This window comes from Blautia sp. AF19-13LB, from assembly GCF_003479105.1.
Lineage (GTDB): Bacteria > Bacillota > Clostridia > Lachnospirales > Lachnospiraceae > Fusicatenibacter > Fusicatenibacter saccharivorans.
The window spans coordinates 157,150-214,820 of the sequence record NZ_QUGO01000006.1 but is presented as its reverse complement, the minus strand read 5'-3'; the positions used below and the strand labels follow the sequence as shown (position 1 = coordinate 214,820).

49 protein-coding genes (1 of these 49 running past the window's edge) are annotated in these 57,671 nt (G+C 49.8%); 47 read left to right on the top strand and 2 right to left on the bottom strand.

Features of this window, described 5'->3' with window-relative positions; genetic code table 11:
- Positions 1 to 337: 337 nt before the first annotated feature.
- From DWX32_RS08325 to DWX32_RS08280, 10 genes are all read left to right on the top strand, one after another.
- Positions 338 to 1,213 (top strand): methionyl aminopeptidase, encoded by an 876-nt coding sequence (locus tag DWX32_RS08325; protein WP_022461385.1) that lies wholly within the window; start codon positions 338 to 340, stop codon positions 1,211 to 1,213.
- Between the two features lie 90 nt (positions 1,214 to 1,303).
- Positions 1,304 to 2,212 (top strand): radical SAM protein, encoded by a 909-nt coding sequence (locus DWX32_RS08320; RefSeq protein WP_226906368.1) that lies wholly within the window; start codon positions 1,304 to 1,306, stop codon positions 2,210 to 2,212.
- A 136-nt stretch (positions 2,213 to 2,348) separates the two neighbouring features.
- The gene (locus DWX32_RS08315) at positions 2,349 to 3,551 is read left to right on the top strand and encodes a class I SAM-dependent rRNA methyltransferase (protein ID WP_118595157.1); all 1,203 of its coding nucleotides are present in this window, start codon (positions 2,349 to 2,351) and stop codon (positions 3,549 to 3,551) included.
- Positions 3,552 to 3,666: 115 nt separating this feature from the next.
- The gene (locus tag DWX32_RS08310) at positions 3,667 to 3,843 is read left to right on the top strand and encodes a DUF6472 family protein (protein WP_243025989.1); all 177 of its coding nucleotides are present in this window, start codon (positions 3,667 to 3,669) and stop codon (positions 3,841 to 3,843) included.
- 74 nt (positions 3,844 to 3,917) lie between these two features.
- Positions 3,918 to 4,439: a nitroreductase family protein gene (locus DWX32_RS08305; protein ID WP_022461381.1), complete on the top strand. Its 522-nt coding sequence runs from the start codon at positions 3,918 to 3,920 to the stop codon at positions 4,437 to 4,439.
- 135 nt (positions 4,440 to 4,574) lie between these two features.
- Positions 4,575 to 5,246: a response regulator transcription factor gene (locus DWX32_RS08300; RefSeq protein WP_117760784.1), complete on the top strand. Its 672-nt coding sequence runs from the start codon at positions 4,575 to 4,577 to the stop codon at positions 5,244 to 5,246.
- A 24-nt stretch (positions 5,247 to 5,270) separates the two neighbouring features.
- Positions 5,271 to 6,290, top strand: coding sequence for a sensor histidine kinase (locus DWX32_RS08295; protein ID WP_199607195.1), 1,020 nt, complete (start codon positions 5,271 to 5,273; stop codon positions 6,288 to 6,290).
- A 146-nt stretch (positions 6,291 to 6,436) separates the two neighbouring features.
- On the top strand, positions 6,437 to 7,204 hold the full coding sequence (locus DWX32_RS08290) for an ABC transporter ATP-binding protein (protein ID WP_055219485.1): 768 nt from the start codon (positions 6,437 to 6,439) through the stop codon (positions 7,202 to 7,204).
- The gene (locus DWX32_RS08285) at positions 7,197 to 8,333 is read left to right on the top strand and encodes an FtsX-like permease family protein (RefSeq protein WP_118659622.1); all 1,137 of its coding nucleotides are present in this window, start codon (positions 7,197 to 7,199) and stop codon (positions 8,331 to 8,333) included. Before DWX32_RS08290 ends, DWX32_RS08285 begins: the two co-directional genes overlap by 8 nt.
- The gene (locus DWX32_RS08280; RefSeq protein ID WP_118659620.1) at positions 8,318 to 9,196 is read left to right on the top strand and encodes an ABC transporter permease; all 879 of its coding nucleotides are present in this window, start codon (positions 8,318 to 8,320) and stop codon (positions 9,194 to 9,196) included. The genes DWX32_RS08285 and DWX32_RS08280 overlap by 16 nt, the downstream gene beginning before the upstream one ends.
- A gap of 118 nt (positions 9,197 to 9,314) precedes the next feature.
- Here DWX32_RS08280 and DWX32_RS08275 read toward each other — a convergent pair whose 3' ends face one another.
- Positions 9,315 to 9,854, bottom strand: a complete 540-nt coding sequence (locus DWX32_RS08275; RefSeq protein ID WP_199671272.1) for an FKBP-type peptidyl-prolyl cis-trans isomerase — start codon at positions 9,852 to 9,854, stop codon at positions 9,315 to 9,317.
- Between the two features lie 403 nt (positions 9,855 to 10,257).
- Here DWX32_RS08275 and DWX32_RS08270 point away from each other — a divergent pair, with 403 nt between their 5' ends.
- From DWX32_RS08270 to DWX32_RS08225, 10 genes are all read left to right on the top strand, one after another.
- Positions 10,258 to 11,730, top strand: coding sequence for a vWA domain-containing protein (locus DWX32_RS08270; RefSeq protein ID WP_118659616.1), 1,473 nt, complete (start codon positions 10,258 to 10,260; stop codon positions 11,728 to 11,730).
- A gap of 87 nt (positions 11,731 to 11,817) precedes the next feature.
- Positions 11,818 to 13,260 (top strand): ATP-binding protein, encoded by a 1,443-nt coding sequence (locus tag DWX32_RS08265; protein ID WP_118659614.1) that lies wholly within the window; start codon positions 11,818 to 11,820, stop codon positions 13,258 to 13,260.
- 76 nt (positions 13,261 to 13,336) lie between these two features.
- Positions 13,337 to 14,074 carry a tRNA pseudouridine(38-40) synthase TruA gene (truA, locus tag DWX32_RS08260; protein WP_117509425.1) on the top strand — a complete coding sequence of 246 codons (738 nt, stop codon included), beginning with the start codon at positions 13,337 to 13,339 and terminating at the stop codon, positions 14,072 to 14,074.
- Between the two features lie 106 nt (positions 14,075 to 14,180).
- Positions 14,181 to 15,509, top strand: coding sequence for an electron transport complex subunit RsxC (rsxC, locus tag DWX32_RS08255; RefSeq protein WP_118659612.1), 1,329 nt, complete (start codon positions 14,181 to 14,183; stop codon positions 15,507 to 15,509).
- Positions 15,510 to 15,522: 13 nt separating this feature from the next.
- Positions 15,523 to 16,479, top strand: a complete 957-nt coding sequence (locus DWX32_RS08250; protein ID WP_118659610.1) for an RnfABCDGE type electron transport complex subunit D — start codon at positions 15,523 to 15,525, stop codon at positions 16,477 to 16,479.
- A complete protein-coding gene (locus tag DWX32_RS08245) occupies positions 16,476 to 17,114 on the top strand; it encodes an FMN-binding protein (protein ID WP_118640217.1) in 639 nt (212 codons plus the stop codon). The genes DWX32_RS08250 and DWX32_RS08245 overlap by 4 nt, the downstream gene beginning before the upstream one ends.
- Positions 17,111 to 17,815: an electron transport complex subunit RsxE gene (gene rsxE, locus DWX32_RS08240; protein ID WP_022461369.1), complete on the top strand. Its 705-nt coding sequence runs from the start codon at positions 17,111 to 17,113 to the stop codon at positions 17,813 to 17,815. Before DWX32_RS08245 ends, rsxE begins: the two co-directional genes overlap by 4 nt.
- Positions 17,812 to 18,387 (top strand): electron transport complex subunit RsxA, encoded by a 576-nt coding sequence (gene rsxA / locus DWX32_RS08235; RefSeq protein ID WP_022461368.1) that lies wholly within the window; start codon positions 17,812 to 17,814, stop codon positions 18,385 to 18,387. The genes rsxE and rsxA overlap by 4 nt, the downstream gene beginning before the upstream one ends.
- A 13-nt stretch (positions 18,388 to 18,400) precedes the next feature.
- Positions 18,401 to 19,195, top strand: a complete 795-nt coding sequence (locus tag DWX32_RS08230) for an RnfABCDGE type electron transport complex subunit B (RefSeq protein ID WP_117509259.1) — start codon at positions 18,401 to 18,403, stop codon at positions 19,193 to 19,195.
- A gap of 191 nt (positions 19,196 to 19,386) precedes the next feature.
- Positions 19,387 to 19,887: a heme-degrading domain-containing protein gene (locus tag DWX32_RS08225; RefSeq protein WP_022461366.1), complete on the top strand. Its 501-nt coding sequence runs from the start codon at positions 19,387 to 19,389 to the stop codon at positions 19,885 to 19,887.
- A 113-nt stretch (positions 19,888 to 20,000) separates the two neighbouring features.
- Here the strand turns inward: DWX32_RS08225 and DWX32_RS08220 are convergent, their stop codons facing one another.
- Complete coding sequence (locus tag DWX32_RS08220; protein ID WP_055219470.1) at positions 20,001 to 20,891, bottom strand: RluA family pseudouridine synthase; 891 nt, start codon at positions 20,889 to 20,891, stop codon at positions 20,001 to 20,003.
- A 257-nt stretch (positions 20,892 to 21,148) separates the two neighbouring features.
- Here DWX32_RS08220 and ftsH point away from each other — a divergent pair, with 257 nt between their 5' ends.
- From ftsH to DWX32_RS08085, 27 genes are all read left to right on the top strand, one after another.
- Positions 21,149 to 23,008: an ATP-dependent zinc metalloprotease FtsH gene (ftsH, locus tag DWX32_RS08215; protein WP_055219468.1), complete on the top strand. Its 1,860-nt coding sequence runs from the start codon at positions 21,149 to 21,151 to the stop codon at positions 23,006 to 23,008.
- A gap of 220 nt (positions 23,009 to 23,228) precedes the next feature.
- Positions 23,229 to 24,926, top strand: coding sequence for a hypothetical protein (locus tag DWX32_RS19560; RefSeq protein WP_158565830.1), 1,698 nt, complete (start codon positions 23,229 to 23,231; stop codon positions 24,924 to 24,926).
- 61 nt (positions 24,927 to 24,987) lie between these two features.
- Complete coding sequence (locus DWX32_RS19555; RefSeq protein ID WP_158554962.1) at positions 24,988 to 25,380, top strand: TIGR04086 family membrane protein; 393 nt, start codon at positions 24,988 to 24,990, stop codon at positions 25,378 to 25,380.
- 133 nt (positions 25,381 to 25,513) lie between these two features.
- Positions 25,514 to 25,654, top strand: a complete 141-nt coding sequence (gene scfA / locus DWX32_RS08205; protein ID WP_022461131.1) for a six-cysteine ranthipeptide SCIFF — start codon at positions 25,514 to 25,516, stop codon at positions 25,652 to 25,654.
- A 116-nt stretch (positions 25,655 to 25,770) separates the two neighbouring features.
- A complete protein-coding gene (scfB, locus tag DWX32_RS08200) occupies positions 25,771 to 27,129 on the top strand; it encodes a thioether cross-link-forming SCIFF peptide maturase (RefSeq protein WP_117509255.1) in 1,359 nt (452 codons plus the stop codon).
- A 24-nt stretch (positions 27,130 to 27,153) separates the two neighbouring features.
- Positions 27,154 to 29,433: a protein translocase subunit SecD gene (gene secD / locus DWX32_RS08195; RefSeq protein ID WP_117509424.1), complete on the top strand. Its 2,280-nt coding sequence runs from the start codon at positions 27,154 to 27,156 to the stop codon at positions 29,431 to 29,433.
- Between the two features lie 79 nt (positions 29,434 to 29,512).
- Entirely contained in the window at positions 29,513 to 31,237 is a 1,725-nt protein-coding gene (recJ, locus tag DWX32_RS08190; protein WP_117509254.1) for a single-stranded-DNA-specific exonuclease RecJ, read from the top strand.
- Positions 31,238 to 31,368: 131 nt separating this feature from the next.
- Complete coding sequence (locus DWX32_RS08185) at positions 31,369 to 31,893, top strand: adenine phosphoribosyltransferase (protein ID WP_117509253.1); 525 nt, start codon at positions 31,369 to 31,371, stop codon at positions 31,891 to 31,893.
- Between the two features lie 47 nt (positions 31,894 to 31,940).
- Positions 31,941 to 34,238, top strand: a complete 2,298-nt coding sequence (locus tag DWX32_RS08180) for a RelA/SpoT family protein (RefSeq protein ID WP_118640220.1) — start codon at positions 31,941 to 31,943, stop codon at positions 34,236 to 34,238.
- A gap of 15 nt (positions 34,239 to 34,253) precedes the next feature.
- Entirely contained in the window at positions 34,254 to 34,877 is a 624-nt protein-coding gene (locus DWX32_RS08175; protein ID WP_055227612.1) for an MBL fold metallo-hydrolase, read from the top strand.
- Positions 34,849 to 36,348 (top strand): coproporphyrinogen dehydrogenase HemZ, encoded by a 1,500-nt coding sequence (gene hemZ, locus DWX32_RS08170; protein WP_055227610.1) that lies wholly within the window; start codon positions 34,849 to 34,851, stop codon positions 36,346 to 36,348. Before DWX32_RS08175 ends, hemZ begins: the two co-directional genes overlap by 29 nt.
- Entirely contained in the window at positions 36,345 to 37,025 is a 681-nt protein-coding gene (locus DWX32_RS08165; RefSeq protein WP_070103204.1) for an HD-GYP domain-containing protein, read from the top strand. The genes hemZ and DWX32_RS08165 overlap by 4 nt, the downstream gene beginning before the upstream one ends.
- Positions 36,958 to 38,214, top strand: a complete 1,257-nt coding sequence (hisS, locus tag DWX32_RS08160) for a histidine--tRNA ligase (RefSeq protein WP_118659608.1) — start codon at positions 36,958 to 36,960, stop codon at positions 38,212 to 38,214. Before DWX32_RS08165 ends, hisS begins: the two co-directional genes overlap by 68 nt.
- Positions 38,215 to 38,306: 92 nt before the next feature.
- Positions 38,307 to 40,115: an aspartate--tRNA ligase gene (gene aspS / locus DWX32_RS08155; RefSeq protein WP_118640221.1), complete on the top strand. Its 1,809-nt coding sequence runs from the start codon at positions 38,307 to 38,309 to the stop codon at positions 40,113 to 40,115.
- Positions 40,116 to 40,338: 223 nt separating this feature from the next.
- On the top strand, positions 40,339 to 40,602 hold the full coding sequence (locus DWX32_RS08150) for a hypothetical protein (RefSeq protein ID WP_022461142.1): 264 nt from the start codon (positions 40,339 to 40,341) through the stop codon (positions 40,600 to 40,602).
- A 222-nt stretch (positions 40,603 to 40,824) separates the two neighbouring features.
- Positions 40,825 to 42,270: an efflux RND transporter periplasmic adaptor subunit gene (locus DWX32_RS08145; protein ID WP_118640222.1), complete on the top strand. Its 1,446-nt coding sequence runs from the start codon at positions 40,825 to 40,827 to the stop codon at positions 42,268 to 42,270.
- On the top strand, positions 42,267 to 42,950 hold the full coding sequence (locus DWX32_RS08140; RefSeq protein WP_117801729.1) for an ABC transporter ATP-binding protein: 684 nt from the start codon (positions 42,267 to 42,269) through the stop codon (positions 42,948 to 42,950). The genes DWX32_RS08145 and DWX32_RS08140 overlap by 4 nt, the downstream gene beginning before the upstream one ends.
- A complete protein-coding gene (locus tag DWX32_RS08135; RefSeq protein ID WP_118640223.1) occupies positions 42,947 to 45,343 on the top strand; it encodes an efflux RND transporter periplasmic adaptor subunit in 2,397 nt (798 codons plus the stop codon). The genes DWX32_RS08140 and DWX32_RS08135 overlap by 4 nt, the downstream gene beginning before the upstream one ends.
- Before the next feature lie 11 nt (positions 45,344 to 45,354).
- Positions 45,355 to 46,605: an ABC transporter permease gene (locus DWX32_RS08130; protein ID WP_055219448.1), complete on the top strand. Its 1,251-nt coding sequence runs from the start codon at positions 45,355 to 45,357 to the stop codon at positions 46,603 to 46,605.
- A 275-nt stretch (positions 46,606 to 46,880) separates the two neighbouring features.
- The gene (locus DWX32_RS08125) at positions 46,881 to 47,348 is read left to right on the top strand and encodes a CBS domain-containing protein (protein WP_022461147.1); all 468 of its coding nucleotides are present in this window, start codon (positions 46,881 to 46,883) and stop codon (positions 47,346 to 47,348) included.
- 22 nt (positions 47,349 to 47,370) lie between these two features.
- Positions 47,371 to 49,137: an arginine--tRNA ligase gene (argS, locus tag DWX32_RS08120; protein ID WP_117509243.1), complete on the top strand. Its 1,767-nt coding sequence runs from the start codon at positions 47,371 to 47,373 to the stop codon at positions 49,135 to 49,137.
- A gap of 142 nt (positions 49,138 to 49,279) precedes the next feature.
- Positions 49,280 to 50,887: a serine/threonine protein kinase gene (locus DWX32_RS08115; RefSeq protein WP_117509242.1), complete on the top strand. Its 1,608-nt coding sequence runs from the start codon at positions 49,280 to 49,282 to the stop codon at positions 50,885 to 50,887.
- Positions 50,884 to 52,329, top strand: a complete 1,446-nt coding sequence (locus tag DWX32_RS08110) for a hypothetical protein (protein WP_022461150.1) — start codon at positions 50,884 to 50,886, stop codon at positions 52,327 to 52,329. Before DWX32_RS08115 ends, DWX32_RS08110 begins: the two co-directional genes overlap by 4 nt.
- Positions 52,330 to 52,419: 90 nt before the next feature.
- Positions 52,420 to 54,039, top strand: coding sequence for an HAD hydrolase-like protein (locus DWX32_RS20585; RefSeq protein WP_022461151.1), 1,620 nt, complete (start codon positions 52,420 to 52,422; stop codon positions 54,037 to 54,039).
- A 178-nt stretch (positions 54,040 to 54,217) separates the two neighbouring features.
- Complete coding sequence (rpsB, locus tag DWX32_RS08100; protein WP_022461152.1) at positions 54,218 to 54,949, top strand: 30S ribosomal protein S2; 732 nt, start codon at positions 54,218 to 54,220, stop codon at positions 54,947 to 54,949.
- A 120-nt stretch (positions 54,950 to 55,069) separates the two neighbouring features.
- Complete coding sequence (gene tsf / locus DWX32_RS08095) at positions 55,070 to 56,008, top strand: translation elongation factor Ts (protein WP_022461153.1); 939 nt, start codon at positions 55,070 to 55,072, stop codon at positions 56,006 to 56,008.
- Positions 56,009 to 56,262: 254 nt separating this feature from the next.
- Positions 56,263 to 57,671: the 5' portion of an FMN-binding protein gene (locus DWX32_RS08085; protein ID WP_118595168.1), read on the top strand. It continues 271 nt past the right edge of the window; 1,409 of the gene's 1,680 nt are visible here — the first part of the coding sequence; it begins with the start codon at positions 56,263 to 56,265; its stop codon lies beyond the right edge, outside the window.

Here is a 57,671-nt window from a genome sequence, read left to right as displayed (position 1 = left end):
TCATGAAAAAGTATTGCCGGAAATCGGGGTAAATATACCTGATTTTAATTGTAATTTTACCTGAAATCCATATTTCGGCAGCGACAGGAAAGACGGCTGGCATCTGCTGACCACAAAAGATATGGTGCATTACGGGCCGGAGACGGCGATTGGGATTCTGGGAGGAACGGGATCTGTCATCTGGGCAGATGGTCTCTTTTGAGAGAGTTATTCATTTGGTAACTTTTGCTTGCAGTTTTGCCGGAGTGTGGTAAAGTAGTAGAGGAGTTATATGAATTTCAGCGGGAGACAGAAAATCGGATCTGTCGTTCCGCGTTCAGAAAGAGGATAGAACATTATGCTGAAAAAAATTGGAAGAAATGATCCCTGCTGGTGCGGCAGCGGGAAGAAGTACAAAGACTGCCATCTGGCGCTGGATGAGAAAATCAATTCTTATAAATTAAAGGGATGGAAAATTCCGCCGAAGAAAATTATCAAAAGACCGGATCAGATCGATGGAATTCGTGAAAGCGGTCTTGTCAATATTGCAGTTCTGGATTATGTGGCCGAAAACATTCATGCAGGCATGAGTACGGAAGATATCGACCGTCTGGTCGCAGAAAAGACAAAAGAACTCGGCGGAATTGCAGCACCGCTGAATTATGAAGGATTTCCGAAGAGCGTGTGTACCTCCATCAACGATGCAGTATGCCATGGAATTCCGAATGAGGAGGAAATTCTGCAGGACGGAGACATCATCAACGTCGATGTTTCTACTATTTATAAGGGATATTTTTCCGACTCTTCCCGTATGTTCTGTATCGGTGAGGTAGACGATGTTTCAAAGAAGCTGGTGGAAGATACGTTAAAAGCCGTACAGCTCGGACTCTCCGAAGTACGTCCGTTTAACCGGCTTGGCAATGTCGGCGCGGTAATCAATGAATTTGCCCAGAGCCAGGGCTATAAAGTTGTCCGTGACATCGGTGGCCATGGCGTCGGTCTGGAGTTTCACGAGGATCCGTTCGTCAGCTATGTCACAAGACGAGATACCGGAATGCTGCTCGTACCGGGCATGGTATTCACCATTGAGCCTATGATCAATCTCGGAACCGATGAAATCTTCATCGACTCCGACAACGACTGGACTGTCTACACCGAAGACGGCGCACCGTCAGCCCAGTGGGAGGTTACGGTTGCGGTAACAGAAGATGGATATGAAATTCTGGCATATTAATTGACGCATAGAAATACAAAAGCTGTGTCTGTGGAAGAAACTATTTTCCGGAGACACGGCTTTTTTCTAAAGAGAAAAGGGAGAAATATTATGCTGGATTTGGAACAGGAGATGAGCCGGTGCCGGGTTTGTCCGCGGAAGTGCGGAGCGGACCGGGAGCATGGAAAGACGGGATATTGTAAGGCGCCCTCCGGGGTTGCGGCGGCGCGGGCTGCACTGCATTTCTGGGAGGAGCCGTGTATTTCCGGGACGACGGGGTCGGGGACGGTTTTCTTTTCCGGATGTAATCTGCGGTGTGTTTACTGTCAGAACCATCATATTGCGGAGATGGAGAGCGGAAAAGTGATTTCGATCGGGCGGCTTTCGGACATTTTTCTGGAGCTGCAGGCACAGAATGCAAACAATATCAATCTTGTGACACCAAGCCACTACGTGCTGCAGATCCGGGAGGCACTTTTTCAGGCAAAGAAAAAGGGACTTACCGTGCCGGTTGTGTATAACTGCGGCGGGTATGAGAGCGTGGAAGCCCTGCAGGCCCTGGATGGGCTGATCGATATTTATCTGACAGATTTTAAGTATATGGACTCCTCCCTTGCAAAAGTGTACTCGCGGGCAGAAGATTACCCGGAAACAGCAAAACGGGCGCTGGCGGAAATGGTGCGTCAGACAGGAGAGGCTGTATTCGATGAGAATGGTCTGATGAAAAAAGGTGTGATTGTGCGCCATTTATTGCTGCCCGGTGCTGTAAAAAATGCAAAAGCTGTGGTAAAATACGTCTATGAGACGTACGGCGATACCGTCTGGCTGAGCCTCATGAGCCAGTACACGCCGCTTCCGCAGGTGGAAAACATAAGTCCGCTGAACCGGAAAACGACAAAGCGGGAGTATGAGCGTCTGCTGGACTATACGTTTTCCCTCGGCGTCACCAACGCCTTTTTACAGGAAGGCCCGGTGGCCGAGGAGAGCTTCATTCCGGAGTTTGACGGAAGAGGAATCTGACGTTATAGTTCACTCGTGCAAAAAGGAGCTGCGCAGCAGCAAAAAGCGCTGGAAGCGCGGTTTTGAGAATGCAAGCAAAACACAGTTGTCTATGATTAGATATGGCTAACTATATTGTTTTAAGGAGGAAAAACTTTTGAGCAACGCAGTTGTAACATTGAAAAAAGGAGAGGGCCGCGCCTTAAAGCAGGGCGGAGCCTGGATTTTTGATAATGAGATCGCTTCGATTTTAGGAGCATATGAAAACGGAGATATCGTGCTGGTGCGCGACTTCGACGGATACCCGATGGGGCGCGGTTTCATCAACGAGCATTCCAAAATCCGTATCCGTATGATGACAAGAAACATCGACCAGGAAATCGATGAAACATTCTTGAAAAAAAGAGTGCAGGATGCCTGGGAGTACCGCAAAAAAGTGACGGACACATCGAGTTGTCGCCTGATCTTTGGCGAGGCAGACTTCCTGCCGGGACTCGTAGTGGATAAATTCTCCGATGTGCTGGTCGTTCAGTCGCTGGCACTTGGTATCGACAAAATGAAAATGACGATTATCCGCCTGTTGGAGGAGGTTCTGGCAGCTGACGGGGTTAAGATCCGCGGCGTGTTTGAGCGAAGCGATGCAAAAGTGCGTGAGCAGGAGGGCATGGAGCGTGTGAAAGGATTTCTCTCCGAGCCGTTTGACACCAGCGTGGAAATCATCGAGAATGGTGTCCACTATCTCGTCGATGTCAAGGACGGCCAGAAAACTGGTTTCTTCCTGGATCAGAAATACAACCGTCTGGCTGTGCAGAAGCTCTGCAAGGACGCGAGAGTGCTCGACTGCTTTACCCATACCGGGTCGTTTGCACTGAATGCGGCATATGCAGGAGCAAAGGAAGTTATCGGCGTTGATGCATCAGAGCTCGGTGTAGAGCAGGCACGGAAAAACGCAGCCTTAAATGGTCTGGAAAACGTAGCATCTTTCGTGTGCGAGGATGTCTTTGAACTGTTGCCGCGTCTTGAAAAAGAGGGAGAAAAATTCGACGTCGTTATCCTTGACCCGCCGGCCTTCACAAAATCAAGAAACTCCATCAAAAACGCAATCAAGGGATATCGTGAAATCAATCTGCGCGGCATGAAACTGGTCAAAGACGGCGGCTATCTGTGCACCTGTTCGTGTTCCCACTTTATGGACTACGAACTCTTCACGAAAACCATCAACCAGGCGGCTCACAACGTCCATAAACGTCTCCGTCAGGTAGAATACCGCACCCAGGCTCCGGATCACCCAATTCTGTGGGCGGCGGATGAGTCCTATTACCTGAAATTTTATATTTTCCAGGTTGTGGATGAAAAATAGAAATTCTTCCTCTGTCGGAAGCGCAGAAACGGAAAAGCGAAGTGTAAGAAATGGGAGGAATTGCCATATGACAGAACCAACACCCCATGCACAAAAGAAAAAGCACTCCCGCCAGATGGCCACAAGCTGTGAGTCGTGCGGCAATTTTGTGTATGATGATGATTATGAGTGCTACACCTGCGAGGTGGATCTCGATGAGGATGAGATGGCACGTTTTCTGCAGGATAAATTTTACAACTGTCCGTACTACCAGCTCGGCGACGAGTATCGGATTGTGCGGAAACAGATGTAGGCAGGCAATGCGTCCGGTATACAAAGCTGCGGCGTTTGCGATAAAAACAAAAAAAGAACAGGAGGATTTTTACCATGAACAACGAAGTATTAAATGCAATCAAAACAAGAAGAAGCATCCGCAAATACAAAGCGGAGCAGATTACCGATGAGCAGCTCGATGCAATTCTGGAGGCTGGAACGTATGCGGCAACCGGCATGGGAAAACAGTCGCCGGTGATTGTTGTGGTACAGAAACCGGAGCTGATTGCAAAGCTTTCGAAAATGAATGCGGCTGTTATGGGTACAACATCCGATCCGTTCTACGGCGCTCCGACCGTTCTGATTGTGCTTGCTGACCCGGAGCGCGGAACTTATGTGGAGGACGGCTCTCTTGTCATGGGAAATCTGATGCTGGCAGCACATGCCGTTGGTGTGGATTCCTGCTGGATCCATCGTGCAAAAGAAGAGTTCGCGAGCCCGGAGGGAAAAGCCCTCTTAAAAGAGTGGGGACTTTCCGAAAATTATGTTGGCATCGGCCACTGCATCCTCGGCTATCGCGACTGTGAGTACCCGGAGGCAAAAGAAAGAAAAGCAGATTATATTGTAAGAGTATAATCATCTGCGAAAACGGCTCCGGGAGCGGCTGTGCGTTGAAAACACCCGCCCGGAGTCTATATTTTTAACCGAATCAAGCAAGTAGCGAAGCGGATTGCGAATATCCGCTTTGCTAGAGACAACAGAGGAACAGCCATGTATCGAATTATGATTGTAGAAGATGATGAAGTCATCGCCTGCGCCGTGCAGCAGAGCCTGGTTTCCTGGGGCATGGATGCGTTCTGCGTACAGGATTTTTCCAGTGTTCTCGCTGAATTTGCCGTGAAAAATCCGCAATTAGTGCTGATGGACATTCATCTTCCCTTTTTTAACGGATTTCACTGGTGCCAGGAGATTCGAAAGGTCTCGAAAGTGCCGGTAATTTTTCTTTCTTCTGCATCGGACAACATGAACATTATTATGGCCGTTAATATGGGCGGCGATGACTTTATCGCGAAGCCGTTTGATTTAAGTGTCCTGACCGCCAAAGTCCAGGCGATGCTCCGTCGCACCTACGAATTTGCCGGAGAAACGAATTTCCTCGAGCACCGCGGTGCCATGCTCGATACGGGAAGTGGTGTGCTGAATTACCGGGGAAAGCGAATTGAGCTGACAAAAAATGAGTGGCGCATTCTGCAGTCCCTTCTCGAAAATAAAGGAAAAGCCGTCAGCCGCGATATGCTGATGATGCATCTGTGGGAGTCGGACAGCTTTATAGATGACAACACGTTGACCGTCAACGTCACGCGCTTGCGGAAAAAACTGGAGGAGGCAGGACTTACAGACTTTATCCAGACGAAAAAGGGTGTCGGCTACCTGATCGCATGACGGAAGCAGAACAGGAGAAAGAGGATGGAACAACAGAAAGAGGGAATCCGGCAGGAGTTTATGCTTCTTAACTGGTATTTGAAAGAGCATCTTGCATCGGCCGTGCGGATTGCCGCTTTTATAGGAGTATTTTCACTCCTCTGTTTTCTGCGCAATGTGCCGCAGGATGTCACCGTTTATATGATCGTGCTGATGGCTGCTGTCGGAGCCACAGGTTTTTGCTTTCATTATGGGAAGTACCGGAAACATCATCTGGTCTTAGCACTCCTTGCCGCCGAACCGCAGGGCAAAACAGAAGCGCTTCCGGAGGCGGACGGGCTTCTGGCGCGGGATTACCAGCAGATCATCGCATCCTATGAGCGGCAGTTTCAGGAAGAACAGATTAAGATGGAGCAGAAATACCGCGATATGATGGAGTATTACACGATGTGGACCCATCAGATCAAAACGCCGATTGCGGCGATGCGGCTGCTTCTGCAGGAGGAGGATACGCCGTTTTCGCGTGAAATGCAGAGCGAACTTTTCCAGACGGAGCAGTATGTGCAGATGGCGCTGCAGTACCTGCGCATGGAAAAAATGACATCGGATCTTGTCTTTGCAAGGTACGATTTGGATGCGCTGATCCGCCAGGCTGTGCGGAAATATGCTCCGCTTTTTATCCGCCGGAAGATTATCCTTTCCTACGAGCCGGTGCACTGCGAGGTGCTGACAGATGAAAAATGGCTCGTCTTTGTGCTGGAGCAGATTCTGTCAAATGCGCTGAAATACACGAAAAGTGGAAGCATTCACATCTATCTGTCACCGGATGCACCAAAAACGCTGGTGATTGAGGACACCGGCATCGGCATTGCGCCGGAGGATCTGCCGCGGATTTTCGAAAAAGGCTACACGGGCTGCAACGGCCGCGCAGACAAGCGGTCAACGGGCATCGGACTGTATCTGTGCCGCCAGATCATGGAGAAACTTTCGCATACCATCCGCATCGAGTCGGAGATGGGAGTGGGAACGAAGGTGTATCTTGGGCTGGATACCGTATCCCTGTAGTACATAGAGAGCTTCGCCGGGAATCTTACAGAAATGTAAGGTTGCCGGTCTTTTTGTAAGATGATCCTAAGGCAGAAGAGGGCGCGGACGGGTATAATAAGCCTTGTCAATTAAGAAAACAGTTCAGACAGAAAGGAAAATGTGACATGGCAATTCTGGAAGTAGAACATCTGAAAAAAACATATACCACGCGCCTTGGCAGCAACCGGGTGGAAGCGTTGAAAGACGTTAATTTTACAGTGGAACGGGGCGAATTTGTTGCAATCATGGGCGAATCGGGAAGCGGAAAAACGACGCTTCTGAACCTGCTCGCAGCACTCGACAAGCCAACCGGCGGACAGGTGCGGTTAAATGGAAAGAATCTCGGCGAATTAAAGGAGAAGGAGATTGCCGGATTCCGCCGCGAAAATTTAGGTTTCGTGTTCCAGGACTTCAACCTGCTCGATACCTTTTCCCTGCGTGACAACATTTATTTGCCGCTCGTGCTGGAAGGAAAAAAATACGAGGAGATGAGTCTTCGGGCAGAGCCGATTGCGAAAAAACTCGGCATCACCCAGATCCTCAATAAATACCCATATGAGGTGTCCGGCGGACAGAAGCAGCGTGCAGCCGTTGCGCGTGCGCTGATTACCAATCCGGAGCTGGTTCTTGCGGATGAGCCTTCCGGCGCGCTCGATTCCCATGCAGCGGATGGCCTCATGAAACTGTTCGGGGAGATCAACGAGGAGGGCCAGACGATTGTTATGGTAACGCACAGTGTGAAGGCGGCCTGCTCGGCGAAGCGTGTGCTGTTCATCAAGGATGGCGAGGTCTTCCACCAGCTGTATCGCGGTTCTTTAGGGCGCGATGAGATGTATCAGAAGATCTCCGATACGCTGACAATTCTTGCGACGGGTGGTGAACGGGATGAATAATCTGCTGTATGCCAGACTGGCAAAAACAAATTTGAGCAAAAACCGTCAGAATATTCTTCCGTATCTGCTGTCATGCATCGGCACGGTGGTGATGTTTTTTATCATGGATACACTGGCGCAGGGAAGTGGCTTTGATTCCATGATCGGAAAAGATACGATCCTGACAGTGATGGGGATGGGAACCTATATCATTGGCCTGTTCGCGGTGATTTTTCTGATTTACAGCAACAGTTTTCTGGCAAAAAGAAGAAAAAAAGAGTTCGGTCTGTTCCAGATTCTCGGCATGGAGAAAAAGCATCTGGCGAAGATCCTCTTTTTTGAGAGTCTGTATCTGTGGGCGGCATCGCTTGGAATCGGTATTCTGCTCGGTGTGTTGCTGTACCGCCTGCTGTTTCTGGTGCTGATGAAGCTGACCGGACTGAACGGAACAATTGGTTTTGCGTTCAGCGCAAAAGCCGTGGGAAGTACGATGCTGCTGTTCGGCCTGACTTTTGTGATCAATTTTCTCTTAAGCCTTCGCCAGATCCACGTCTCACAGCCGGTCGAACTGCTGCACGGCGGCGCGCAGGGTGAGCGGGAACCGAAAACGAAGCTTTTGACGGCGGTTCTTGGATTCATGCTGCTTGGTGTTGGTTATTATCTGGCTCTGACCTGCCAATCCTCGATGGACGCACTTGATAAGTTTTTTAATGCAATCGCTTTGGTTATGGTGGGAACGTACTGCCTGTTTTCTGCTGGAAGTATTGCATTTTTGAAAATTCTGAAGAAAAACAAGAATTACTATTACCAGACACGCCATTTTACAAGCATTTCGGGCATGCTGTACCGCATGAAGCAAAATGCGGTCGGTCTTGCGAATATCTGTATTCTGTCAACGGGTGTGCTTCTGGTTATCTCCATCAGCACATGTCTGTGGACGGGAATTGAGGAGGTTACCTATACGCGGTTTCCACATCAGATTTCGATTGAAGCAAATACTGGCGTGAGCGGCATTATGAAGACGGTGGAACCGGTCAGTCAGAAGATGATAGAGGAAGTGAAAACTGGGATTGATCAGCATCTGGAAGAAAAGCAGCTCAGAAAAAGTATGAAAGTGATCAGAGATACTATGTTATGCTTGCTGTTGTAGATAGAAACAAAGTAGAAAAAACACAGTCAGATGATGCTGCGGCGAGCACACTGATAAAAATCATGGAAGAGTCGGAGTACAATCAGGTAACCGGCGAACAGGTAGAGCTGGAACCAGGGCAGGCTCTGGTTTTTCAGGCAAAACAGAAAAATTATGAGTATGATACGATTGAACTGGGAAATCAGACGTATGAAGTAAAAAAATGGAATACCGATAAAAAATCGTACATTCTGGATGAGAAGACGCAGGTGTATGAGACAATGACGGTGGTGACGCGGAACCATGAAGCAAAGGAAGCGTATGCGGCTGTGCAGGGAAAGGAGCCAGAAGGATACAGTTGGGAATATGCTCTGGATCTTATCGGGGATGCCGGCGAACAGATCACAGTTGGAGATGAGATTGAGACGATACTGACGGAGTCATCTTTTAACGGATGGGTGGAAGTGCGCGAAAAAGAGCGCAATACGGTTTACAGTCTGTATGGTTCACTTCTGTTTTTAGGTGTTTTCGTCGGTGCGCTGTTTTTGATGGGTGCCGTTATGATTATCTATTACAAGCAGGTTTCAGAAGGCTTCGATGACCGAAAACGGTTCCAGATTATGCAGAAGGTCGGTATGAGCCGCAAAGAAATCCGTCAGACGATTCAGTCACAGGTGGTAACGGTCTTTTTCCTGCCGCTCGCGGTGGCCGTGGTGCATACAATGGTAGCGTTTCCATTGACCAGGCGTATCATGGCAATGCTGAATTTCCCGGACAGCAATCTGTTCCTGGCTGCAACAGCGATTACGATTGCGGCGTTTGCCGTGGTTTACCTGATTGTCTATGTGCTGACGGCGCGGGCGTATTACAAAATTGTGGAATAAGAAGATGTACTTTTTTTAATACATCGAAGCGCCTTTGAAAAAAACTTAACAAAAAAATAATAAGAAAAAGACATCCGGCGCAGACGGAAAATCTGCGGGGGATGTCTTTTTGGTTGTTCTATTTATAAATGCCGTTGATGGTAACTTTGAAAAGAGCTTCCTTTCCATTGAGTTCGTCTTTTCCATAGTCTTCCGGGAAAGTGACGGTTACATCTACGCTGTCGCCCGGGTGATGGCCGATGAGCTGTTCTTCAAAGTCATCGATGTAAGTGTGGGAGCCGATCACAAGATCAGCGCCGTTTCCTTTTGTGTTTCCACCTTCAAATTCCACGCCGTCAATGGAGCCGACATAGTCGATATTGACGGTATCACCGTCCTCAATGGTGAGGGAAGTGTCGGTCTGCAAAGAGGCAGAAGCCGAAGTGGAGGCTGATGAGGCGGATGCGGCCGATGAGGCTGTGGAGGTATCCTCCGAGGCACTTTTGACAGAGAGTCGTTTGGAATCGAGTACGCTGGCAATAATAAGGCCGACGATCACAACGATAATCAGAGCCGGTCCGGCCCAGCTCCAGATCTTTTTGTAATGCGCTACTTTCGCTTCGTGCTCCCGCTCTTTGGCACGCCGTTCCCTGGCAGCTTTTCTGTTTTCTTTGTTCATAAAAAGGATCTCCTTTGCGCTTTTACGACTGCAATCGTATTTTATAATATCAAGTATATCATAAAAATATGGTAAAAGTGTGAAAAAAATAACACGATCCAACATTGTCAATGCTCAAAAATGACGATATAATGAGTGCAAGTGAGTCAAATGAAAATTTATTTTCATTTGACGAACGACGAATGTCGCTTACGCGGCAGCGTAAGATTGAGTGCAAGTGAGCCAAATGAAAATTTATTTTCAGTTGGCGAACGACGAATGTCGCTTACGCGATAGCGTAAGATTGAGTGCAAGTGAGTCAAACGAAAATTTATTTTCAGTTGGCGAACGACGAATGTCGCTTACGCGGCAGCGTAAGATTGAGTGCAAGTGAGAAAACGCGGCGAGTAAGGGAGTGAATAAAATGGATGACTGGAGTAGTTTCAGAACGACGACATCCGAACAGCAGCGCCTCCGGGCTGCACTTTCCAGCTTTTGTGAATCGCAGGATCTTCCGGAAGAACAGCGAGCCGCATATACTGCATACCTGCGGAAACGCATTCGTCCCGCTGTCGAAATGCTGATTCGTGAGGATGATTTTTCAAAGCTGGAACGTATTCTGCAGACCGGATGGCTGTCCGATGCAGACCGAAAACGTTTTCTCAACCTTGCTGCCGACCAGCAGAAATGGCAGGCTTTCCGTATTCTCCTGAACCGGAGCTCACAGGATCCGATGCAGGAGAATACGGAAAGCAGAAAAACAGAAGCTGCGTTTCAAAAAGAAAAGCCCACAAAAGAAAAAGAAGCGCTGGCGCTCCGGCTTTTCGAAGAAGCCCGCAAAAACCTCTGCTGGTTGTACCCGGAACTTGGTGAAGCGATTCTTTTCTTTCAGCATCAGCCATCCGACAGGACAAAAGCCATCACATCCGACGGTCATACGATATATTTTAACTCCGATTTTGTACTCTGCATGTGTGCCGAAAATTCATCGTTCCTCAAGGAAGGCTATCAGCACCTGCTGCTGGAATGCATCCGCCGGTTTGGGAAAGAAACACCGGAGCCGGAAAAAAAAGAACAGCCCCCGGTTTCATGGCTGATGCCGGAAAAAGAAAAACAGTCTCCGGTTTCATGGCTGGTGCCGGGAAAAGAACCGGAACTTATCGAGTCTTTTCAATCAGTCTGGAAACGTGCTTCCCGCAAGTTGGCGGAAAACTACGGCACCGGCGGCCTGCTGCGAGGCCAGAACCGTGGTGGAAAAAAAGAAACCCTGTCCGGGATCGAAAAAAGAGCGTACGATTACCGCCGCTTCCTGAAACGCTTTACCGTTACCCGCGAGGAAATGGAGCTGGATCTCGACAGCTTCGATCCAGTCGCTTACCATTATGGGCTTATGTATTACGGAAATTTCCCTTTCATCGAGCCGCCGGAGACGCGCGAGGGAAACCGTCTCGAAGAGCTGGTTATCGCGATCGACACATCCGGTTCGTGCAAAAAAGAAATTGTAGCAAAGTTCCTTGGTGAGACGCGCAGCATTCTTGAAGAAAAAGAAAACTTCTTTTCCAGCTGGAACGTCTGCCTGATCCAGTGCGACAGCTTCGTGCAGGATGTCACGATGATCCATTCACCGAAAGAATGGGAAGCTTACCGTGAAACAATTACCATCAAGGGCCGAGGCGGAACCGATTTCCGTCCTGTCTTTCAGAAAGTGGAAGAGTTGCGGAAACAGCATGTATTCCGAAACTTAAAAGCGTTGATCTATTTTACCGACGGAGACGGAATTTATCCCGAACAAAAGCCAGATTACGAGACGGCATTTGTCTTTGTCAGACAGACCGAAAAAATGAATCTTGTCCCAAAATGGGCAAAAAAACTGCTGACAGAAGAATGTACTCTTTGAACACAACTGACAAAAAAGCATCTCGCAAAATCAAACACAGAAAGATTTCGAGAGTACATAAAGAGTGCACAAGATAAGAGAGAACATATGAACATACAAGAAGCAAAAGAGACAATTGAAAAAGCCCTGCGCGCATACTTTGCAAGAGATGAAATTGGTTTTCCGCTGGTTCCCCTCCGGCAGCAGCGTCCCATTCTCCTGATCGGCCCGCCGGGCATCGGAAAAACGGCAATTATGGAGCAGATCGCAGAAGAGTGCGGTGTGGGGCTTGTCGCCTACACGATGACACACCATACGCGTCAGAGTGCCATGGGCCTTCCGGAGATCTGCACACGTGGAATCGAAGGGAAAATGGTACATACAACGGAATACACGATGAGCGAGATCATCGCCTCGATCTATGACTGCATGGAGCAGACCGGAAAGAAGCGGGGTATCCTCTTTCTCGATGAAATTAACTGCGTCTCCGAGACCCTCGCTCCGGTAATGCTGCAGCTTTTGCAGGAGAAAAAATTCGGCAATCAGCACATCCCGGATGACTGGCTGATCGTGGCCGCCGGAAATCCGCCGGAATACAATAAATCTGTGCGGGAATTTGATGTGGCAACGCTTGACCGTGTGCGGAAGATCGAGGTGCTTCCCGAGCTTTCCGTCTGGCTCTCCTACGCAGAGAAAAATCAGATCCACAGCGCCGTGACAACGTACCTTATGGCACACAGTGACCATTTTTATTCTGTTTCGCAGGAAGTGGATGAGAAGCGTTTTGTGACAGCACGCGGCTGGGAGGATTTGTCGGCCGTGCTGAAAAGTTATGAAATCCTGCATTTTCCGGTCGACGAAGCACTGATCGGACAATATTTGCAGGAAGAAAAGACGGCGGAGGAATTCAGCTCGTACTACAGGATTTACGAAAAATATGGACAGGATTACGGTGTGGAGGAGATTCTGACCGGTGCATTTTCCGGAAAAATCATGGCACAAAAACAGCAGATGGCGGCAAATGGTTCCGCAGAAGAGCGATCTGTACTGCTGTCTCTGTTTCATGCGGCACTTCGGAAAGAGGCATCCGCCTGCCAGAAGCAGGAGCACACGGCAAAGGAGCTCTCCGAGTGCTTTCGCCAGTTTACCGGGCTTTGCAGGCAGAAAAAAGATGAGACATACGCATCCTGGCTACAACAGAAAGAGCAGGGATTTGCAGTGTGCAAACAGCAGGGACTGCTGAAAAAGGGCGAGAAAGAAACGAATGCGCGGGTCTTGAAAAAGTTAAAAAAACTCGAGGAGACCGCTAAAAAATGTCGCAAAACCGATTCAGATCAGATGAAAGAGCTTTTTGAAACGGTATGTGAACTGGAACAGGAAAAAGTGGAGAAGGAAGTAAAGGATGTGAAACTGCAGATCCGCCGTGCCGCTGAATTTTTACAGAACAGCTTTCCGGGCGGAGCAGAAGTGGTGCTGTTTGAAGCAAATCTGGCGCGAAGTCCAGCGTTACGGAGCTTTTTGATTGAGAAAAGCATGGATGCCGAAGGATAAGCTGCCACTTTGTAAAGAAGAAAATGGTTCTGAAAAGCCCATTTCTGGAGAAAAATGATTTGAAAGGAAGAAAAAGATGAATTATAAAATGATCCTGCAGTACGATGGCACGCGCTATAACGGCTGGCAGAAGCAGGGAAATACGGACAACACGATTCAGGGCAAGCTCGAAACGCTGCTGTCCAGGATCGCAGGAGAGCCGGTGGAGATCCACGGCGCGGGCAGAACCGATGCCGGCGTCCATGCGGCGGGACAGGTCGCAAATGCAAAGTTCCATACGGATCTATCCGATGAAGAACTTCTGCAGACAATCAACCATTATCTGCCGGAAGACATCGAAGTTACCAGCCTCGCGCGGATGCCGGAGCGCTTCCACAGCCGTCTGAATGCGGTGGACAAAACATACGAATACCGTATCGTGATCGATGGCAGAAAGCATGTTTTCGAGCGGAAATACGTGTATTTTCCGGAAGCACCGCTCGATGTGGAAAAAATGAAAGAAGCATCGAAAGCGTTTATCGGAACGTATGATTTCAGGAGCTTCTGTGCCAACAAACGTATGAAAAAATCGACAGTACGGACGATTACCGGAATTGATTTCTGCGAGAAAGACGGGATTCTTATCATTTCCTATACCGGAACCGGTTTTCTGTACCACATGGTGCGGATCCTGACCGGAACACTTGTGGAGGCCGGGATGGGAAAACGGGATATCGCATCAATGATGGAGCTTCTCAAAGCAAAAAACCGCGAAAGTGCGGGTTTTCTTGCACCGGCATGCGGACTCCTGTTAAAAGAAGTCCGATATGAATAACCGAAATAATCAGGGCAATGCACCAGCCTTTTTTGCATAAAAAACCGAAAAAAGGCTGTGAATTGATAAATGCAGCATAGAAAAGAGAAAGGATGAGGTGAAAAGCATGTTTCAGAAGAAAAGAAATACTTTTCATGGCGGCGTTCACCCGTACGAGGGAAAAGAGCTCTCCAAGGACAAACCGATTGTCAAAGCGCAGCCGGGCAACTTATTGTATTACGCAGTGTCACAGCACATCGGAGCGCCTGCTGTGCCGACCGTACAAAAAGGCGACCATGTAAAAGAGGGACAGAAAATCGCAGAAGCGGGAGGATTTGTTTCGGCTCCTGTTTACGCATCGGTTTCCGGCACGGTAAAAGGAATTGAGAAAAAAGTTTCCGCAGCCGGTTCCCCGGTAGACTGTATCGTTGTGGAGAACGACGGGCTGTATGAAAAAGAAACATTTGAGGAGTGCCCGCACTGGGAAAAACTCGACGCAGATACGATCCGGAACAAGATCAAAGAGGCCGGAATCGTGGGAATGGGAGGTGCAGGCTTTCCGACACACGTCAAGGTATCCCCGAAAGATCCGTCAGCGATTGACCACATTCTCGTCAATGGAGCAGAGTGTGAGCCGTATCTGACGAGCGACTACCGCAGAATGCTCGAAGAGCCGGAAAAGGTGATCGGAGGCTTAAAAATCATGCTGCATATGTTTCCGAGGGCAAAGGGAGTCATCTGCATTGAAGACAACAAACCGGACTGTATCGCGAAGTTCCGTGAGCTGGTGCTTCCGGAGGATAACATTGAGGTTCTGGAGCTTAAAACGAAATACCCGCAGGGTGCCGAGCGTATGCTGATCTATGCAGCAACGGGACGAAAGGTAAATTCCTCCATGCTGCCGGCGGACGCGGGCTGTATCGTGGATAACATTGATACCGTGACTGCTATTTACCAGGCAGTCCGCTTCGGCGAACCGCTGATGAGCCGTATCGTTACCGTGACGGGAGATGCTGTACAGAATCCGTGCAACTTTGAAGTACCGGTCGGCATGCTCTTGTCCGAACTTTTAGAGCAGGCAGGCGGTCTGAAAAACGAGGCGGTCAAGATCATCTGCGGCGGCCCGATGATGGGAAGAGCCCTGTTTACAATGGATGTTCCTGTTACCAAGACAACATCTGCACTGACCTGCCTTACGGAGGATGAAGTATCTGCGCTGGCACCATCTGCCTGCATCAACTGCGGACGCTGCGTTTCCGTCTGTCCGGGTCAGATTCTTCCGGCCCGCCTTTCCGTTTTTGCGGAGCACGGAGAGGAAGAGAAGTTCCTGAAATACGGCGGAATGGAGTGCTGTGAATGTGGCTGTTGTTCCTTTATCTGCCCGGCAAGACGTCCGCTGACGCAGGAGATCAGCTCAATGCGTAAAGTGCTTCTGGCAAAGAGAAAGAAGAAATAGGGGGACCTTACATATGAATGGATTATTACACGTATCATCTTCCCCGCACGCACGGTCCAAGGTAACGACGGATAAAATCATGTTTGCCGTCCTGCTTGCCCTTGCCCCGGCAGTCTGCGTGGGAATCTGGAATTTCGGCCTTCGGGCACTGCTTTTGATTGTGATTTCGATGGCAGTCTGTCCCCTGACGGAATATCTGTATGAAAAAGGAATGAAGAAACCGGTGACGATTGCCGACGGCAGTGCACTGGTAACTGGTCTTCTGCTGGCCATGAACATGCCGGTGCAGGCACCTCTTTGGATGCCGGTGATCGGTGGTGTGTTTGCAATTCTCGTTGTAAAACAGCTTTTCGGCGGTCTTGGCCAGAACATCATGAACCCGGCGCTTGCAGGAAGATGTTTCCTTTTGATTTCCTTCCCGGGTCATATGACAAACTTCGCTGCCCCGGCAGCCGCACACCTCGTGGATACTGTATCCGGTGCGACACCGCTCGCCGCAGCAAAAGCAGGAGAGCAGGTGAATCTGCTGTCCATGTTCCTTGGGAATACGGCCGGAACGATCGGTGAGACTTCCGCACTGGCCCTTCTGATTGGCGGCATTTTCCTTGTCTGCATTCATGTGATTGACCTCAATATTCCGCTCATCTACATCGGAACAGAGCTTTTATTTGCCCTGATTTTCGGCGGCCACGGTTTTGATATCAACTTCCTTGGCGCGCATCTTTTTGGCGGTGGTCTGATGCTCGGCGCATGGTTCATGGCAACCGATTACGTTACCCGCCCGATCACAAAGAAGGGACAGTATATCTACGCGGTCATTTTAGGACTTCTGACTGGCGTATTCCGTATCTTTGGAAATTCGGCAGAGGGCGTTTCCTATGCCATCATCTTTACCAACCTTCTGGTTCCGCTCATTGAGCGCGTGACCGTGCCGGTTGGATTCGGAAGAGGAGGCAAGAAAAAAGCATGAACAAAATTATAAAAAACGCACTGATTCTTGCGGCGATTACGCTGATTGCCGGCCTGCTTCTCGGTGCGGCCCACCAGGTAACCTTAGAGCCGATCCAGAAACAGCAGGAAAAAGAAAAACAGGAATCCTGTCAGAACGTATTCCCGGAGGCAGCTTCCTTTGAAGAAGTAACAATGAGCGATGCACAACAGGCAGAGCTTACGGCAGCACTGATCGGCCACGGTTTTGAAGCACAGACGATTGACGAACTGCTGCTTGCAAAAGACGCATCCGGCGCGACGATCGGCCTGGTTGAGATCATCTCCACAACCGAAGGCTATGGCGGCGGCATGCAGTTCTCGATGGGAATTGCATCGGACGGAACGACAAAAGGAATCTCTTTCCTGTCACTTTCCGAGACGGCCGGCCTTGGTATGCGTGCCGACACAGACGATTTCAAGAATCAGTTCAAGGATAAAAACGTAGAAGCATTCTCCTACACAAAATCCGGCGCATCCGCGGATGATGAAATCGATGCGCTGAGCGGAGCAACTCTGACAACGAACGCTGTAACAAACGGTGTCAATGCAGGAATCTGCTGTTTTAACTACTGCAACGAATCCGGTCTGCTTTCCGGAGAGGGAGGGAACTCATGAGAAAAGATACGCCGCTGGAACGGCTTTATAATGGTATCATAAAAGAAAACCCGACCTTCGTCATGATGCTGGGTATGTGTCCGACGCTTGCGGTTACCACTTCTGCAAAGAACGGTATCGGCATGGGCCTTGCGACGATGGTCATCCTGACCGCCTCCAACCTGATGATTTCCCTGCTTCGGAAAATCATCCCGGACGGCGTGCGTATGCCAGCATACATCGTTGTTGTGGCATCGTTTGTAACCATCGTGGAATTTTTGATGGAAGGTTTTATTCCGGCACTCTATTCCGCCCTTGGCATCTACATCCCGCTGATCGTTGTAAACTGTATCATCCTGGGACGCGCCGAGGCATATGCTGGAAAACATGGTCCGATCCCGTCTTTATTTGATGGTATCGGCATGGGCCTTGGATTTACCGTCGGCCTGACCCTGATCGGTATGTTTCGTGAGCTGATCGGAGCCGGAACCCTGTTCGGTATCCAGGTAATGCCGAGTGCTTACGAGCCGGTCAACATCTTCATCATGGCGCCGGGTGCATTCCTTGTGCTGGCAATGCTCGTTGCGGTGCAGAACCGCATCAAACGCCAGAAGTCAGAGAAAACCGGAAAACCGGCAGTCCCGGCAGAAGAGACCGGCTGTATGGCATGCGCCAATAAGGCATACTGCCAGGCTGTGAAAGGAAAGGAGGAAGCGAAATGAAAGAACTGATTTTAATTGCGATCGGTGCGGCGCTGGTCAACAACGTCGTACTCAGCCAGTTCCTTGGCATCTGTGCTTTCCTCGGTGTTTCCAAAAAGATGGATACGGCGGCCGGCATGGGCGGAGCGGTTATTTTTGTCCTCACGATTTCTTCATTTGTGACAAGTCTGATTTACAAATTTATCCTGGCACCGGCAGAACTTGATTATCTGAAAACGATCGTTTTCATTCTTGTCATCGCGGCGCTGGTACAGCTCGTTGAGATGTTCCTGAAAAAGACGATTCCGTCTCTGTACCGAGCGCTCGGCGTTTACCTTCCGCTGATTACAACAAACTGCGCGGTACTCGGTGTGGCACTCATCAACGTACAGAAGGATTACACGATTCTGCAGGGTACGGTTTACGGTCTGGCAACCGCAATCGGCTTTACAATTGCCATGGTGCTGATGGCCGGCCTGCGGGAAAAGATGGAGTACAACGATATCCCGGAGTCATTCAAAGGAATGCCGATCGTTCTTCTTACGGCTATGCTGATGTCAATGGCATTTATGGGATTTTCCGGAATGATCTAGGAGGGATGAAGAGATGAATGGTATTTTAGCAGCCACCCTGATGGTGGGTGGAACCGGCCTTTTGATTGGTATTCTCCTTGGAATTGCCGGAAAGAAGTTTTATGTGGAAGTGGACGAGCGCGAGACGAAGGTCCGTGAAGCGCTGCCGGGCAACAACTGCGGCGGCTGTGGTTACCCGGGCTGTGACGGAGCGGCGGCTGCAGTGGTAAAGGGTGAAGCCCCGATTTCGGTCTGTCCGGTCGGCGGAGCGCCGGTTGCGGCAGCGATCGGTGCCATTATGGGACAGGAAGCCGGAGCACAGGAGCGCAGAAAAGCAGTGGTACGGTGCGCCGGTACGTGTGACGTGGCAAAGAACAAGTATGAATACACGGGTGCAAGGGACTGCTCCTACGCTGGTTTTGTACCGGGCGGCGGTCCGAAGAGCTGCGGAAACGGATGTCTTGGTTTTGGAAACTGCGTGAAGGCATGTAAGTTTGATGCGATCCATATTGAAAACGGCATTGCCGTTGTGGACGGCGAAGCGTGCAAGGCATGCGGTGCCTGCGTGAAGGCCTGTCCGAGAAATCTGATCGACCTGATTCCGTATGAGCAGAGGATCACGGTGAAATGCCGCTCAACCGAGAAGGGCAAGGCGGTGATGGCAGCGTGTGAGATCGGCTGTATCGGATGTAAGAAGTGCGAGAAGAACTGCCCGTCGGATGCAATTCACGTTGTGGACCAGCGCGCGGAGATCGACCCGGCAAAATGTACAGGCTGCGGCCTCTGCGCGGAGAACTGCCCGCGGAAGTGTATTATGGTAGAAAAATAAAAATGAGAAATTCCATGCTGTGGGAGGGAACTTCTGCGGCGTGGAATTTTTGCTTTTCGGTGATATCGTGTTAGCCAATGCCGGTGGTGGCTGGCTTGACTTGAATTTGGGAAAATGATAAACTGAAAGTCAGAAAACGAGGGGCAAAAAGCTAAAAAAATATAAAATGGCAGAAAGGACGGGGCAAAAGTATGACAATGACAATGGATGAACTGATGAAAGTGCTCGATATGCAGGAGGATATTCTGCAGTTTACGCATTTTACAAATGCAGACGCATGGGAACTGGGAACGATGATCCTGATGGAGGCAAGACGGCGCGGAGCACAGGTTGGCATCATGATCCGCAGAAGCAACGGGGAAGTTGTATTCCAGTATTGTGATAACGGCATTACGCCGCACAATGTGGAGCTGATGAGACGGAAGAGCAATTCGGTGCTTCTGACGGAGCGGAGTTCGCTGCAACTCTACATGGCAGCGACGAATGCGCCGGAGAGCGTAAAACAGATGGTACTGGACCCGAAGGAATACGCAATGCTGGGCGGAGGTTTTCCGATCTGCGTGGAAGAAGTCGGCGTTGTGGCAACCGTAGCAGTGTCCGGCATGGGACAGGTTTCGGATCATGATGTGATTGTGAAATGCATCAGCAAATATTTGCATATCGATGAAGTACCGAGAATCAGAACTGTATGAAAATGATGATTGAAACTAAATTTTGTGTATGATACAATGTCACCGGCAAAAAGACATGACAGTTCCATCAGGGACAACAAAACCCCCGTGAGCGGCAACTCACGGGGGTTGGTTTATGTCAGCAGGTTTTGCATATCTTCCGGCAGTGGTGCGTGGAAGTTTAAGGGTTCTCCGGTGATCGGATGGACGAAGGAGAGCGATGCAGAGTGAAGTGCCTGGCGGGGGAAAGTGCCGGGAGTTTTGTTGTAGAGGGTATCGCCGAGCAGCGGATGGCCGATGTAAGCCATGTGGACGCGGATCTGGTGGGTGCGGCCGGTTTCGAGATTGAGTTCGAGGTGGGAGAAAACGGAGCAGTGCGCGAGGGTGCGGTAATGGGTTACGGAGCGCTCGCCGGAGGCAAAGTCGACGGTGCGCTGGATGAGGGAGCCGTTGAGGCGGGCGATCGGTGCGTCGATGGTGCCGGATGCAGCGGTTTCGCCGAGGGCGAAGGCCTGATACGTGCGGTGGATTTCGCGGGAGCGCATGGCCTGGGAGAGGACGGCGGCGCTTAAGGCGTGCTTGGCGAGCACGATAAGGCCGGTGGTGTCGCGGTCGAGGCGGTTGATGCAGCGGTAGACGAAGGGTTCACCTTTCTGTTCAAAATACCATGCAATGCCGTTTGCCAGCGTATTTTCATAATTTCCAATCGACGGATGAATCGGCGTATCAGCGGGTTTATCCACAACGAGGATGTCGTCATCCTCATACACAACCGAAAACGGAACCGGCCGCGGCAGAATTCCGTCGGAGGGTTCTGTTTCGACAAGGTGCGTTTCGATCACATCCCCGGCGTGCACGGCCTGGCTCGTCCAGGCGCGGACGCCGTTTCGGAAAATGCCGTCCTCTGTGCGTTTTAAGCCCGTAATAATATGGCGCGAATATCCATGCCGGCGGAGAAACCATTCCACAGTCAGATTTTCCCGTTCCTCCTCCGGCGAAACCACATATGTAAACCTGTGTCCCATACACAAAACCTCCGTTTCTATAGCTTTTTTATCGAATGAACCCCGTCATTTCGGGGCAAAATTTCAAAAAGAGACTTTCCCAGTCTTTCGCAAGTATAGCCGAAAACAGATGGAAAAGCAAGAAACTTACCTTTCTATAGCGAAAATATAAAAAAGTATAAAAGTTTCATGAAATGTCAGAATTTGATTGATTTTAGCGAAAGAAAAGTTTATGCTACTAAAAAAGAAAGAAAATCAAGAAACAGGAGGGGATACAGATGAAACAGGTGCAAAAACCGAAAAAACCCATAATTTTTTATTATGTGATTGCGCTGATCGTCATTCTGCTGTTAAATCTTCTGCTTTTCCCGAGACTTCTCGAGCCAAAAGTAACAGAAGTTGATTACGGAAAATTTTTGCAGATGGTAGATAACAACGAAATCAGCGAAGTCCAGATCCAGTCAAATGAGATTATTTTCAGCGACAAATCAAGCCCGGCGAATTATTATAAGACGGGTGTGATGAATGATTACAAGCTGGTAGATCGTTTATATGAGGCAGGTATTACCGAATTCGGAACGCCGATCATAGAGCAGATGTCGCCACTCATGGAATTTCTTTTAACATGGGTAATACCGATCGTTGTGATGGTTGCGCTCGGACAGTGGCTGATGAAACGCATGACGAGCAAGATGATGGGCGGCATGGGAAATGCGATGAGCTTTGGAAAGAGCAACGCCAAGGTTTATGTACAGTCCGAAACCGGCATTAAATTTGCAGATGTTGCCGGAGAGGATGAGGCAAAAGAAATTTTACAGGAGATTGTTGACTTCCTGCATAATCCCAAAAAATATGAAGAAATTGGTGCAAAAATGCCGAAAGGAGCACTGCTTGTCGGCCCTCCAGGAACCGGTAAAACGCTGCTTGCAAAGGCAGTAGCCGGAGAGGCAAATGTTCCGTTCTTCTCCATTTCCGGTTCTGAGTTTGTCGAGATGTTCGTCGGCATGGGAGCTGCGAAGGTGCGTGACCTGTTCCAGCAGGCAAATGAGAAAGCACCGTGTATCGTCTTTATCGATGAGATCGATACCGTCGGCAAAAAACGTGACGGCGGCGGATTCTCCGGAAACGACGAGCGTGAGCAGACCCTGAACCAGCTGCTTGCCGAGATGGATGGATTCGATGGAAAGAAAGGCGTTGTCATTCTGGCAGCGACGAACCGTCCGGATTCCCTGGACCCGGCACTTCTTCGTCCGGGCCGTTTCGACCGCCGTGTGCCGGTTGAACTGCCTGACTTAAAAGGCCGTGAGGAAATCCTGAAAGTCCATGCGAAAAACATCCGCGTGGGCGACAATGTCGATTACAATGCGATCGCACGTATGGCATCCGGTGCTTCTGGTGCAGAACTTGCCAATATGATCAACGAGGCAGCACTCCGTGCCGTCCGTGATGGAAGAAAATTCGTCACCCAGGCGGATCTGGAGGAGAGCGTTGAGGTTGTCATCGCCGGATACCAGAAGAAGAATAAGATCATGACCGACAAAGAGAAACTGATCGTTTCCTACCACGAGGTCGGCCATGCACTCGTCGCAGCACTGCAGAGCCATTCCGCTCCGGTTACGAAGATCACCATTATCCCGCGTACGTCCGGCGCCCTCGGCTATACGATGCAGGTGGATGAAGATGAGCACAACCTGATGAGCCGCGAAGAGCTGGAAAACAAGATTGCAACCCTGACCGGCGGCCGTGTGGCAGAGGATCTGGTGTTCCATTCCATCACGACAGGTGCTTCGAACGATATCGAGCAGGCAACGAAGGTGGCAAGATCCATGATCACCCGCTTCGGTATGAACGAGGAATTTGGTATGGTTGCATTTGAGACGGTAACGAACCAGTACCTCGGCGGTGACACTTCCCTGGCATGCTCCGAATCGACAGCAGCACAGATTGATGAGAAGGTTGTTGCAGCAGTCAGAAAACAGTACGACAAAGCAGAGCAGCTCTTAAAAGATAACATGCCGAAACTCCACGAGCTGGCAAAATATCTGTATGAGAAAGAGACAATCACAGGTGATGAGTTTATGGAAATCCTGAATTTATCCCCGGATCAGCTCACGACAACGAGAATGGAAACAAACTAAAAAGCGATAAAAGCAGATGAGAATCCCGCGTTACTGTTCACCCAGCAGTGAAACACTTGCTGTTTCACTGCGTAAGAAAGTGATTCACGAATCCCGCGTTTCAAGGCGACTTCAGCCTTGCGCGGGATTCTTTCTTGTGCTATAATGCTGTAATGCGAAATTATGACACAAAAAGACAGATTTTTTTAAGATAGACCAAGAGAACATAAGGAGAAACGCAATGAAGAAAAAACAGGCATGGAAAGTGATGGGTGCTGTCCTTGCGGGCACACTGGTATTTTCCGATGCAGTTCCGCTCCGTGCCAGCGCATCGGCAGGAACGGAAAAAAGCGCAGTACAGAACGAAACTGTCTCCGGAACGGAGAACGGTACAGAGACAAAACGGGCAGCCGTTTATGTGAATCTGAAAACCGGCGATGATACGGCAGACGGTACAACGGCAGAGACAGCAGTAAAAACCGTGGAAAAAGCACAGGAGCTTCTTGCAGTTGCAGCGGCAGAACTGCAGGCGGACGGGAAAACAACCGAAAAAAACACTGCTGCAGATACCAGCAAAACGGCAGCGGAGGAAGCAGCAGAAAAATATCTGGTATTCGTCGGAATGGATGAAAAAGAGCTGGAAACGTATCGAAAGAAACAGCAGAAAACAGACTTCAGGGGAAGAGTAACAGATACCGTTTTTGCGGCAGATGAAATCGTGGTGACAGAAGCCGGATATGAGGCTGTTCTGGCAGCAGAAAAAGCAAAAGAAACGGTTTCGGAAACACCAACGCTTGCGCCAGGCGAGTCTCCGGCACCGGATGCGGCAGAAGATACCGTAACACCAACTCCGGGTCCGACGGAAACGCCGGATGCAGAGCCGACCGCAGAACCAACGGTGACCCCGGACGCAGAACCGACGGAAACGCCGGACGCAGAGCCGACCGTAACGCCGGCGGAGGAACCAACGGCAACTCCGACACCGGATGCGGACAACGGAGAAGATACAGGGGATACACCAACGGCAGCGCCGACACCGGATGCGGAACCGACCGTAACGCCGGAAGTAACTCCGACGACAGCACCGGGCGAGAATACCGATGACAGTGAAAATCCGGAGAATCCGGAAACTCCGGCAGAAGATCCAACCGTGACACCTGCCCCGGATGATACAGCAAAAGACGATCCTGCAGCAGATGATACAAACCAGGACGATACAAACCAGGATAACCAGAACGGAACGGGAAATGATGCATCATCGGACCAGTGGAAACAGGATGAAAATCTGGATGACCTTGTAAAAGATGAAATTCAGAAAGAAAACGAAACCGTAAAAAATTTCGATGAAATTTCCAATCCATCCGGTACGGACAGCACAGAAGACGGCTATCTGATCTCCAATGTCTCTCTTTTGATCCAGCCGGTGGCAGTAAGTCTGTCCAGAAGCCTTGTATCAGAGGAGCAGACGGAAACAGCAGAAGCTGAGACGGCGGACGAAGGCGAGCATGAACTGCTTGCAGCTGCAGAGCAGAAATCCAACCTGAGTGCAGGTGAAATGACAGCAAGTGCAGCCGATGACGTAAGTACGCTGCGTGCCGCAGGAACGATCCTTGTAGGACCGGACAACTACGGAACGAATAAGACATCCACTCCGACTCCGACAGCCACACCGTCGAAGAGCAGCAGTAACAACAGCTCTTCCAATTCCAATACCGGAAGCACAAAGATTCCGCAGAAGAAGACACAGACCACTGTAAGCATCCGCAGCATCCCGGTCAACACCGGCGATGAGACGATGGTGCTTCCGCTGGCGATCAGCTCCGCACTTTCTGCAGCCGTTATGTTCTGCATGGCATTCCTTCAGATGCAGGCGAAACGCGCAAAGAGCATGGCCGCATGGCTGGAATTCAAAAAGAATCATCCGTTTGACGAAAAATAAAGAAACAGGCATATCCGGAAAAGCCATTCCATACATTTACAGTATGGGAGGGCTTTTTCTTATGGAAGAAAAGAAAACATGGGCGGTGGGTGCGGGCAGCGGGATCAGCTGGCTGAAGGCTCTTCTCGTTTCCTATCTGATCTCGGTGCTTCTTCTTTTGCTGCTGTCTTTCCTGCTCTGGAAATTTTCCTGGAAGGAAAGCTGGGTGCAGGCGGGCATTGTGGTGATCTATCTGGCATCAAGCTTTTCCGGCGGAAGAATGGCAGGAAACATGGCGGGAAAACGGCGGTTTCTCTGGGGCATCTGCTTTGGAATCGTGTATTTTGCCATTCTGATCATCGTCTCCGCAGTCTTCCTGCCGGGCGGATTTGCCGGAGCCGGAAGACTTCTGTGGGCGGCAGCAGTCTGTGCCGTCGGCGGAATGGCAGGCGGAATGACGGCACACGGCAGATAAAAGCGGACAAAACAGAACATTTTTTCAAAAAACAGACTTTTAAATTTGAAAAACCTATGCTATAATGGGAAGAGCTAATGGCCGAAGACTATAAAAAAGTCGCGCGTCAACTACAATGAAGGAGGAATGTGCCATGAAACACATCAAAACTTTAAATACAAAAAGCTTACAGAACACTGTAAAAAAAGGTGGATGCGGTGAGTGCCAGACATCCTGCCAGTCCGCATGTAAGACTTCTTGCACCGTAGGCAACCAGAGCTGCGAGCATAAGTAAAAGTAATCCATAAGGACGAGTAAAAGGTGTTCCCAGAACCGGTTTCGCCGGATTTGGGAACATTCTTTTTGCCAGGCACATCAAAAAAAGAGAGAGTTATAGAAAGGAATACCACAGTGATACATTTATATAAAAGCAATGGCTTCAACATGGTGCTGGACGTCAACAGCGGCTCCGTCCATGTTGTGGATGACTGCGTATACGATGTCCTTTCCTGCATGAACGAAGGAAAAAATGCAGAAGAGGCAGCAGAGGCGCTTAGCAGTAAATATGCCGAGCAGGACATCACCGAAGCCAGAGAAGAAATTCAGGAACTTACAGATAACGGCATGCTCTTTACAAAAGACATTTACGAAAACGCAATTGATCAGTTTTCCAACCGTCCGACCGTCGTAAAAGCACTCTGCCTCCACATTGCACACGACTGTAACCTTGCCTGTCGTTACTGCTTCGCAGAAGAGGGCGAGTATCACGGAAGACGTGCACTGATGTCCCTGGAAGTCGGCAAAAAAGCGCTTGATTTCCTGATCGCAAACTCCGGCAGCAGAAGAAACCTCGAGGTAGATTTCTTCGGCGGTGAACCGCTGATGAACTGGGATGTTGTAAAACAGCTCGTAGCCTACGGAAGAGAACAGGAGAAGTTACATAACAAGAACTTCCGTTTCACCCTGACCACCAACGGTGTTCTCTTAAACGACGAGGTCATGGAGTTCTGCAATAAAGAGATGGGCAACGTCGTATTAAGTATCGACGGAAGAAAAGAAGTTCACGATCACATGCGTCCGTTCCGCAAAGGTGCCGGAAGCTACGATCTGATCGTGCCGAAATTCCAGAAATTCGCTGAGCTTCGTCATCAGGATAAATACTATGTGCGCGGAACCTTCACGCATTACAACACAGACTTTGCAGCTGATGTTCTCCATCTGGCAGACCTCGGCTTCAAGCAGATCTCGGTTGAGCCTGTTGTAGCGCCTCCGACCGAGGACTATGCGATCCGTGAGGAAGACCTTCCGGTGATCTTCGAACAGTACGACATTCTGGCAAGAGAGATGATCAAGAGAGAAAAAGAGGGAAGAGGCTTCAATTTCTTCCACTTTATGATCGATCTGACCGGCGGACCATGTGTTTATAAACGTCTTTCCGGCTGCGGTTCCGGAACCGAGTACCTTGCGGTAACACCGTGGGGCGATTTCTATCCGTGCCACCAGTTCGTAGGACAGGAAGATTTCTGCCTCGGAAATGTTTACGAAGGCGTGAAAAAGACAGAAACTGTCAACGAATTCAAAAAATGCAACGTTTATTCCAAGAAGGAGTGCAGCCAGTGCTTTGCACGGTTCTACTGCAGCGGCGGATGCGCGGCAAACTCCTACAATTTCACAGGTAAGATCAACGATGTTTACGAGATCGGATGCAAGATGCAGCAGAAACGGATCGAGTGTGCATTGATGATAAAGGCAGCTCTGGCCGAAGATTAAAGAAAAGAGGAAAATCGCGACATGATGAAGAAGAAACAGAGTATCATCGCACTCGTCCTGGCAGCCATTGTAACAGTGCTTCTTGGATGGACGATGATCAAAGGATGGGGTCCTACCGGAACCGGTTCGATGAAGAACATCAACCTGGGTCTGGATCTGTCCGGCGGTGTCAGCATTACCTATCAGGCCGTAAAGGACAACCCGACAGACGAAGAAATGTCAGATACCCGCTACAAGCTGGAACAGCGTGCGCAGCAGTACAGCGAAGAGGCACAGGTATATCTGCAGGGCGACAACCGTATCACCATTGAAATCCCGGGTGCAACCGATGCAACCACCATTCTGGAAGAGATGGGTAAACCGGGAAGCCTGTATTTCATCAAACAGACCAACGATGACGGAACAGAAAACTACACCTACGACAGCTCGACCGGCGAGTACGTTCTGAACGGAAAAACTATCGAAGAGCTCGAGGAGGACGGCTCCGTCGTTCTGACCGGTAAAGATGTGGAGAGCGCAGAAGCCATGCATCAGCAGAACTCCACCACAAAAGCAACCGAGAGCGTCGTTCAGCTGAAAATGACCGACGAAGGAAAACAGAAATTTGCAGACGCAACCCAGGAAGCCTACAGCGCAGGAAAGAGCATCGGTATCTACTATGATGAAAAATTCGTCAGTGTACCGAGTGTAAACGCTGTGATTTCCGATGGTACTGCAGTCATCTCCGGCGGAAACATGGACTGGGATGAAGCAACCAGCCTGGCATCCACCCTCCGTATCGGTTCCCTTTCCCTGAAACTTGAGGAGATCAACTCCAGCGTCGTTGGAGCACAGCTTGGATCTGCAGCTGTTTCCACCAGCGTAAAAGCGGGAGCGATCGGCATTGTACTGATTATCCTTTTCCTTGCAATCGTATATCGCCTGCCTGGTATTGCTGCCGGATGGGCACTGCTCATCTATGTTGAGCTGAATCTGATTGCTTTAAATGCATTTGACCTGACATTGACCCTGCCTGGTATCGCAGGTGTTATCCTGTCGATCGGTATGGCGGTCGATGCGAACGTTATCATTTATGCCCGTATCGAGGAGGAGATCGGTGCCGGAAAGACGGTTCATGCGGCAATCCGCGACGGATTCAAGAAGGCAGCTTCTGCCATCCTGGACGGAAACGTGACGACCCTGATTGCAGCAGCTGTTCTGTATGCGCTTGCGAGCGGAAGTGTCCGCGGATTCGCCATGACACTTGCTCTTGGTATTGTTCTTTCCATGTTCAGCGCCATGGTTGTTTCCAGACTGCTGGTCAACAGCCTGTACGGTATGGGACTGAAGGATGCGAAATACTACGGAACCAAGAAAGAGCGCAAGGGATTTCCATTTGTGGAAAAGAGAAAGATCTTCTTCACGATCTCCTGCATTCTGCTGCTTGCCGTTCCGGCCAGCATGATTTTCATGCATCAGACAAAGGGAAGCGCACTGAACTTCGGCCTTGACTTCAAGGGCGGTACTTCCATCAACGTTCCGTTCAACGAGGATTACTCCATCGAAGAGCTGGACAAAGAGGTAGAGCCGGTTGTGGAAGGCGTGACAAAAGATTCCAATATTCAGATGACAAAGGTTGTCGGAGGCAACAATGTCATCATCAAAACACGTTCTCTGACTCTGGAAGAGCGTGAGCAGGTTTACCAGGCAATGGCAGACAATTTCGGTGTCGATACTTCTGAAATCACTTTCGACAACATTTCTTCTACTGTAAGTAAAGAAATGAGCCAGAATGCGATGAAAGCAGTTATCATCGCTGTAGTCTGCATGCTGCTGTACATCTGGATCCGTTTCCGCGACATCCGTTTCGCATCGAGTGCCATCCTTGCACTGATGCACGATATCGCCATTGTATTCGGATTCTATGTGGTATCCCGTATTTCGGTCGGCAGCACCTTTATCGCGTGTATGCTGACGATCCTCGGCTATTCCATCAACAGTACGATCGTCATCTTCGACCGTATCCGTGAGAATCTGCCGGAGTTAAAGAGAGAGCCGATCGAGTCCCTGGTTGACCGCTGCATCACGGACACCCTGACCCGAAGCATTTACAGTTCCCTCACCACCTTTATCACCATCTTTGTTCTGTTCGTGATGGGAGTTTCTTCCATCCGCGACTTTGCAGCACCTCTGATGGTTGGTATCGTATGCGGAGCTTACACTTCTGTCTGCATCACAGGTGCCCTGTGGTATGTGATGAAGCACGTTGGAAAAAACAAATATGTGCCGTCCAAAGCAGTACAGAATAAGACAAAAAATAAATAAAAGCAGCAAAAACCATAAAAAGAGAAACGCCGGACCGGAAAAGTCCGGCGTTTCCTGCTAACAGGAAAGAGGAGAACATATGAAGAAAGAACGCTGGGTAGTTTCGGCAAAACGCGCCGATTTCCAGGCAATTGCGGATCGGTTCGGCATCGATCCCGTCATCGCCCGCCTGATCCGGAACCGGGATGTGACCGGGGAGAAAGAGATCGAAGAGTATCTCTTCGGTGATCTGGAGCAGCTCCACGATCCGCTGCTGATGAAGGATATGGAGCGCGCGGCAGATCTGATCGCAGAAAAAATCCGGGAGAAAAAGCCGATCCGCATCATCGGGGACTACGACATCGACGGTGTTACGGCAACGTATATTCTGCTGACCGGATTAAAAGATCTCGGTGCCGATGCGGATGTGCGTATCCCGGACCGGATTGCAGACGGATACGGCTTAAATGAGCATCTTGTGCAGTTTGCCGCGGATGAGGGGCGGGACACGATCGTCACCTGTGACAACGGCATCGCGGCGGGCAGTCAGATCCGTCTGGCAAAAGAGCTTGGCATGACGGTTGTTGTGACGGACCACCACGAGGTTCCGTTTGAGGAGGATGAAAACGGAGAACGCCGCTACATCCTGCCGCCGGCGGACGCGGTTGTCAATCCGAAACAGAAAGACTGTTCCTATCCGTTTCCGGGCCTCTGCGGTGCGGCCGTCGCATGGAAACTGATCCAGACGATGGAGGCAAAAGCAGGTATTCCAAAGGAGCACAGCTTCCGCTTTCTGGAATTTGTCGCCATTGCGACGATCGGTGATGTGATGGATCTGCAGGGAGAAAACCGGATTTTTGTAAAAGCCGGCCTTCGGGCGCTCCATAAAACGCAGAACCTCGGCCTGCAGGAGCTGATCCGTGTGCAGGGCATCGAGGCGGAAAACGTGACACCGTATCACATCGGCTTCGTTCTCGGCCCGTGCATCAACGCATCGGGACGGCTTGACACGGCGGAGCATTCGTTAAAACTGCTCTGCGCAAAGACACGTGAGGAGGCCGCAAAGCTTGCCGGGGACTTGAAAGACCTGAATGAAAGCCGCAAAGAGCTGACGCGCCAGGGTGAGGCGAAAGCAATCGAGCTCGTGGAAACCTCCCCGCTGCAGAACGACAAAGTCCTCGTCGTCTATCTGCCGGACTGCCACGAGAGCCTTGCCGGAATCATCGCAGGTCGCCTGCGGGAGCACTTCCACAAACCATCCTTCGTACTCACCAGAAGTGAGGAGGGCGTCAAGGGCTCCGGCCGCTCGATCGAAGCGTATTCGATGTATGAGGAGCTCTGCAAATGCAAAGAACTGATGACGAAATTCGGCGGCCACCCGATGGCTGCGGGCCTTTCCCTCGCAGGAGAGGAGATGATCGAACCGTTCCGCCGGGCACTGAACGATAATTCCACGCTGACGGAAGAGGATTTCGTCGAAAAAGTTGTGATCGATGTGCCGATGCCGATCACCTACATCACCAAAAATCTGATCCGCCAGTTAAGTCTCTTGGAGCCGTTCGGAAAAGGCAACACGAAACCGCTGTTCGCACAGAAAGGACTGACTGTATTAAATTACCGCATTTTTGGAAAGAATAGAAACGTGGTGAAAGTACAGCTTGCCGATGCGGGCGGATACCAGATGGATGGTGTCTATTTCGGCGAGGGAGAAGCGTTCGCCGCATACGTGGATGCACATCCGACCCTCTCGGTAGCGTACTATCCGTCGATCGATACGTGGAACGGACGCGACAAATTACAGATCAATATCCAGAGTTATTTTTAAAGATGCAGAAAAGCCGCAAATACCTGATTTTTCTGCCCTGTTTTCTATCGGAAACAAAATTGACGCAGAAGAATATTGATGCTATACTGTAAGGTGAATTGTCAAACCTTGACGAAACGGAGGAATATTTTATGAAAAAAGTAGAGGATTACGTAAGAAGTATTCCGGATTTCCCGGAACCGGGTATTATTTTCAGAGATGTAACGAGTATCCTGCAGGACGCAGACGGACTGCAGCTTGCCATAGATGAGATGCAGCATTTTGTAGAAGAAGTAGACTGTGACGTAATCTGCGGAACCGAGTCCCGCGGCTTCATTTTCGGTATGCCGATTGCTTACAATCTGCACAAACCGTTCGTGCCGATCCGTAAAAAAGGAAAACTTCCTCTGGAGACCATCGAGGAGAGCTATGACCTGGAGTACGGCAGCGCAACGATCGAGATGCACAAAGACTCCATCAAACCGGGCCAGAAGGTAGTCATCATCGACGACCTGATTGCAACCGGCGGTACCGTGGAGGCTTGTGCAAAAATGATCGAGCGCCTCGGCGGCGAAGTAACCAGAATCGTGTTCCTGATGGAGCTTGCCGGCTTAAAAGGACGCGAAAAACTGGCAAAATATGATGTAAAATCTGTCATCCGTTACGATGGCAAATAACGTATCCAACGAAACGCAGGGGTTAATCATGAGAGCGGAGGATACATATGGAAGAAGAGAAAAGAATCAGTGAAGAAGAATTAAAGAAGGATGTGGCGGCGGCAGAAGCCAGAATCCGCAAGACGGACGATTTTACAAGTCCGGAGGAATTATACGGGGAATTGATCGCTTCTGTGAAAAAATATCATCCATCGGACGATATTTCCCTGATCGAAAAAGCATACCGCGTGGCAGCGGATGCACATAAGGACCAGAAAAGAAAGAGCGGGGAACCGTACATCATCCATCCGCTCTGTGTGGCAATTATCCTGGCAGATCTGGAGCTCGACAAGGAGTCGATCGCGGCAGGCCTTCTGCACGACGTTGTCGAAGATACCGTCATGACCGAAGAAGAGCTGACCGAGGAGTTCGGCCCGGAGGTGTCCCTGATTGTAAGCGGTGTCACGAAGCTGGCACAGCTGAAATATTCTGCGGATAAGGTCGAGGAGCAGGCAGAAAACCTGAGAAAGATGTTCCTTGCGATGGCAAAGGATATCCGTGTTATTCTGGTAAAACTGGCGGACCGTCTGCACAACATGCGGACCGCACAGTACTGGTCGCCGGAGACGCAGAAGAAAAAAGCGCGTGAGACGATGGATATTTATGCCCCGATCGCACAGCGCCTCGGTATTTCCAAGATCAAGGTCGAACTCGATGACCTTTCTCTGAAATATCTGGAGCCGGATGCGTACTATGAACTGGTGCAGAAGGTCAGCATGAAGCGGGAGCAGCGGCAGGAGTTTGTCGATGCGATCGTAAAAGAGGTGACCCGTCATATCCACCAGGCCGGCATTGAGGCAGATGTCAACGGACGAATCAAGCACTTTTTCAGCATCTACAAAAAGATGGTCAACCAGCATAAGACGCTGGATCAGATCTATGACCTCTTTGCGGTCCGCATCATCGTGGAATCCGTCAAAGACTGCTATGCAGCGCTCGGTGTCATCCATGAAATGTACACGCCGATCCCGGGCCGTTTCAAAGATTACATTGCGATGCCGAAGCCAAACCGTTACCAGTCCCTGCATACAACCCTGATCGGACCGAACGGACAGCCGTTTGAGATTCAGATCCGTACTTATGAGATGCACCGGATTGCAGAATACGGTATCGCTGCACACTGGAAATACAAAGAGGCCTCCGACGGCAAGAAACCGGGACCGGAGCAGGAAGAGGAAAAACTGACCTGGCTGCGCCAGATTCTGGAGTGGCAGCAGGACATGGCGGACAACCATGAGTTCATGAACCTCTTAAAGAGCGATCTCGACCTGTTTGCCGACAATGTTTACTGTTTCAGCCCGGCGGGCGATGTCAAAACGCTTCCGGTCGGCTCCTGTGCCATCGACTTTGCTTATTCCGTCCACAGTGCGGTCGGCAACAAGATGGTCGGAGCGAGGGTCAACGGAAAACTCGTGCCGATCGAGACGGAACTTCACAACGGAGACCGCGTCGAGATCATCACCTCGCAGAACTCCAAGGGACCGAGCCGCGACTGGCTGAAAATTGCGAAGAGTTCCCAGGCAAAGAGCCGCATCAACCAGTGGTTCCGCCAGCAGAACAAGACGGACAACATCGTCAAAGGCAAGGAAATGCTCACCAGCTATGCAAAGCTGAAGGGCAAAAACCTTGGAATCTATACGAAACCGATGTACGAAGAGGCTGTCATGAGAAAGTACGGCTTCCGCGACTGGGATTCCGTTCTTGCGGCCATCGGCCACGGCGGCTTAAAAGAGGGCCAGGTCCTCAACAAGCTGATTGAGACGTACGAAAAGCAACATAAAAAAGAGATCACCGACGAGCAGGTGCTCGAGGCGGCATCTGGAGAGAAAGTTCTGCCGGTTGGAAAGAGCAAGGGCGGCATCGTCGTGCGCGGTATCCACGATGTGGCAGTTCGCTTCTCAAAATGCTGCAATCCGATCCCGGGCGATGAGATCGTGGGCTTTGTCACAAGAGGACGCGGCGTGACCATTCACCGCACCGACTGTGTCAATGTCCTGAATCTGCCGGAATCTGAGCGGGCGCGCCTCATTGATGCTGAATGGCAGGCAGAGGACAACGGCGGCTCTCTCTATACCGTGGAGATCAGCGTTTACGCAAACAACCGTACCGGTCTTCTGGTGGATATCTCCAAGATCTTTACCGAGCGGAAGATCGACCTTGCGGCGATGAACGTGAGAACGAGCAAGCAGGGAACGGCTTCCATCGATGTGACGTTCGACGTGCACAACAACGAAGAGCTGAACAGCATCATCGAGAAGGTACGCCAGGTGGAGAGCGTGATCAATATTCAGAGATCGAGAGGATAAAAAGGAGAAAAGCGTATGATAAAGGTAAATTACCGGGCACTTGGAATGCTCTCGACAAACTGCTACGTTGTGGAAAATCCGGACAGCCAGAAGGTGCTGATCGTGGACCCGGGCGATTCGCCGCTGGAGATTGAACGCCAGATCGACGAGATCGACGGCGACCCGGAGGCCATTCTGCTGACCCATGGCCATTTCGACCATATGCTGGCAGCGGATGCACTGCGGAAAAAGTACCATATCCCGGTCTATGTCCATGAAAAAGAGCAGCACCTGCTGGGGGATCCAAAGAAAAATCTTTCCGGGCTCTGGAGCAAACCGTACACGATGCAGGCGGACAAAACCGTAAAAGAGGGCGATGTGCTGCATCTCGCAGACTTTGAAATCCACGTTCTTGCGACACCGGGGCACACGGCAGGCGGTGTCTGCTACTATATTCCGGCAGAGAAAGCACTTTTTTCCGGTGATACGCTGTTCTGCGAGTCCTACGGAAGATACGACTTCCCGACATCCTCCGGCAGAGAGCTGATCGCGTCGGCCAAGCGCCTGTTAAAAGAGCTTCCCGGGGATGTGACCGTGTATCCGGGCCACAACGATGAAACTACGATTGAACATGAAAAGAGGTACAATCCCCTTGCTTAATATCAGCCTTTGTTTTAACAGAAAAGATTTTGAATACGATGTGTATTCCCTGATCAAGGCATTCTATCCGGGCTGTGAGATTACCTCATGGTACGAAGAGGATGGGGCGCCGGACGGGGAATTTGCATATTATGATAAGATCCTGTACGCGGCAGACCAGATCTGCTTTTCCATAGAAAATGAGAAGCACGAAGAGCTTTCTGCCGCGTGTGAGGCGGTGGAATATGAAAAAGACCGCCACGAAACGAAAAATGTCCTGAAACGGATGGTCTATCGCACGCTCTCGAAAGTGAGCGGAAAAGAACTTCCGTGGGGCGACCTTACCGGCATCCGTCCGACGAAAATTCCGATGAAGATGCTGGAAGAGGGCAAAACAAATGTAGAGATTGCGAAATACATGCGCGAGACCTACTACACCAGCCCGGAAAAGACGGCACTTGCAATCACGATTGCCAACCGGGAAAAGGACATTTTAAAGACGATCGACTACGAACACGGTTACAGCCTGTACATCGGCATCCCGTTCTGTCCGAGCATCTGCCTGTACTGTTCCTTCGGCTCCCATGTGTTAAGCCGCTGGGAGCATATGGTAGATCCGTATCTCGATGCACTGATCAAAGAACTGATCTTTATCAGTGAGAACATGAAGGATTACACCCTTGATACGATCTACATCGGAGGCGGTACGCCGACCACGCTGAATGCGGCACAGATGGAGCGCCTGCTCACGAAAGTGACAGAGCTCTTCCCGATGGAGCAGGTGCAGGAGTTCACCGTGGAGGCAGGACGGCCGGATACGATCAATGAGGAGGTCTTAAAAGCCATCCGCAAATTCCCGGTCACCCGTATTTCGATCAATCCACAGACCATGAACCAGGAAACGCTGGATCTGATCGGACGCCACCATACCGTGGAGGAGATCGAGGAGAAGTTCCGTATGGCGCGTTCCCTTGGATTTGACAACATCAACATGGATCTGATCGTCGGTCTGCCGGGCGAGGACAAGGAAAAAGTGGCGCATACGTTGGAAAAAGTGGAAGCGCTGAATCCGGATTCCCTGACCGTCCATTCCCTTGCGTTAAAGCGTGCAACGAGACTCAACCTGTTCAAAGACAAATATCAGGAAATCTCGTTTGAAAACTCTGCCGAGATCATGAAAATGACGATGGACAGCGCACACCGCATGGAGATGGGACCGTATTACATGTACCGCCAGAAAAATATGGCGGGTAACTTTGAGAATGTCGGCTACTCCCGCGAAGGAAAAGCAGGTATCTACAACATCCTCATTATGGAGGAAAAACAGTCCATTCTGGCCGCGGGAGCCGGAGCGTCCACGAAATTCGTGTTTGAACACGGAGAGCGCATTGAGCGGGTGGAGAACGTGAAGGATCTGAAAAACTACGTGGAGCGTATCGATGAAATGATCGAGAGAAAACGTATCGGAATGGAGAAGTATCTGCCAAAATGAAAGAAAATTCCAGTCAGCAGCTTCACATGCTGCGCTATACCCTGACCGAGCAGCTCATCCATGGCATGGAAGTGAGCAATTTAGCTTACGATCTTGCGCGGGAACTTGGGTATGAGAAAGAAATCTGCTATGAGCTTGCAAAAGCGGGCGTTCTCCACGATATCGGAAAGATTGTACTGGAGAATTACGTAGAAGAACAGGATACACTCGTCGTCGAGGAGATGCGCTTTGTGCGGACCCATTCCACACTGGGCTATGAACTCCTGCAGGGACGCGGCTACTCCGATTTTGTGCTGGAGAGTATTCTGTATCACCATGAAAATTATGACGGAACCGGGTATCCGGCCAATCTGGCGGGAGAAAAGATTCCGTTTGGGGCGCGTATCTTACGCATCTGTGATGTGTACTGCGCGCTGACCTCCGACCGCCCGTACCGGAGTGCGTTTACGCGGAAACAGGCGATGGAGCTTATGACAGAAGAAGTCAAAAATTTCGATCTGAAAATGTTCCTGGCATTTCAGAGAGTGATCCACAGCGGCAGCCGGAAAGCGATCGAGCTTTCTGATGTCGATGAATTGATCCGGGAAATCATAAAGGAGAAAACAGAAAATGGCATTAAAAAAGAAACCGGTTACCGGAATGAAAGATATTTTACCGAAAGAAATGGCAATCCGTGACTATGTGATCCGTCTGATCAAGGAAACTTACGGAACCTTCGGCTTTACCTCCATGGAGACCCCATGCGTGGAGCACATCGAAAACCTGAACAGCAAACAGGGCGGCGAGAATGAGAAACTGATTTTCAAGATCTTAAAAAGAGGAGAGAAGCTGAAACTCGAGACCGCTGAGAAAGAAAACGATCTCGTAGACAGCGGCCTGCGTTATGACCTGACCGTTCCGCTCTGCCGTTACTATTCCAACAACGCAAACGAGCTTCCGTCCCCGTTCAAAGCACTTCAGATGGGAAATGTATGGCGTGCAGACCGTCCGCAGAGAGGAAGATACCGCCAGTTCATGCAGTGCGATATCGATATCCTCGGCGAGCCGACCAACCTCGCAGAGATTGAGCTGATCCTTGCTACCACCACACTGCTTGGAAAACTGGACTTCAAGAACTTTACGATCCGTATCAATGACCGCCGCATCTTAAAAGCAATGGCAGCCTACAGCGGATTCCCGGAGGAGTCCTATGACACCGTATTTATTATCCTCGATAAGATGGATAAAATCGGTTTTGAGGGCGTTGCCAAAGAGCTCGAGGAAGCCGGCTTTGCAAAAGAGTCCGTAGAGAAATACCTGAAAATGTTCGAGGAGATCACCCCGGATACCGCAGGCGTAGAGTACTGCCGTGAGAAACTCGAGGGATTCCTTGACAAAGAGTACGCAGACGGCCTGAAGACCATCATCGACAGTGTTAATGCCGTGAAGACCGCAGAATTCAAGATCGCTTTCGATCCGACTCTGGTGCGCGGAATGTCCTACTATACCGGACCGATCTTCGAGATCGCTATGGATGAGTACGGCGGATCTGTCGGAGGCGGCGGACGCTACGATGAAATGATCGGAAAATTCACCGGAAACCAGACCTGCGCATGCGGATTCTCCATCGGATTTGAGCGTATCGCTATGCTTCTGCTTGAGAGAGATTACCAGATCCCGGGCGCGCAGAAGAAAAAAGCGTACCTGATCGAGAAAAACATGCCGGCAGAGGGAATGCAGAAGATCATTCAGCAGGCGACAAAAGAGAGAAGTGAAGGCACGGCCATCAACATCGCCGTGATGAAAAAGAACAAGAAATTCCAGAAAGAGCAGCTTGCCAGCGAGGGCTACACTGAGATCGAAGAATTTTTTGTTGACAAAATGTAAGGAATATCCAATAATAGTAATCGCATGAAAAAACGATGTGCTGCGGATGCAGATTCTTTGTGTCCGCAGTTCCAAATAGGAGGAACAAGAAAATGGCTGAATCCATGAAAGGCCTGAAGAGAACCTGCCGCTGTGCGGAAGTCACAAAAGCAGATATCGGAAAAAAAGTAACCCTGATGGGCTGGGTACAGAAGAGCCGTAATAAAGGCGGAATTATTTTCGTCGATCTGCGTGACAGAAGCGGTATTATGCAGATTATCTTTGAGAACGGCCCGATCAGTGAGGAAGGTTTTGAGAAAGCAGCAAAACTGCGCAGCGAGTTCGTCATTGCCGTAGAAGGTGAAGTTATGGCCCGCTCCGGTGCTATCAATGAAAATCTGGCAACAGGAGAGCTCGAAGTAAAGGCTGAGTCCTTACGCATTCTTTCCGAGGCAGAAACCCCGCCGTTCCCGATCGAGGAGGATTCCAAGACGAGAGAAGAGCTCCGTCTGAAATACCGTTACCTGGATCTGCGCCGACCGGATATCCAGAGAAACCTGATTATGAGAAGCAAGGTGGCAATGCTCACCCGTGAGTTCATGTCAAAAGAAGGTTTTCTTGAGATCGAAACCCCGATGCTGACCAAATCCACACCGGAAGGCGCCAGAGACTATCTGGTACCGAGCCGTGTTCATCCGGGCAGCTTCTATGCACTGCCGCAGTCTCCGCAGCTGTTCAAACAGCTTCTGATGTGCTCCGGCTATGACCGCTATATCCAGATTGTAAAATGTTTCCGTGACGAGGACCTGCGTGCTGACCGTCAGCCGGAGTTCACCCAGATCGATATGGAGCTTGCTTTCGTTGATGTAGATGATGTTATCGATGTCAATGAGAGACTGCTGGCACACCTGTTCAAAGAGGTGCTCGGCGTTGAGGTACAGCTCCCGATCCAGAGAATGACCTGGAAAGAGGCTATGAACCGTTTCGGTTCCGACAAACCGGACCTGCGTTTCGGTATGGAGCTGGTTGATGTTTCCGAGACCGTAAAAGATACCGAGTTCGTTGTATTTAAGGGCGCACTTGAAAACGGCGGTTCTGTCCGCGGTATTAACGCAAAGGGACAGGGCGCAATGCCGAGAAAGAAAATCGACAAGCTCGTTGAGTTTGCGAAAGGTTACGGTGCAAAAGGTCTTGCATACATTGCAATCCATGAGGATGGAAGCTGGAAATCTTCCTTCTCCAAATTTATGACAGAGGAGCAGATGGAAGCCCTCATCAAAGCCATGGACGGACAGGCTGGAGACCTTCTTCTCTTCGCAGCAGACCGCAACAAGATTGTTTGGAACGTTCTTGGCGCACTTCGTCTGGAACTGGCAGAGCAGATGGGACTTCTCGACAAGAACGAATACCGTTTCGTATGGATTACCGAGTTCCCGCTTCTGGAGTGGTCCGATGAGGAGAACCGTTTCACCGCAATGCATCACCCGTTCACCATGCCGATGGACGAGGATCTGCCGCTTCTGGATACCGATCCGGGCGCAGTTCGTGCAAAAGCTTACGATATCGTCCTGAACGGCACTGAGATCGGAGGAGGAAGCGTTCGTATTCACCAGAACGATGTGCAGGAGAAGATGTTTGAGATGCTTGGTTTCACAAAGGAACAGGCACATGAGCGATTTGGTTTCCTTCTGGATGCTTTCAAATACGGAGTTCCGCCTCACGCCGGACTGGCTTACGGACTGGACCGTCTCGTTATGCTGATGGCAAAAGAGGACAGCATCCGCGACGTCATCGCATTCCCGAAGGTAAAAGATGCTTCCTGTCTGATGACCGAGGCTCCGTCACCGGTTGACGCAGCACAGCTGGAAGAGCTTGGTCTTGAGGTTGAGCCGCAGGCTGAGGAAGAGACAACAGAAGAGTAAAGAAAATTTTGTAATTTACAGGACAGACAATTTTGCAGAAGTGCAGCGTTGTCTGTCCTTTTTTAGGTTTCACTCGATCGGTGTAAAGAAAAACTTAAGAAATTCTTCCACGTCTTCCCCGTTGTTTTGCTGGAAAAAAGTGCTACAATATGGTTTGTAAGAAAGATACGGAAACATCCACAGCAAGTGGAACACATAGAGAAAAAGACAAGGAGGGATCACGATGTTAGTTACATTAGTCATGCTGGCAACCTGTTTTGGTCTGCTCTGCGGAATTGGAATTTTATTTGGGATCGTCGGACTGCTGCTGAAATTTGGAGGAAAAGTCCTCGGCGCATGCGCCACTATTCTTCTCCCGATCGGCGTGATCTGGCTTGGATTTAAAATCGTGTTCGCCGTCGTTCCGCTTCTGTTCAAACTGGTCTGTGCAGCGCTGATCTGTTATCTCGTATACCGCATTCTGCGGGAGATGAAACTTGTAGCATAAAAAATAAAATCTAACAGATTCGAAAGAAAACCTGCTTTCCGTCATAAACACGGAGGCAGGTTTTTAATGACAAAAACAAAAATCTATTTTCAGAAAAAGCCAGTATTTGCTAAAAAAAGAGTAAGGAAAAAGTAAGAAAACAAAAAACAAAATGTGATACGATAGAACTAACTTGGGAAAGCAGAAAATTAATTTGTAAAATAGAAAAGTGGGAGGAAGCGTATGAAGAAAAAAGTAATCGCGATTGTGTGTGCAGTCGCAGTGCTGGCGGCAGCCGGAGGGGGAGTGACATGGCATTTCCTTGGAAACAGTACAAAAGAGGACGATAACGTCGTCTATGTCAATACTGTAAAAGCCCTGACCAATCTGGGAACCGGAAATGGAATGGAAAACCGCTATGCCGGTGTTGTGGAGTCGGAAAATACCTGGAAGGTAGAGAAAAACAGCGAGAAAAAGGTAAAGGAAGTTTATGTGGAAGTCGGTCAGGAGGTTCAGGTCGGAACACCGCTGTTCTCCTACGATACCGAGAAATTCCAGAGTGACCTCGAGCAGGCGCAGCTGGATCTGGAACGTATAAACAATGAACTTTCAAGTATGAATACCAATATCGACCAGCTTTACAAAGACAAAAAGCAGGCATCAAAAGACCAGCAGGCAAGCATCACACTGGAAATTCAGGAAGCGGAGCTGGATTTAAAGAAAAAAGAATATGAAGGAAAATCAAAACAGGCGGAGATTGATAAATTAAACGATAACATCACCAATGCGACCGTGATCAGCGAAATCGCCGGTGTTGTAAAATCAATCAACAACGATGACAGCAGCGCCGGCGCTTACTCCGGTGACAACTCCGACAATTCCTTCCTGACCGTTCTTGCAACGGGAGATTTCCGTGTAAAAGGCCAGATCAATGAACAGAATATGAGCGACGGTTCGATTACCGAAGGAAGCCAGGTGATCGTGCATTCTCGTGTAGATGAGAATCAGACCTGGACCGGAACCGTGACAAAGATTGATCGGGAAAATGCACGGACAGGAAGCAATAACGTTTACAGCAGTTCGGGAGACGGTATGACGCAGTCAAGCAACTATCCGTTTTATGTACAGCTCGATGGAACAAATGGCCTGATGCTCGGTCAGCACGTTTACGTAGAGCCGGATGTCGGCCAGCAGGAAGTCAAAACAGGAATCTGGCTGTCTGACTCCTTTATCAACGATGTCGACAGCAATCCTTACGTCTGGGCCGATAATGGAAAAGGCAAACTGGAAAAACGAAGCGTAACCCTTGGAACACACGATGAAAATATGATGGAATATCAGATCACCGACGGCCTTGCAGAAGATGATGCAATCACCTTCCCGGAGGACGGTCTGGAAGAAGGGATGAAGACCGTAGTCAGCACCGACGGATCACTGGGACAGAGCAATCCGGCCGGCGGCGAGGATGACGGAATGGTGGATGACGGTATGCTTGACAACGACGATGGAATGGTCGACGACGGTATGACGCAGGATGAAAACGGCATGGTTGACAATACCATGGACGGCGCAGAGTACAGCGGTGAGGAAGATACAACGAACGTGATCGGCGGCGCCGACAATGGTAAGGCAGAACCGGCAGACACACAGGAAGCCGGATCAGCAGATGACGGGGAGGTGCAGCCGTGATTCTGGAATTAGAGAATATCTGTAAAGAATATATGCAGGGCAAAATCCCGGTTCCGGTTCTGAAAAACATCAACTTCTCCATGGAAGAAGGCGAGTACGTTGCGATCATGGGTCCTTCCGGTTCCGGAAAAACAACACTGATGAATATTGTCGGCTGCCTCGACCAGGCGACGAGCGGACGGCTGATCCTCGACGGACAGGACATCAGCAAATGCAGTGACAATCAGATGTCGGACATCCGCCTGCAGAAAATCGGCTTTGTCTTCCAGAACTTCCAACTCCTTGCAAGACAGAGCGCAATGGAAAATGTATGCCTGCCGTTGACGTACGCGGGCGTGCCGAAAAAAGAGAGAAGAGAGCGGGCAGCGATTGCCCTCGAGCGGGTGGGGCTCGGCGACCGTATGAGTTTCAAACCGACCCAGCTCTCCGGCGGACAGAAACAGCGTGTGGCGATTGCAAGAGCGATCGTCAACCATCCGAAAATTCTGCTGGCTGATGAGCCGACCGGAGCGCTCGACTCCCATTCCGGCGAGCAGGTCATGGAGCTGTTCCAGAGCCTGAACGATGAGGGCGTCAGCATCTTGATGATTACGCATGACGCGGAGATCGCATCGATGGCACAGCGCACCGTGGAGATCCGCGACGGAATGATGAAATCGAAGGAGGTGGCCGAAGCATGAAAAAAGGAAAAGCCGCAAAGAAAGCAGCGATTGCAGTCGTGACAGCGGTTGCCGTGGGTGGCGTAAGTGTCGGCGGCTATTATGGGATTCGCCAGGCGCAGAAGACAACCGTAAAAGTGTATCCGGTCAGTGACTTTACGAGTGGATACTGGGGAGACAGCATGAACATGGAAGGCCAGATCACCTCGACGGCTTCCCAGAACATCTATCTTTCCGACAGCCAGACCATTTCCCAGGTTCTCGTCAAAGAGGGCGATGTGGTAAATGCCGGAGACACGCTGATGACATACGATACCAGCATGATCGAGCTGGATCTGGAAACGCAGCAGTTACAGCTTGCACAGACAAAGCTGAAAATCCAGCAGAGTGAAAAAGAACTGGAAAAGCTGAAAAAGACAAAACCGGTATCGGATACGCCGCTGAATCCGGTGGAGCCGGATTTCCCGGATTTCCCGGATTTTCCAGATGAACCCATCGATCCGGATTTCCCGGACGAACCGATTCCGACCCCAGAACCGGAGCCGACGTACGAGGATGCTGTTCTGTACAGCAGTACGAATAAGCTTGTATTTGGTTCCAAACCATACAAAGGAGAAGGAACGCAGGAAGACCCATACACCTATCTCTGCGCACCGGGAACAGTCCTAACAGGCGGATTCCTGAATCAGATGGCAGGATACGCGGATGAAAAGGGAACGAAAAAAGAAGAGGACAGCGAAGGATACTGGTTTCGCCTGGAGATTCATGAGGAAAACAAAGCCGCAGAGGCGCTGGAAACCGTGTGGGAGCAGGATGGAACGAAGATTGCGAAAGTATACGAGACTTCGTATGAAGCAGTCCTGAGTCTGAAAGAATCCGAATCGGCGGATGCACCGGAAATAAAAATCACCACGCCGCTTGCCAACACAGAGGTGGCAGAGGGCGGCGAGCTGAAGCTGAAAATCGGAATCAATGAGAAGAAAGATACCGAAGAGAAGCCGGATGAGAAAGCAGACGATAAAACGGATGATAGAACCGAGAGTCCGTCCGAGGACGATGTGACACAGCCGGGTGAAGCCGGAAATGGAAGCGGTGAGGCAGACGATTCCACAGAAAACACCGAAACGGATGGCACTTACACATACGTCTGGAAACACAACGGAAAGACAATCGACGGAGATTTTAAGGATACTTACACAAAAGAAAACATCACAAAAGAGGATGCCGGAATCTATACAGTAGAAGTGACAGCGAAAAATGACAAGGGTACTTCCATGGCAGTCAGCACTGCAAATGTGGCGGTAAAAGAAGGAACGATTACCCCGACACCAAGTGTAACTCCGACCCCGAGCGTTACGCCGGGACCGAGTGTAACTCCAGAGCCGACTGTCAGCCCGGAACCAAGTACAACACCGATTCCGACCACAGAGCCGGTTCCAACAGAAACTCCGGTGCCGAGCGAGACCCCAGTTCCGACGGAAACGCCGACGCCGACTGAAGCCCCGGCAGAACCGGAAGCGGAACCGCAGAGCGAAGATGCGCCGGAAGCAGTGCAGACGACAGCAAAAACCGTATTCTACGGTGAAAAAGCATCGGTACAGTCCCTCTTTACATCATCCACAGGAAGCAGCGCAAATAACAATACTTCTTCCGGTGATGATACCCAGATGACCTACACAAAAGATGAGTTGAAAAAAGCCATCAGCGAAAAAGAAAGCCAGATCCGTAATCTGAAGCTTGATCAGAAGGAAGAGGAACTCAAAGTCAAAAATACGCAGAAATCCCTGGATTCCCAGACCGTAAAAGCGACGATCAGCGGTGTGGTAAAGAAGGTTGGAAATGCAGAAAACCCGTCCAACGACGGAAGCGCCTTTATCCAGGTCAGTGGAAACGAAGGTCTGTACGTGCGCGGCTACTTAAGCGAGACGTATCTCGATCAGGTAAAAGTCGGCGATGAACTTAACGTGACTTCCTGGTCTTCGGGTGCTTTTGCAGCGGCAACCGTAACCGAGATTTCTCCGTACCCGACAACAAGCTACATGTCGTACAGCGAGACACCAGCCTCCTTCTATCCGTTCACAGCCGTTATCCCGGAAGGCGGAGAAGGTTTTGAAAACGGTGACTGGATCGAGATTGCAATCACTGTCGGAAACGATGTAGAAAACGGCAACGGCCTGTACGTCAGCAAAGAATTCATCCGCGAGGAAAACGGACAGAAATTCGTTTATATCCGGGATGAAAATGATAAATTAAAGAAACAGAATGTGGTAACCGGAAAACTTCTGTGGGGCAGTTATTACGAAGTGAAGAGCGGTCTTTCCGAAGAGGATTACATTGCATTTCCGTACGGCAAAACCGTGGTGGAAGGCGCAGACACGAAGGAATCCAGTTCATCGGATTATTACAACAGTTAAGGAGGCGCATTATGTTAGAAAATGTAAGACTTTCCTTTCAGGGAATCTGGTCACACAAAATGCGTTCCTTCCTGACGATGCTGGGTATTATCATCGGAATTGCGTCGATCATCTCAATTGTCTCCACGATCAAGGGAACGAATGAGCAGATCAAACAGAACCTGATCGGAGCTGGAAACAACAACGTGACCGTCAGCTTAAAGCAGGGCGACGGCGATTACTGGATGGACAACGGACTGCCAAGCGGCGTGTCGAAACTGTCCGATGATCAGAAAAAGCGGATCCGCGAGCAGGATCAGGTGGAAAATGCATCGTTTTACACCGAAAGAACGTATGTGAGCGGCATCGCAAAAGGAAACACAACACTGGACAGTGCGAAGGCGCTTGGCGTGGATGAAAATTATCTGTCGACGTGCGGATATCAGATTTATCAGGGACGCGGCTTTGTGGAGAGCGATTTCTCGAAGACCCACAAAGTTGTCCTCCTCGACGATACCGCAGTGCTGACACTCTTCCCGGATGAGTCGCCGGTCGGCAAAACGATCGAGATCATGGGAGAGCCGTTCACGGTGATCGGCGTGATCAAAAAAGCCGATTCGTTCCAGCCGGTCATCAATTCCAGAGATGACTACTATACGTACAATCAGGAATCTTATCCGCTGGTGCTGATGCCGGATGTCTGCTGGCCGATCGTATTCCAGTATGATGAACCGGAAAATGCCGTTGTGATGGCAAAAACGACCGAGGATATGAGCACGGTGGGAAAGACAACAGCGGATATCATGAACGAATCCGTGACCAATACAACTGATTCTCTTTCCTATCAGGCAGAGGATCTGCTGGAGAAAGCAAAGAGTCTGCAGGAGTTAGGCCAGAGCACGAACCAGCAGCTGATCTGGATCGCGAGCATTTCGCTTCTGGTCGGCGGTATCGGTGTTATGAATATTATGCTGGTATCTGTAACGGAACGTACAAGCGAGATCGGCCTGAAAAAGGCGATCGGAGCAAGAAAACGCAGAATTCTGTTCCAGTTCCTGACCGAGGCGGCGGTGCTCACCAGCATCGGCGGACTGCTCGGCGTGCTGGGCGGCATTATCATGGCACAGGTGATTTCGAGGGTATCGCAGACGCCTGTGGCGATCAGTATTCCGGCAATCATTTTCTCCGTGGTCTTCTCCATGGTGATCGGTATCGTATTCGGACTGCTGCCGTCGGTAAAAGCAGCGAACCTGAATCCGATCGATGCGCTGCGAAGAGAATAGAACAAAAAAGAGTTGAAAAATCCGTGCGGGTACAGCGTAGGTGCTGGATCCGTGCGGATTTTTTGTGCGGCGTGTGCGGATGAAACTTAAGATCTTTACTTTTTGCGGAAAGTCGGTTATACTGGAAAATAAGCGCAATTTGCGGCGCAGCAAAGAGGCATTCGAGTTTCGGATTCGGTATGTTTATGAAAATATAAGAAAGATTCAAAGACATTTCACATTCGTTTATGGTATAATCAAACAAGAGTATGACCAACGAAAAGGAGTATACGCGAATGAATATTTTGTTTTTTATCACACCGAAAAGTGAAACGGCTTATCTGTATGACGACTGCTCACTTCGGCAGGCCATCGAGAAGATCGAATATCATAAATACACGGCGGTTCCGGTACTGAACAAAAAGGGCTGCTATGTGGGAACACTGACGGAAGGAGATCTGCTCCGCATCATAAAAGAACGGTATCTGCTGAATTACCATGAAGCAGAGGATATCCCGCTCTGGCAGGTTCCGAAACGGTGGAATTATGAGTCCGTCAACATCAACAGCAACATCGAGGACCTGATCGAGATGTCCATGCGGCAGAATTTCGTTCCAGTTGTGGATGACGAGGGAATCTTCATCGGCATCATCCGAAGAAGAGATATCATCCAGTACTGTTATCAGAAAAGCGGCATCAAAGAAGAGGAAGAAGCCCGGCGCAGCGCGCGGAAACAAAACGCAGAACAGATGATTCTGCAGTAAAGAAGAAAATGAGGGAAACATTATGAAAAAACTGATCGATCTTATCCAGGAAGAGCTGGTAAAAGCCTTTACCGCTGCGGAGATGGACCCGTCCTATGCAAGGGTTTCCGTTTCCAACCGCCCGGATCTGTGCGAATACCAGTGCAACGGCGCAATGGCAGCTGCAAAAGCATACCACAAAGCACCGATCCAGCTGGCTGAAGCAGTTGTAGAAAAAGTGACCGATCACAGCGTGATCGGTGAAATTGAAGCCGTAAAACCGGGATTCATCAACCTGAAAATCAACCCGGAATTTCTGGCAGATTATCTTTCCAAAATGCAGAACGATGAAGAGCTTTCTGTAGAGAAAGCAAAAAATCCGAAAACCATCATCGTAGATTACGGCGGAGCAAACGTGGCAAAACCGCTTCACGTCGGCCATCTCCGTTCCGCGATCATCGGCGAGAGCATCAAGCGTATGGGACGCTTCATGGGCCACAACATGATCGGTGACGTTCATCTTGGAGACTGGGGTCTGCAGATGGGACTGATCATCACCGAGCTGCAGGAGCGCCATCCGGAGCTTGTTTATTTTGATGAGTCTTTTACGGGAGAGTACCCGGAGGAAGCACCGTTTACGATCAGCGAGCTCGAGGAGATTTATCCTTGCGCAAGCGGCAAATCGAAAGAGGACGAGGACTATAAGAAACGTGCACTCGAGGCAACGAGAGAGCTGCAGCAGGGCAGAAGAGGATATCGTGCGATCTGGAAACACATTATGAACGTTTCTGTTGCCGATCTGAAAAAGAACTATGGAAACCTCGACGTTCATTTCGATCTGTGGATGGGTGAGTCCGATGCACAGGAGTACATTCCGGACATGGTAGATTACCTGAAAGACAATGGTTATGCACATTATGACCAGGGCGCACTCGTTGTTGATGTCAAAGAAGAGACAGACACAAAAGAGATCCCGCCGTGCATGATCTTAAAATCCGATGGAGCAGCTCTGTATGATACGACAGACCTGGCAACCATCATCCAGCGTATGAAACTGTACAAGCCGGACGAGATCTGCTATCTGGCAGACAAACGTCAGGAGCTTCACTTCGTACAGTGTTTCCGCTGTGCAAGAAAAGCAAAACTGGTGAATGATGATACCGTTCTTTCCTTTATCGGCTTTGGTACCATGAACGGAAAAGACGGAAAACCGTTCAAGACCCGTGAGGGCGGCGTTATGCGTCTGGAGCGTCTGATCGGCGAGATCAACGATGAGATGTATCAGAAGATCGTGGAGAACCGCAGCGTAAAAGATACGGATGCAAGAGGAACGGCACAGATTGTCGGACTGTCTGCTATTAAATACGGTGACCTGTCCAACCAGGCATCGAAAGATTATGTATTCGATGTTGAGAGATTTACTTCCTTCGAGGGAAACACCGGTCCGTACATCCTGTACACGATCGTTCGTACAAAATCCATCCTCGGAAAATATAAAGAAGAGGGAAATGAACTGAAGAAAGGCGCACTTCTGGCACCGAAGAGCGACAGCGAGAAAGCTCTGATGCTTTCCGTATCCCGTTTCAACGGCGTTGTGGAGAACGCATTCGAGGAGAAAGCACCGCATAAGATCTGTGCTTATATCTACGAGCTTGCAAACGAGTTCAACCATTTCTACCACGAGACCAAGATCTTAAGTGAGCAGGATGAGGCAAGAAAAGCATCTTACCTGGCACTGCTGGATCTTGTCCGCGAGGTACTTGAGACCTGCATCGACCTGCTGGGATTCTCGGCACCGGAACGGATGTAAGATTCGTCAAGAGGGAAAAAATAGATAAAAAACAGGCGATTTTTTTGGCAGCCGTCGGCTTCTGTAGTTCTTGCGGAAACGGCGGCTGTTGTGTTATACTTACATCACGATTTTTCATCCGCTTGGACATTCGTCCTGAAAAATCGATTCTATATTACTCTATCGAAGAGCCATTCGGCTCAATTTATATCCATGTACAAAAACAGAATATCGGACTGACAAACACTTTGACGTAAAAAGAGGAGGCGGGATCATTGGAAAAGTAGAACTTCCGGGAGGGAAGTATCGCCTGCTGTCAGTGCTCGGAAGAGGGGCAACGTCTGTCGTTTATCTTGCAGAGAAAACTGGATCCGGAAAGCGGTATGCAGTCAAGGTAAGTATATGTGACAGGGAAAAACTGCGCCGGGAAGCGTTTCTTTTACAGAAGTTTTCATATCCCGGGATTCCCTGTGCGGTGGAACTTCTGGAAAGTGGGACAAAAAGCTTTCTGGTGATGGAAGCTGTAAACGGAAAATCTATCGGACAGCGTATGCGTAAGGGAGAACGGTTTTCCAGCCGGGAAATTCTGAAAACGGGAATTGCCCTGAGCGGGATTCTCTGTTATCTCCATGCACAGAACCCGCCGGTTTTCTACCGGGATCTGAAGCCGGACAACGTGATGATAACAGAGCGTGGTGAAATATACCTTGTGGATTTCGGTGCAGCCGGAACAGAAGAAACGGGTGTGGAAGTCCGTTATGGAACCCGCGGTTATGCAGCGCCGGAGCAGTATGACGGGAAGTGTGACGCCCGTTCCGATCTTTATGCACTCGGCGCACTGCTTGCGGCAATGGCGAAGCATGCGAAAAAGCGGCAGAAAAGAGGACTCTGGCGGGTGATGGAAAAGTGTATGCAGAAAAAGCCGGAGGAGCGGTATGCGTCTGCCGGAGAAGTCAAAAAGGCACTGCGGCGGCTGGAAAGAAAGCAAAAAGGCAGGAAGACTCTGCGGATCTTTGCAGTTTTTGCTTTTCTGACAGGAGGAGCGGCTGCGGTTGCCAGCAGGATGCCATGGGGGCAGTTTCCGGCGGCAGACGAATGGGAGGAGCAGGGAGATCTCTGGTTCTGCGGAAATCCGGTGGAAGAAGGCAGTCTGCCGAACTACCAGAAAGCGCGGGAAGCGTTCTTAAAGGCAGACCATCTCAGTCAGGCGGGGCGTGTGGAGCAGGAACTTGTGGAATACTGTCTGGCGGATGATGCGGCAAGGGAAAAAATGCAGATGGAGCCATTGCTGGCTGAATTTTATGATGACACGCAGCAGGAGCCGGAAAAGGAAAAACGCTGCCGCAGATATCTTGCTGTTGCAGGAATGTATTTCAGTTTTTCCGAAGAACTGGCGCGTGAAAATGACACAGACGCCATGCGGAAAGGAATCGAAGTGCTGGAAAAGGCCGCAGGCGAGAATATGGAGGGGCAGTGGGAGGCGGTTATCTGGCAGAGACTGGCGGATGCGTGCTATCTTGGCGGAAAATCCGGGGATGGGGAAAGAGAACAGGACTGGTGCCAGGAGAGTTTTCTCTATTACGAACGGCTTCTGTGCAGCAGACAGGATGGAAACCGGCGGAAAAATCTGCTCAGGGCCGCAGAGCTGGCACTTCAGTTCGACATGCAGGAAAAAGCAGAACAGTACCTCAACGAGGCCGCAGAAATTCCGGGAATGGAGGAGGATATTTTTTATCAGCAGATCAGAAAAAGATGGGAGGAAGCAGGATGAGAAAAAAGACCATATGCGCAATGATGACAGGATTCCTGGCAGTCCAGGGAATCGAAGTCCACGCGGAGACACAGCAGACGACAGGCGAGGCCGCAAGTGCGGTGGAAAGCGTGGAATTAGAAGCTGAAATCATCGAGAACAGTGATGTGACAGATGCAGACGGGAAAGCCGGACCGGAGGAACTGCTGCCGGACGAAAAGTCAGAAGAAGAACCGCCTATAGAAGAGAAACCAGAGCAGGAACCAGAGCCGCCGGAAGAGAAAACAGATCCGGCAGAGACCGGAAAGAAAGAGAAAGAAGGAGAAGAAAAAATGCTTCCCCCGACGGTAATTCCGGATCCGGAGAAAGAACCAGCGGAAAGGTGGGAAGAAGAGGAGAAAGAAATTTCGGAAGATTCAGAATCGGGGAAGCCAGGAGAATTGCCGGAGGCAGGAGATATGGGTTCCGGGGAATCGGAATCAGAGGAAGGATGTGAAGAAACAGATACAAAAGAATCAGAGACAGAAGAGTCAGATTCGGAGAGAACGGATTTTGGAGAAATGGACACAGAAAAACCAGATTATGAAGATACAGGTTCAGAAAAATCCGGAACGGAAAATTTGATGCCAGAAGATCCGGAACCGGAAAAGCCTGATATGGAAGAAACGAAGCAGGAATCTCCGTCAACCGAAAAAGAGTCAGAAAATCAAACCTCGGAAACAAAAGCACCAGAAAAAGAGGAGCCTACCGTAATGCCAGATGCCGGAAAGTCAAACACAGAAAAGCAGGAACAAACGGGGCCCGGGCAATCGTCTCCGGAGAAAGAAGAACTCAAAACAGACGAACAGCTGCCCGTTGCTGCAGCCACGCCCGAGGAGGTGACCCAAGATCCAGATGATATTCCGCTACAAACAGAAGAAAGCAGTCCTCCGCCTGCCGAAACTCCATCTAAGAGTGCCGGGGAGGAGCCATCTCAAATACGGCCGCAGATCATCGCCGATTTCGTATTATCACAGATAGCAGACGAAGATTTCGAAGCGCCGAACCCCCTGATTATCCGCCCGGCCGACACCAGCGTCGAAATAGATCCCGGTTATACCCCGGAAATTCTGCTCGAGGGAGCCGCCGACACGGCTGAAATTCTTTCCTGCATGGTAAATGGCTCCGAAGCCGAATACGAATGGAAAGAAAACAAAATCTGTCTGAAAGCCGAGAGCCTTTCCGAAGGCTACAACCGCATCACTGTAAAAGTGCGTGGCGCAGACGGCATTGTACGAACCATGAAACCGTGGGAAGTCAACGTGAAACCAAAAACTTCCACACTTGTCAGCCAAAGAACCAGCCAGAAACCAAAAGGAACCCGCCTCTTGCAGTCCTTAAGGCGCCTCTGGAACCTGATTCGTGCCATTGCCGAAATTCAGAATCAGACCACCCGCTATCTGCGTGCACTCTGCAGAAAATAGCCTGATCCGGTTTTGTTTGTATTTCTAATTTCGATATGCTAGAATAAAAGACATGTCATACGATAAAAAAGTAAAAGAGGAAATAAGAGTATGTCAGATATGATATTATTTGATCTGGACGGAACCCTGACCGATTCCGGTCCTGGAATTACAAGATGCGTACAGTATGCGCTGGCATCCTTTGGCATCGAAGAGCCGGATCTGGAAAAACTGAACTGTTACGTGGGACCGCCGCTTCTGGAATCTTTCATGAATTTTGCAGGCCTTGGCTGCGAAGAAGCACAGCAGGCCATCACAAAATACCGGGAGCGGTACGAGGCAGAGGGCATTTTTGAAAATGAAGTATACGAGGGAATCCCGGAGGTTCTGGCGTATCTGAAAGAGAAGGGAAAAATTCTGGCGGTAGCATCGTCCAAACCGGAAAAATACGTGGAGCAGATCCTGGAGCATTTCGAAATCAGAAAGTATTTTACCGTAGTAACCGGTTCAGAAATGAACGAAACCAGAACCGACAAAGGAGAAGTCATCGCAGAGACGCTGCGCCGACTCGGAGCAGAAGACAGCCGTTCCGACGTGGTGATGGTTGGTGACAGAAGCTATGACGTAATCGGGGCAAGAGAAAACGGACTGCTCTGTGTCGGCGTATCGTATGGGTACGGCGGAAGAGAAGAACTCGAGGCAGCAGGTGCCGCAAAGGTATGTGATACACCGGAAGAACTGAAACTGCTGGCGGAGGATCCGAAAGAAGAGAAGAAAAGACGCGACCGCATCAAAAAAATGAAGCCGGAGCGTATCCCGTGGCTGACAAGAGGAGAAAGTGGAACAGGAATCTTTGCGCAGAAAGAGAAAAAAGCAGAGAATATAAAAGAAAAAAGGACAGCGAAAACAGAGCCAAAAACGGAGGAAATCGTAATTCCTATCCAGCGGAAGCTATGGCGTCTTTTAAAACCGCTTCTGACGTACGAACTGTTTCTGATCGGAGCAACCGTACTTCTGGCGCTGATCCTGATGACGTTTACGACCGGCGGTTATCTGGAAGAGCGTATGCACGCGACATCCGTTCTTGCATCAGCAATCGGCAGTCTGGCGGCGATCCCGGTTCTCTGGAAACAGTACAAAAAAGATGAAGGCATGTTCCCGAAACCGGAAAAACGGTGGAGTGCGGCAGAGGCAGCCGCCTGTATTCTGCTGGTTATGACCTTCGGCCATCTCCTGAATACTGTAATGAACGTGACCGGCTTTACCAGAATCTTTTCCGGCTATCAGGACATGGCATCAAAGATTTATGAAGGACAGAACCCGCTGCTTCTGATCCTGTCCGTCGGTGTGCTGAGCGCGGCCGCAGAGGAAATTGTTTTCCGCGGCATGATTTACCGCAGGGCAAAAGATTTCTGGGGAACCGGCTGGGGCATCGCAGCATCATGTCTGCTGTTCGGTGCATATCACGGCAATGTGACGCAGTTTGTCTATGCAGCCGTGGTAAGTGTGCTTCTGATCCTTATTTATGAGCGGTGCGGAACACTCCTTGCCCCGGTTCTTGCGCACATGGCAGAAAATATCTGGGGACTTTACCGGAGCCAGTTCGTATCCTGGATGACCCAAAAAGCACCGGCAGGTGCATGGATGTTCATCTTTTTGGAAGCGGTAATCTGCGCCGGAACATTCTGGTATCTGTTTTTAAAGGATAAACAGGGAAAAACACAAAAATAACAGAAAAAAACCGCAGAATCCGCGAAAAAAATGCTTGTCATGAAAAAAACTCTGTGATACAATCTTACTGTTGCACAATAAGCACCCATGCGGTACCAAGGATGGTGCCTGTTTTTTGAAAAACAGGTTCCAAGGTGAAAAAACATGGGGAAGAATAAAACCATAAGGAGATAAAACAATGAGCGTAATTTCAATGAAACAGTTACTGGAAGCCGGTGTTCATTTCGGACATCAGACAAGAAGATGGAATCCTAAAATGGCTCCGTACATCTACACAGAGCGTAATGGTATCTACATCATCGACCTGCAGAAATCTGTAGGAATGGTAGATGACGCATACAAAGCTGTTGCAGACATCGCAGCAGACGGCGGCACAATCCTTTTCGTAGGAACCAAAAAACAGGCTCAGGACGCTATCGCTGTTGAGGCAGAGCGCTGCGGAATGTACTATGTAAACGAGAGATGGCTCGGCGGTATGCTGACCAACTTCAAAACCATCCAGAGCCGTATTGCAAGACTGAAAGCAATCGAGACCATGGAGCAGGATGGCACCTTCGAAGTTCTTCCGAAAAAAGAAGTCATTGAGTTAAAGAAAGAGCTTGCAAAACTGCAGAAAAACCTTGGCGGTATCAAAGAAATGAAGAGACTGCCGGACGCTATCTTCGTAGTAGATCCGAAAAAAGAGAGAATCTGCGTACAGGAAGCTCATACACTGGGAATTCCGCTGATCGGTATCTGCGATACCAACTGCGATCCGGAAGAGCTTGACTATGTAATTCCGGGTAATGACGACGCTATCCGTGCCGTAAAACTGATCGTTTCCAAAATGGCAGACGCAGTTATCGAGGCAAAACAGGGCGAGGCTGAGGAAGCTGCATACGAAGAAGCAGCAGAGACAGACGCTGAATAATTTACGCGAAGTAATGAACTGGGGGGAACTTGAAATTCAGGTTCCCTTCGGCGAATCTCACAATAGCAGACCGGCATGAAGATGCAGTCTGCTGAATCACGTATACGGAGGAATAAAACAATGGCTATTACAGCAGCAATGGTAAAAGAGTTAAGAGAAGTAAGCGGTGCTGGTATGATGGACTGCAAGAAAGCTCTTACAGCTACCGAAGGTGATATGGACAAAGCAATGGAGTTCCTGAGAGAAAAAGGACTTGCTACTGCTCAGAAAAAAGCTGGCAGAATCGCAGCTGAGGGTATCGTTATGCTGAACGTATCCGAGGATGGAAAGAAAGCTGTCGCTGTAGAAGTAAACGCTGAGACAGACTTCGTTGCAAAGAACGAGAAATTCCGTGGCTATGTAGCACAGGTTGCAGAGCAGGCTATGGATACAACTGCAGCAGACGTAGAAGGATTCCTGGCAGAGCCTTGGAAATTCGATACCAACGAGACCGTTGGCGAAGAGCTGGCTCATCAGATCGCTACCATCGGCGAGAACATGAACATCCGTCGTTTCCAGCAGGTAAAAGAGGAGAACGGTTTCGTTGCTTCTTATACTCATATGGGCGGTAAAATCGGTGTTCTGGTTGACGTTGAGACAGATGTTGTAAACGATGACCTCAAAGAGATGGCTAAAAACGTTGCAATGCAGATTGCAGCTCTTCGTCCGCAGTACACAAACCGCGACGAAGTAAGCGCTGATTACATCGCACATGAGAAAGAAATCCTCATGGCTCAGATTCAGAACGACCCGAAAGAGTCTCAGAAACCGGAAAAAGTTATCCAGGGAATGATCCAGGGCCGTATCAACAAAGAGCTCAAAGAGATCTGCCTGCTTGACCAGGTATACGTAAAAGCAGAAGACGGAAAACAGTCCGTAGCTCAGTACGTAGCACAGGTTGCTAAAGCAAACAACGCAACCGTAGCAGTAAAAGGTTTCGTTCGTTTCGAGACCGGTGAAGGAATCGAGAAGAAAGAAGAGAACTTTGCTGAGGAAGTTGCTAAACAGATGAACGCATAATTCAACTGTGAATTTGTAAAAATAACGCAAAAATATAAAACCCTCATAAATGTGCAGAAAATACACGATTTATGAGGGTTTTTTACTGTCACAGGCAGTATCCATCGGAAATGCAGTAAGTGCCCTGAAGGATACCGTCCCCGGAGATTTCCCGGCAATGAATCTTTCGGAGATTTGTGAATTAATCCAGGAACATAAATCGAATGGTCCGGTAATGGAGATGAAACGTTAAACATAAGAAAAGAGGAACAAATTTGAAAAAACAAGACAAAAGAAACTGGCCGAAAGCAGTGATTCAGATCCTTTCTTTCCTGCTGATCCCGGGCTTGTTTGAGGCGCAGTTTTCTGCGGTTGGGACGATTATTTCCGCAGTTTATCAGGGGACGGTTTCGTGGGAACGGATCAGGTATTCGGTATGGATGGTGCTGGCGACGGTTCCGGCGGTGATTATTGTGGGACGGTTTTTCTGCGGATATTTCTGCAGCTTCGGGGCTGTGCAGGATTTTCTGTGGTTTGCAGGAAATAAGCTGAAAAAGCGGTTTCGAAAAGCAGGTGCGAAAAACCTGCATTCAAATTCAAAGAAGAGTGGAAGAAATGTTCCAACAGGCTGGATCAAATATGGTGTGCTCCTGTTCTGGGCAGTCTTCGTATGGAGCGGTATGATAAAATGGAACATCGCAGGGCCGTGGCAGGTATTTGGACAGTACAGTTCCATCGGACACTGGCCGGGTGTGAAGCCGATGTTTTCGATTGGCGGTGCGCTGATTCTGGTGATTTTCGTCGGATCCGTCTTAATCCAGCGCTTTTTCTGCCGGTATCTCTGTCCCATGGGAGCCATCTACAGCCTGATTTCCAGATGTACTCTGTTAAAAATTGTAAAACCGCGGAGCAAATGCGGAAACTGCCGTCTCTGTACTGCAAAATGTACCATGGGAATTGATCTGACAGAAAAAGAGCAGACGGCAGGCGGCGAGTGTATTGGATGCGGGGGATGTATAAACGGATGTCTGAAGAACAATGCACACTGGAAGTACCGATACAGCGTGTGGATCGGTGTCGGGGTGACCTGCCTTACGATTGCAGCGTCACAGTTCCTGATCCGGAGCGAGAGCGGTTCCGTTGGTAAGACAGCAGGTGATGCGGCCATTGATACGGCAGAACAAAATCTGGACAGCAGATTCCAGGACGGCACTTATTCCGGAAGTGGAGAAGGCTACCGCGGAACCGTGACCGTTTCCGTAAAAGTGGAACAGGGAACGATAACCGGACTGACGATAGAGAACGCCGAGGATGATCAGACATATCTGGACAGAGCAAAGTCAGGAATCTTTTCGGAAATCATGAAAAAACAGAGTGCCGAGGAGATAGATACCGTTTCCGGCGCCACCTACAGCAGTAAAGGGTTGATTGAGGCCACTCAAAATGCGTTAAAAGAAGCCGCCGGAGATGAGAATACTGTACAGGAAAATACAGCATCTGAATCGACGGATACAACGGAAGAAAAACAGGCATTCCTGGACGCCGGCCGTTTCCACGACCTGAAAGACGGCATCTGCACGGGTACCGCCGATGCCTTCCGCGGGGATGTCGAAGTGCAGGTAACGGTAGAAAACCAGAAAGTGACCGACATCTCCATCCTTTCCTACTGCGACACCGAGGAATA

What these genes read in the sequence shown, in the direction of transcription:
- DWX32_RS08300 (WP_117760784.1), top strand. Translation starts at nt 4,575, where the DNA reads ATGTATCGAATTATGATTGTAGAAGATGATGAAGTCATCGCCTGCGCC.
- DWX32_RS08185 (WP_117509253.1), top strand. Translation starts at nt 31,369, where the DNA reads ATGAAAAAAGTAGAGGATTACGTAAGAAGTATTCCGGATTTCCCGGAA.
- DWX32_RS19555 (WP_158554962.1), top strand. Translation starts at nt 24,988, where the DNA reads ATGGAAGAAAAGAAAACATGGGCGGTGGGTGCGGGCAGCGGGATCAGC.
- DWX32_RS08295 (WP_199607195.1), top strand. Translation starts at nt 5,271, where the DNA reads ATGGAACAACAGAAAGAGGGAATCCGGCAGGAGTTTATGCTTCTTAAC.
- DWX32_RS08245 (WP_118640217.1), top strand. Translation starts at nt 16,476, where the DNA reads ATGAACAAAATTATAAAAAACGCACTGATTCTTGCGGCGATTACGCTG.
- rsxA (WP_022461368.1), top strand. Translation starts at nt 17,812, where the DNA reads ATGAAAGAACTGATTTTAATTGCGATCGGTGCGGCGCTGGTCAACAAC.
- DWX32_RS08285 (WP_118659622.1), top strand. Translation starts at nt 7,197, where the DNA reads ATGAATAATCTGCTGTATGCCAGACTGGCAAAAACAAATTTGAGCAAA.
- recJ (WP_117509254.1), top strand. Translation starts at nt 29,513, where the DNA reads ATGAAGAAAGAACGCTGGGTAGTTTCGGCAAAACGCGCCGATTTCCAG.
- DWX32_RS19560 (WP_158565830.1), top strand. Translation starts at nt 23,229, where the DNA reads ATGAAGAAAAAACAGGCATGGAAAGTGATGGGTGCTGTCCTTGCGGGC.
- DWX32_RS08150 (WP_022461142.1), top strand. Translation starts at nt 40,339, where the DNA reads ATGTTAGTTACATTAGTCATGCTGGCAACCTGTTTTGGTCTGCTCTGC.
- DWX32_RS20585 (WP_022461151.1), top strand. Translation starts at nt 52,420, where the DNA reads ATGTCAGATATGATATTATTTGATCTGGACGGAACCCTGACCGATTCC.
- DWX32_RS08135 (WP_118640223.1), top strand. Translation starts at nt 42,947, where the DNA reads ATGAAAAAAGGAAAAGCCGCAAAGAAAGCAGCGATTGCAGTCGTGACA.
- DWX32_RS08325 (WP_022461385.1), top strand. Translation starts at nt 338, where the DNA reads ATGCTGAAAAAAATTGGAAGAAATGATCCCTGCTGGTGCGGCAGCGGG.
- DWX32_RS08265 (WP_118659614.1), top strand. Translation starts at nt 11,818, where the DNA reads ATGAACATACAAGAAGCAAAAGAGACAATTGAAAAAGCCCTGCGCGCA.
- DWX32_RS08130 (WP_055219448.1), top strand. Translation starts at nt 45,355, where the DNA reads ATGTTAGAAAATGTAAGACTTTCCTTTCAGGGAATCTGGTCACACAAA.
- DWX32_RS08275 (WP_199671272.1), bottom strand. Translation starts at nt 9,854, where the DNA reads ATGAACAAAGAAAACAGAAAAGCTGCCAGGGAACGGCGTGCCAAAGAG.
- DWX32_RS08320 (WP_226906368.1), top strand. Translation starts at nt 1,304, where the DNA reads ATGCTGGATTTGGAACAGGAGATGAGCCGGTGCCGGGTTTGTCCGCGG.
- DWX32_RS08305 (WP_022461381.1), top strand. Translation starts at nt 3,918, where the DNA reads ATGAACAACGAAGTATTAAATGCAATCAAAACAAGAAGAAGCATCCGC.
- DWX32_RS08250 (WP_118659610.1), top strand. Translation starts at nt 15,523, where the DNA reads ATGAATGGATTATTACACGTATCATCTTCCCCGCACGCACGGTCCAAG.
- DWX32_RS08110 (WP_022461150.1), top strand. Translation starts at nt 50,884, where the DNA reads ATGAGAAAAAAGACCATATGCGCAATGATGACAGGATTCCTGGCAGTC.
- DWX32_RS08145 (WP_118640222.1), top strand. Translation starts at nt 40,825, where the DNA reads ATGAAGAAAAAAGTAATCGCGATTGTGTGTGCAGTCGCAGTGCTGGCG.
- hemZ (WP_055227610.1), top strand. Translation starts at nt 34,849, where the DNA reads ATGAAAAGAGGTACAATCCCCTTGCTTAATATCAGCCTTTGTTTTAAC.
- DWX32_RS08280 (WP_118659620.1), top strand. Translation starts at nt 8,318, where the DNA reads ATGCTTGCTGTTGTAGATAGAAACAAAGTAGAAAAAACACAGTCAGAT.
- DWX32_RS08270 (WP_118659616.1), top strand. Translation starts at nt 10,258, where the DNA reads ATGGATGACTGGAGTAGTTTCAGAACGACGACATCCGAACAGCAGCGC.
- rsxC (WP_118659612.1), top strand. Translation starts at nt 14,181, where the DNA reads ATGTTTCAGAAGAAAAGAAATACTTTTCATGGCGGCGTTCACCCGTAC.
- secD (WP_117509424.1), top strand. Translation starts at nt 27,154, where the DNA reads ATGAAGAAGAAACAGAGTATCATCGCACTCGTCCTGGCAGCCATTGTA.
- DWX32_RS08230 (WP_117509259.1), top strand. Translation starts at nt 18,401, where the DNA reads ATGAATGGTATTTTAGCAGCCACCCTGATGGTGGGTGGAACCGGCCTT.
- tsf (WP_022461153.1), top strand. Translation starts at nt 55,070, where the DNA reads ATGGCTATTACAGCAGCAATGGTAAAAGAGTTAAGAGAAGTAAGCGGT.
- truA (WP_117509425.1), top strand. Translation starts at nt 13,337, where the DNA reads ATGAATTATAAAATGATCCTGCAGTACGATGGCACGCGCTATAACGGC.
- DWX32_RS08225 (WP_022461366.1), top strand. Translation starts at nt 19,387, where the DNA reads ATGACAATGACAATGGATGAACTGATGAAAGTGCTCGATATGCAGGAG.
- ftsH (WP_055219468.1), top strand. Translation starts at nt 21,149, where the DNA reads ATGAAACAGGTGCAAAAACCGAAAAAACCCATAATTTTTTATTATGTG.
- DWX32_RS08180 (WP_118640220.1), top strand. Translation starts at nt 31,941, where the DNA reads ATGGAAGAAGAGAAAAGAATCAGTGAAGAAGAATTAAAGAAGGATGTG.
- DWX32_RS08165 (WP_070103204.1), top strand. Translation starts at nt 36,345, where the DNA reads ATGAAAGAAAATTCCAGTCAGCAGCTTCACATGCTGCGCTATACCCTG.
- DWX32_RS08175 (WP_055227612.1), top strand. Translation starts at nt 34,254, where the DNA reads ATGATAAAGGTAAATTACCGGGCACTTGGAATGCTCTCGACAAACTGC.
- DWX32_RS08220 (WP_055219470.1), bottom strand. Translation starts at nt 20,891, where the DNA reads ATGGGACACAGGTTTACATATGTGGTTTCGCCGGAGGAGGAACGGGAA.
- rpsB (WP_022461152.1), top strand. Translation starts at nt 54,218, where the DNA reads ATGAGCGTAATTTCAATGAAACAGTTACTGGAAGCCGGTGTTCATTTC.
- argS (WP_117509243.1), top strand. Translation starts at nt 47,371, where the DNA reads ATGAAAAAACTGATCGATCTTATCCAGGAAGAGCTGGTAAAAGCCTTT.
- DWX32_RS08290 (WP_055219485.1), top strand. Translation starts at nt 6,437, where the DNA reads ATGGCAATTCTGGAAGTAGAACATCTGAAAAAAACATATACCACGCGC.
- DWX32_RS08310 (WP_243025989.1), top strand. Translation starts at nt 3,667, where the DNA reads ATGGCCACAAGCTGTGAGTCGTGCGGCAATTTTGTGTATGATGATGAT.
- hisS (WP_118659608.1), top strand. Translation starts at nt 36,958, where the DNA reads ATGGCATTAAAAAAGAAACCGGTTACCGGAATGAAAGATATTTTACCG.
- DWX32_RS08125 (WP_022461147.1), top strand. Translation starts at nt 46,881, where the DNA reads ATGAATATTTTGTTTTTTATCACACCGAAAAGTGAAACGGCTTATCTG.
- aspS (WP_118640221.1), top strand. Translation starts at nt 38,307, where the DNA reads ATGGCTGAATCCATGAAAGGCCTGAAGAGAACCTGCCGCTGTGCGGAA.
- rsxE (WP_022461369.1), top strand. Translation starts at nt 17,111, where the DNA reads ATGAGAAAAGATACGCCGCTGGAACGGCTTTATAATGGTATCATAAAA.
- scfA (WP_022461131.1), top strand. Translation starts at nt 25,514, where the DNA reads ATGAAACACATCAAAACTTTAAATACAAAAAGCTTACAGAACACTGTA.